A 55,693-nucleotide genomic window follows, 5' to 3' on the forward strand; every position below is an offset into this window, starting at 1 on the left:
CGCTGCAGCCGCCGGGAGGGCGAGGAGCAGTCCCCGGGCGAGCACATCGAGCACCTGGTGCGTCCCCTGTCCGCGGGCATCGCCGTCCCGCTGTTCGCGCTGTTCTCGGCGGGAGTCACCGTCACGGGCAAGTCTCTCGGCGACGTCTTCACCAGGCCCGAGACGCTGGGCGTCGTGCTGGGCCTGGTGGTGGGCAAGGCACTCGGCATCTTCGGCGGCACCTGGCTGGCGGCGCGTTTCACCAGGGCGGAGCTGAACGAGGACCTGCTCTGGCCGGACGTCTTCGCGCTCGCCTCGCTCGCCGGCATCGGCTTCACCGTCTCCCTGCTGATCGGTGAGCTCGCCTTCACCGGGGACGCCACTCTCACCGACGAGGTGAAGGCCGCGGTCCTGATCGGTTCCCTGATCGCCGCAGTCCTCTCCGGCGTTCTCCTCAAACTGCGGGTACGCACCTACCAGGCGCTGGCGGCCGAGGAGGAGCGCGACGAGGACATGTCCGGGATCCCCGACATCTACGAGCAGGACGACCCCGCGTACCACTTGAGGATGGCGGCCATCTACGAGGAGAAGGCCGCGGAGCACCGCAGGAGGGCACAAGCGGCGGGGGCGTCGCGCGACGGCGGCGACAGTCCGGCATGATCTGACATCGGACCGTAGAACTTTGGAGAGGGAGTCAGCGATGAGCGACCGCGGCAACACCACGGCGAACGCTGCCGGCGCCGACCGCAGTCTCGGTCAGCTGGTCGCCGCGGCGACCGCCGAGATGTCGGCGCTGGTGCACGACGAGATCGCGCTGGCCAAGGCCCAGTTGCGCCAGGACGTGAAGAAGGCGGGCATCGGCGGTGGTGCGTTCACCGCTGCGGGCGCGGTGCTGCTCTTCTCGTTGCCGATGCTGAGCTTCGCGCTCGCCTACGGCTTCCAGTTCTGGACCCACTGGCACCTGTCGGTCTGCTTCCTGCTGTCGTTCGCCGTCAACGTCCTCGTCGCCGGACTGCTGGCGCTGATCGGTCTGGTCTTCGTGAAGAAGGCGAAGAAGGGCAAGGGCCCGCAGAAGGCGGTCGCCTCGGCCAAGGAGACCGCGGCCGTGCTGCAGAACGCCAAGCCGCATCCGCGCCGCCCCGCGCAGCCCGAGCTCCCGGCCGGCTCCCGGCAGGACAAGGTCACGGTGTGACCCGGAGGACCGGCGCGGGCGCGGCCGACCCTGGAGTGGCGAACGCCCGGTCCGCGGGTGTGGCACGCTCATCAGCATGACGGCACCTGTTTCCAGCCCCGGCGGCCCCGTACGTCTCGACGGTCCGTGGACCCACCGCGACGTCGCGGCCAACGGCGCCCGCTTCCACATCGCCGAGATGGGCGACGGGCCGCTGGTGATGCTGCTGCACGGGTTCCCGCAGTTCTGGTGGACCTGGCGGCACCAGCTGCCCGCGCTCGCCGACGCGGGCTTCCGTGCGGTGGCGATGGACCTGCGCGGAGTGGGCGGCAGCGACCGTACGCCGCGGGGTTACGACCCGGCCAACCTCGCACTCGACATCACCGGCGTGGTCCGGTCCCTGGGCGAGCCGGACGCCGCGCTGGTCGGGCACGACCTGGGCGGCTACCTGGCGTGGACGGCGGCCGTGATGCGTCCCAAACTGGTGCGCCGCCTGGCGGTCGCGTCGATGCCGCACCCGCGGCGCTGGCGTTCCGCGATGCTGTCGGACTTTGCGCAGAGCCGTGCCGGGGCGTACGTGTGGGGTTTCCAGCGGCCCTGGATCCCGGAGCGCCAACTGGTCGCCGACGACGCCGCGCTGGTGGGCCGGCTGATCGAGGACTGGTCGGGGCCGCAGCCGCTGGACGAGGAGGCGGTCGACGTCTACCGGCGCGCGATGTGCATCCCTTCGACGGCGCACTGCTCGATCGAGCCGTACCGCTGGATGGTGCGTTCGCTGGCCCGGCCCGACGGCATCCAGTTCAACCGCCGGATGAAGCGTCCGGTGCGGGTGCCGACGCTGCATCTGCACGGGTCACTAGATCCGGCGATGCGCACGCGCAGCGCGGCGGGTTCGGGCGAGTACGTCGAAGCCCCGTACCGGTGGCGGCTGTTCGACGGTCTGGGTCACTTCCCCCACGAGGAGGACCCGGTGGCCTTCTCGAACGAGCTCATCAGCTGGCTCAAGGACCCGGAACCCGACCGCTGAGCCGTCCCGCGGCGTGAGAGGCCGCGGGGGCCGTCCGGGCGAACCGGATGGAACGGTTGTCCTACGAACGGCCACATGCCCGGCGCATAGGCCAATTGGCGGGTCCCGACACGGTTACCGACCATGGGGCCCGGGCAGACGTCCGGGTATGGGCTGGACGCACGACTACGGTGACACAGCACGCAACCGCCGCTCGGCCAATGGGCCGATCTCCCACGACAGTGGCGGCACTCAGCACGAGAGCCAGGAGCATCCGGGGCAGGGGATGGGCATTTCGCGCATTCTCCGGCGCCGTGCACGCTGGGTGTCCGCGCGACTGCGGCATCCGCGGGCCTGAGCCGGCGACAGCCCCGGCCCAGCCGCATCCCTACAGGGCGCATCCCTGGCTGTCGACCTGCTGGTTGGCGGCCCTGCCCCGGGTGATGTCGTCGCGGATCTCGTCGACCGTCAGGGCGTAGCCCGTGTCGGCGTCGTCGAGGGACCGGGCGAAGATGACGCCGTAGACCTTGCCGTCGGTGGTGAGCAGCGGGCCGCCGGAGTTGCCCTGGCGCACGGTCGCGAACAGGGAGTAGACGTCGCGGCGGACGGTGCCCCGGTGGTAGATGTCGGGGCCGTTGGCGTTGATCCGGCCGCGGACACGGGCGGAGCGGACGTCGTAGGAGCCGTTCTCCGGGAAGCCCGCGACGATCGCGCTGTCGCCGCTGCGGGCGTCGTCCTCGGCGAACGCGAGCGGACGGGCCCTGAGGTCGGGGACGTCCAGGATCGCGATGTCGCGCTCCCAGTCGTACAGCACGACCTTGGCATCGTAGAGCTTGCCCTCGCCGCCTATCTGGACGGTCGGCTCGTCCACGCCGCCGACCACATGGGCGTTGGTCATCACCCGGCGCTCGTCGAAGACGAAGCCGGTGCCTTCGAGGACCTTGCCGCACGTGGGCGCCGTACCGACGACCTTGACGATGGACTGCTTGGCGCGCGCGGCGACGGGGCTGCCGACGAGAGCCGGATCCGGGGGCCGGACCTCGGTGATGGGCTCGTTGGCGAACGGGCTGAAGACCTGCGGGAAGCCGTTCTGCGCGAGGACGGAGGTGAAGTCCGCGAACCAGGTGTTGGCCTGATCGGGCATCACCCGGGAGATGCCGAGCAGCACCTTGGAACTGCGCACCTCCTTGCCCAGCGTGGGCAGCGAGGTGCTGGCGAGCGCGGATCCGATCAGCCAGGCGACCAGCAGCATGGCGACGACGTTGACCAGGGCGCCGCCGGTGGCGTCCAGGGCGCGGGCGGGTGACCAGGTGATGTGCCGGCGCAGCTTGTTCCCGAGGTGGGTGGTGAACGCCTGGCCGACCGACGCGCAGACGATCACGATCACGACGGCGATGATGGCGACCGTGGTCGACACCTCGGCGCCGTCGGTCAGCGCCGCCCAGATCACCGGGAGCAGGTAGATCGCGACGAGCCCGCCGCCGAGGAAGCCGATCACCGAGAGGATGCCGACGACGAAGCCTTGGCGGTAGCCGACGATCGCGAACCAGACGGCGGCGACCAGCAACAGGATGTCCAGCACGTTCACCGTCAATAGCCTCGCAGTGTCGTCGCCGGGTGCTCCTTCCGGCTGGTCGGTCCGGGTCCGCGGCGCGGCCGCTTCGTCTGTGCGCCCCGGGGTGCGCTTCGTACGGGATCAGCGTGTCATGCGCGCCAGTCCAACGGGACCTCCCTGGTCCGGTCCCATGGTCGCTCCCAGCCCGCGAAGTGCAGGAGCCGGTCGATCACCCCGGCCGTGAAACCCCAGACCAGAGCGCCTTCGACCATGAACGCGGGCCCGGCGTGACCGCTCGGGTGGAGGGCCATCGCGCGGTTGTCCGGGTCCGTGAGATCCGCCACGGGGACGGTGAAGACCCGCGCGGTCTCGGCGGGGTCGACCGCCCCGACCGGGCTCGGGGTGCGCCACCATCCCAGTACGGGCGTGACGACGAATCCGCTCACCGGGATGTAGAGCTTGGGCAGCACGCCGAAGGGCTGGACCCCGGAGGGGTCGAGCCCGGTCTCCTCCTCGGCCTCCCTCAGCGCCGCGCGCAGCGGTCCCGTGGTGGCCGGGTCGCCGTCCTCCGGGTCGAGGGCGCCGCCGGGGAACGACGGCTGCCCGGCGTGCGAGCGCAGGGTGCCGGCCCGCTCCATGAGCAGCAGCTCGGGCCCCCGCGGCCCCTCGCCGAACAGGACGAGCACGGCGGACTGCCGCCCGCGGCCGCTCTCGGGCGGCAGGAAGCGGCTCAGCTGGTGCGGCTGGACGGTGTCGGCGGCGCGCACCACGGGGTCGAGCCAGTCGGGCAGGCCGTCGGTGGTGACGGACACCTCTTCGTGCCTGCCGGACTGCTCGTACGTCTTGTAGGTCTCTTCGCCTGCGCGCGTCATGGGCACCCCCTGGTGGTCAACGCCCCGGGGCATCCGGATCGTTCCTCGTGGGGGCCGTTCACCCGATCGCGCCCAGGGCCGGGGCCGGTTTTCCCGGATAGTCCGGCGGGGGCTTGAGCCGCTGGCCGGGCTGGCCGCCCATCTCGTACTTCAGGAGCTTCCTGGCCTTCTCGGGGTCGGTCTCGCCCTCGCCGTAGGCCGGGCAGAGGTGGGTGATCGGGCAGGCGCCGCAGGCGGGCTTGCGGGCGTGGCAGATGCGGCGGCCGTGGAAGATGACGCGGTGGGAGAGCATCGTCCACTCCGATTTGGGGAAGATCGTGGCCATCTCGGCCTCGATCTTCACCGGGTCGTCCTGGTCGGTCCACTTCCAGCGGCGCACGAGGCGCATGAAGTGCGTGTCCACGGTGATGCCGGGGACCCCGAAGGCGTTTCCCAGGACGACGAAGGCCGTCTTGCGGCCCACTCCCGGAAGGCTGACCAGATCCTCCAGCCGCCCGGGGACCTCGCCGCCGAAGTCGTCGCGGATGGCCTTGGACAGCCCCATGATCGACTTGGTCTTGGCCCGGAAGAAGCCGGTCGGGCGGATGAGCTCCTCGACCTCCTCGGGCACCGCCGCGGCCAGGTCCTCGGGAGTGGGGTACTTCGCGAAGAGGGCGGGGGTCGTCTGATTGACCCTGAGGTCGGTGGTCTGGGCCGACAGGACGGTCGCTATCAGCAGCTGGTACGGATTCTCGAAGTCGAGCTCCGGATGCGCGTACGGGAAGACCTCGGCGAGCTCGCGATTGATCCGGCGGGCGCGGCGGACCATGGCCAGACGCGATTCCGGTTTGACCGTTTTCTTCCTTTTGTCCGGACTGGGCGAGAGCTGTTCGCCCACAGCGGAATTCAGGTTTCCGGACACGCTCCCAGCCCCCTTGGCCTGCGCTCTCACCGGCGAATTGGACACCCGGCCAGCCTAAGGGCCGCCACCGACATTCGCGCCGGTCCCCGTGAATCACGACCCAATCGGGCCCCTGCCGCACGGTTGGGCGCGCCAGTGCGTCAAACTTGTTGTGATTGATCGCACGATTGTTTACTACGGGGGTCCCGATCCCCGACGATGCCGCCGCGGGGCACCGAGTCCCGGAACAGCACGGCAACGGTCCGGCATCATGGGGACAACGTCCCCTGAGCAGGTCGACAAGGAGAGAACTCGTGGACGACGTTCTGCGGCGCGCCCCGCTCTTCGCGGCGCTCGATGACGAGCAGGCCGCGGAGCTCCGCGCCTCGATGAGTGAAGTGACGCTCGCCCGCGGCGACGCGCTCTTCCACGAGGGCGAACCGGGCGACCGCCTGTACGTGGTCACCGAAGGCAAGGTCAAGCTCCACCGCACGTCCCCCGACGGCCGCGAGAACATGCTCGCCGTCCTCGGCCCGGGCGAGCTCATCGGCGAGCTGTCCCTCTTCGACCCCGGCCCGCGCACCGCGACCGCCACCGCCCTGACCGAGGTGAAGCTCCTCGGCCTCGGCCACGGCGACCTCCAGCCCTGGCTGAACGCGCGCCCCGAGGTGGCCACCGCACTGCTGCGCGCGGTCGCCCGCCGGCTGCGCAAGACCAACGACCAGATGTCCGACCTGGTCTTCTCCGACGTCCCGGGCCGTGTCGCCCGCGCGCTCCTCGACCTGTCGCGCCGCTTCGGCGTGCAGTCGGAGGAGGGCATCCACGTCGTCCACGACCTCACCCAGGAGGAGCTGGCCCAGCTCGTCGGCGCCTCCCGCGAGACCGTGAACAAGGCGCTCGCCGACTTCGCCCAGCGCGGCTGGCTGCGCCTCGAGGCGCGTGCGGTGATCCTGCTGGACGTGGAGCGCCTGGCCAAGCGTTCGCGCTGACATCCGCCGCACCTGCGCAGAGGGCCGCCCGCATCGCGCGGGCGGCCCTCTCGCATGCGTGGCGTCAGTTCCTGCTGCCGTCCACGATCAGCGGATTGCCGGTGCCGGAGCCGCAGGGCACCGCGTAGACCGGGTTCTTCTCGGCCGCCTCGCGGAACGCCTCGATGCACTGGTTGGTCAGCACCTTGTCGCTCAGCGACTCGTTGAGGATGCGGTTGGCCTTGGCGATGCCCTCGGCCTCGATGCGGCGGCGCTCGGCCTCCGCCTTGGCCGTACGGGCCGCCTCCGTCGCGCGCTCGGTGGCCTGCTGCTGCTGGATCTTGCGGTCGATCTGGTCCTGCAGCTTCTCCGAGGGCTTCACGTTGCGCAGGTTGACCGTGGTGACGTCGATGCCGCGCGGGGCGAGCCGCTCCTTGATCAGCTCACCGATCTCGGCGTTGATCTTCTCGCGGGCGGAGGTGTAGCCCTCCTCACTGGTGTGGCGGGCGAAGACGTTGCGCACGATCTCGCGGCTGTCGGGGAAGACCAGGCGCTGCTGGATCGCGTCCTCGCTGCCCGCGAGGCGGTACAGCTCGACGGCCTTCGCCGGGGTGACCGCCCACTTCACGGTCAGCTCCGCGTACATCACACCGCCCTGCGAGGAGCGCACCTCGACGACGTCCTTGTCCGAGAGGTTGAGGTCCACCGGCCGGGTGGAGAAGGTCGTGACGCTGGTGAACGGCGAGGTGAGGTTCACGCCGGAGGTCATCGGAGAGCCGACCTTCCCGAACGTGACCGGCACGCCGACCTCGTAGGCGCTGACGACGTGGACACAGCTGGCCATGCCGGAGAAGAGCCCGGCGAGCAGGGCGCCCAGGGCGCCGATCTTGAGACCCCGGTTGTCGCCGCCGCGGGCGACGGCGTACATCACCGCGGCGGCGATGACGAGGATGATGAACAGGACGAACACGGCTTGATCCCCCCAGTGACGGATGTCGCGAAGCGCAAAGCAAGCGGAGCGTAAAGCATCACCGGCGGTGGGGACGCGGGAGGGCGGTGTCCGGTTGCGGCCCCGTGGTCACGGGCCTGTCCGGCGACCGGGCCGGGCTGCGCCGGACACCCCCTGGGGTCAGCCCTGTTCGATCAGACCGTGCTCGCGCAGGTACTCCAGCTGCGCCCGTACCGACAGCTCCGCCGCGGGCCACAGGGACCGGTCGACGTCCGCGTACACCTGCAAGACGACCTCGGATGCCGTCGTGAAGCCGTCCTCGACGGCCGTCTCGACCTGCGCAAGGCGGCTCGCCCGGTGCGCGAGGTAGAACTCGACCGCGCCCTGGGCGTCGTCGAGCACGGGCCCGTGGCCGGGCAGCACCGTGTGGACACCGTCGTCGACGGTGAGCGAGCGCAGCCGCCGCAGCGAGTCGAGGTAGTCGCCGAGCCGGCCTTCGGGGTGGGCGACGACCGTCGTGCCCCGGCCCAGGACCGTGTCGCCGGTCAGCACGGCGCGGTCGGCGGGCAGGTGGAAGCTGAGCGAGTCGGCGGTGTGCCCGGGCGTGGGTACGACCCGCATCTCCAGCCCGCCCGTGGTGATCACGTCCCCGGCCGCGAGCCCCTCGTCGCCGAGCCGCAGCGCGGGGTCGAGGGCGCGGACCTTCGTACCGGTCAGCTCCGCAAGGCGTGCGGCGCCCTCCGCGTGGTCGGGGTGCCCGTGGGTGAGCAGGGTCAGCGCGACGCGCTTGCCGGCCTTCTCGGCCGTCTCGATCACGGCCCGCAGATGGGCGTCGTCCAGCGGTCCCGGGTCGACCACCACGGCGAGGCCCGAGTCCGGCTCCGAGACGATCCAGGTGTTCGTGCCGTCCAGCGTCATCGCAGAGGGGTTCGGCGCGAGGACGTTGACCGCGCGGGCGGTGGCGGGCCCGGAGAGCGCGCCTCCGCGGGGCTGTCCGGGCAGTGCTGCGGCGTCGGTCATCGCGAGCCTCCGGTCGGCACGTGCTTGGTGAACTCGTCGTACCCGGGCCAGCTCAGGACGACCTCGCCGCCCTCCAGGCGCGCGTTCGCGAGCACGGGCGCCATGTCCTGCCCGGCGGCCGCCTCCAGCGCCTGCGCCGCCGTCTCGTACTGCCGCAGGGTGCGCAGGGTGGCGATGGTGGGCGGCATCATCAGCAACTCGCCCTTGTCGTAGCCCGCGGTCGCGTCGGCCGGGCGGATCCAGACGGTGCTCTCGGCCTCCGTGGACGCGTTGCGGGTGCGCTGGCCCTCGGGCAGGGCCGCCACGAAGAACCAGGTGTCGTAACGGCGCGGCTCGAACTCCGGGGTGATCCAGCGCGCCCACGCACCGAGCAGGTCCGAGCGCAGCACCAGGCCGCGCCGGTCCAGGAACTCGGCGAAGGACACGTCCCGGTCCACCAGCGCCTGCCGGTCCGCCTCCCAGTCGTCCCCCGTCGTGTCCCCGACGACCGTGCCGGGCGTCGGGCCGGCGAGCAGGACGCCCGCCTCCTCGTACGTCTCGCGGACCGCCGCGCACACGATGGCCTGCGCGGACGCGGTGTCGGTGCCGAGTCGCCGCGCCCAGATCTCCAGCGACGGCCCGGCCCAGCCGACGGGCCGGTCGTCGCGCGGATCCACGCCCCCGCCCGGATAGGCGTACGCGCCGCCCGCGAAGGCCATGGACGCGCGCCGGCGCAGCATGTGGACGGCGGGCCCGTCCGCCGCGTCGCGCAGCAGCATCACGGTGGCGGCCCTCTTCGGGGTCACGGGCGTGAGCTCACCGGCCGCGAGCGCGCGGATGCGGTCGGGCCATTCCGGCGGGTACCACTGACCATTGGACATGGGGCGGATGCTATGCGCTCACGCGCGGATGTTCGAGGGGTGGCCGGTACGGCCGGCCACCAGGTGGCGCGGCGGATTCCCCCACCGGCCGCGGCACGACGACGGCCCCGGGCCCGCCGGCGTACCGGCGGGCCCAGGGCCGTACACCTACTGACCTCACGTTCAGTCCTGGACGAGCTCCACCTGGATCTCGACCTCGACCGGAGCGTCCAGCGGCAGCACCGCGACGCCCACCGCGCTGCGCGCGTGCACACCCTTGTCGCCCAGCACCTCGCCGAGCAGCTCGCTCGTCCCGTTGATCACGCCGGGCTGGCCGGTGAAGTCCGCGGCCGACGCCACGAAGCCCACGACCTTCACGACGCGGGCGATGCGGTCCAGGTCGCCGACGACCGACTTCACGGCGGCCAGAGCGTTCAACCCGCAGATACGGGCGAGCTCCTTGGCCTCCTCGGCGGTGACCTCGCCGCCCACCTTGCCGGTGACCGGAAGCTTGCCGTCCACCATCGGCAGCTGGCCCGAGGTGTACACGTACGCGCCCGAGACCACGGCCGGCTGATAGGCGGCCAGCGGCGGGACGACCTCCGGCAGCGTCAGACCGAGCTCGGCGAGCCTGCGCTCGACCACGCCGCTCACGAGGACTTCTCCCGCTTCAGGTAGGCCACCAGCTGCTCGGGGTTGTTCGGCCCGGGCACGACCTGGACGAGCTCCCAGCCGTCCTCGCCCCAGGTGTCCAGAATCTGCTTCGTCGCGTGCACGAGGAGGGGCACGGTCGCGTATTCCCACTTGGTCATGGAGCCGACTGTAGCCGCACCCCCCGGCCGCTTCGTGAAGCAGCCCGGGGCGGGCACGTGACGCAGCCCGCAGGCAGCCTCGTGCGTAGGCCGGTGCACGACTGGTTAGGCTCGAATACGTGAGCAGGCTCCAGGTCGTCAGCGGCAAGGGCGGTACCGGTAAGACCACGGTGGCCGCCGCCCTCGCGCTCGCCCTCGCGACCGAGGGAAAGCGCACCCTCCTCGTCGAGGTCGAGGGCCGGCAGGGCATCGCCCAGCTCTTCGAGACGGAAGCCCTTCCGTACGAGGAGCGCAAGATCGCCGTGTCGTCCGGCGGCGGCGAGGTGTTCGCGCTGGCCATCGACGCCGAACGTGCGCTCCTCGACTACCTCCAGATGTTCTACAAGCTCGGCAGCGCGGGCCGCGCCCTCAAGAAGCTCGGCGCGATCGACTTCGCGACGACCATCGCGCCCGGCGTCCGGGACGTACTGCTGACCGGCAAGGCGTGCGAGGCCGTACGCCGCCGGGACAAACAGGGGCGGTACGTCTACGACCACGTGGTCATGGACGCGCCGCCCACCGGCCGCATCACCCGCTTCCTGAACGTGAACGACGAGGTCGCCGGCCTCGCCCGGATCGGCCCGATACACAATCAGGCGCAGGCCGTGATGCGCGTGCTCAAGTCCCCCCAGACGGCGGTCCATCTGGTCACGCTGCTGGAGGAGATGCCCGTCCAGGAGACCGCGGACGGCGTCGCCGAGCTGCGCGCCGCCGAACTCCCCGTGGGCAACGTCATCGTGAACATGGTCCGCCCCCACCTTCTCGACGAGGAGGCGGTGCGCGACGCGTCGGACGGCCGCCGCGGCGAGATCGCCGAGGCGCTCACGGCGGCGGGCGTCCCCGGCTCGGCGAAGCTCGTCACCCCGCTGCTGGCCCAGGCCGCCGAGCACGCCCGGCGGGTGGAGCTGGAGCGCGAGCAGCGGCGGGTGCTGAACGCGCTGGCCCTGGGCGCGTACGAACTGCCCGTGCTCAGCGAGGGCGTCGACATCGCCGGGCTGTACCAACTGGCCAGAGAACTGCGCAAGCAAGGGGCGGGCTCATGACGCTGGACGCATCGGCCCGCCTGGAGGTCGACCCGCTCATCGACGATCCGGCCACGCGCATCATCGTGTGCTGCGGCGCGGGCGGCGTCGGCAAGACCACGACGGCCGCGGCCCTCGGCGTACGGGCGGCGGAGCGCGGTCGCAAGGTCGTCGTCCTGACCATCGACCCGGCCCGGCGGCTCGCCCAGTCCATGGGCATCGACTCGCTCGACAACACGCCGCGCAGGGTCAAGGGCATCGAGGGCGACGGCGAACTGCACGCCATGATGCTCGACATGAAGCGCACCTTCGACGAGATCGTCGAGGCGCACGCGGACGCGGAGCGCGCCCGCGCGATCCTGGACAACCCCTTCTACCAGTCCCTGTCCGCCGGTTTCGCCGGCACGCAGGAGTACATGGCGATGGAGAAGCTGGGGCAGCTGCGCGGGCGCGAGGAGTGGGACCTGATCGTCGTCGACACCCCGCCGTCGCGCTCCGCGCTCGACTTCCTGGACGCGCCCAAGCGCCTGGGGTCGTTCCTCGACGGCAAGTTCATCAAGCTGCTGATGGCTCCCGCGAAGGTGGGCGGCCGGGCGGGGATGAAGTTCCTCAATGTCGGCATGTCGATGATGACGGGCACGCTGGGCAAGCTGCTGGGCGGTCAACTGCTGCGCGACGTCCAGACCTTCGTGGCCGCGATGGACACGATGTTCGGCGGCTTCCGTACCCGCGCGGACGCGACCTACCGGCTGCTGCAGGCGCCGGGCACGGCGTTCGTGGTGGTCGCGGCGCCGGAGCGGGACGCGCTGCGGGAGGCGGCGTACTTCGTGGAGCGGCTGGCCGCGGAGGACATGCCGCTCGCGGGCCTCATCCTCAATCGCGTGCACGGCAGCGAGGCCGCGCGGCTGTCCGCGGAGCGGGCGCTCGCGGCCGCGGAAAATCTTGACGAGTCCGGCATTGTGGATCAGGGGGCCGGGAAGACTGGTGGTCGTGACGCCGCGGCCGTCTCTCCCGAATCCCCGGCCGTGGATCACTCCCCCGAAGCACGTGAGGTTCCCCCCGACACACCCGGATCACCGTCCGAGGTTCCCGAAGTACACGAGGTGCACGAGGTGCACGAGGTGCACGAGGTGCACGAGGTGCACGAAGTCCATGGTGTGCAGACCGCGCAGCAGTTGACGGCCGGCCTGCTGCGTCTGCATGCCGAGAGGATGCAGGTGCTGGCGCGCGAGCAGCGCACGCGCGACCGTTTCACGGCCCTCCACCCCGAGGTGCCCGTCACCGAGGTCCCGGCCCTTCCGGGCGATGTCCACGACCTGGCCGGTCTCCGCGCGATCGGCACGCGCCTGGCAGCGGGGTCGTAGCACCGCGCTGCGCGCGCGGACGGCACGTCGTCCACGCGCAGCCCGGACTCGGGCGCCGCGTTCCCGGTCGCCCCGGTACTGGGCGCAGAGCGACTCAAGCGCGCAGCACACTCCGGCACGCCGGCGTCATCGCCTGCGCGCGGGTGCCCGTCAGCCCACCGCCGCGTACGTCTCGTACGTCTCGTCGTCGTCGAGGCCCACTGGCAGAATGCCCGCGCTGCGCTCGTACTCCGTGCGCGCGGTCTCGAGCAGTCTCCGCCAGGACGTGACCGTCGGACGCCTGCGCAGCAGCGCTCGTCGCTCCCGCTCGGTCATGCCGCCCCACACGCCGAACTCGACGCGGTTGTCCAGCGCATCGGCCAGACATTCGGTACGTACCGGGCAACCGGTGCACACCGCCTTGGCCCTGTTCTGCGCTGCCCCTTGTACGAACAGTTCATCCGGATCCGTCGTGCGGCAGGCTGCCTGCGCACTCCAGTCGGTAACCCAGCCCATGCCGGCGCCGTCCTCTCCCGAATCGAGGCTCCCCCACGGCGGCAGCGGCATATTCACCGCTGCCAGTTGAGGACGTTACGGAAGGCGGGCACAGCGCAACACCCCCACGGGGCCCAATCTTGAATGGTCCGAACGGACTATGCGTACGCGGCAGATCACCCAGGGGAGTGACCTGGGGACATGAGCGACAAACCCGGCAAAGCGGGACAGTTCCTTTGTCGTACAACAGACTTCGACGACAGACGCAGGGATTCGGGCATGGCTCCGCCGGATTCGGGGACAGCGGAGTTCTGCCAGGTACTTGATGCGAGACCGCACTGCCGTGACAGTTGAGAGCAGCTTAGGCCAATGCCTTTACGCCTGTCCGGCAAATGAGAACGTAGGCTGCCCTCATGCCAAAGAAGCGCTCGGGCGGCGGTCTGACCGGGACCCAGCAGGCCGCCAAGTTCCTCGGTGTCAGTGTGCTCTCCGGAGCGGTGCTGGCGGGCATCGCCCTGCCCGCCGCCGGTGCGCTGGGACTCGCGGCCAAGGGCACGGTCGAGGGATTCGACGAGATCCCGGCCAACCTCAAGACACCGCCCCTGAGTCAGCGCACCACCATCCTGGACTCCGAGGGCGGCAAGATCGCCACGGTCTACTCGCGCGACCGCACGGTGGTGCCCCTCAAGGACATCTCGCCGTACATGCAGAAGGCGATCATCGCGATCGAGGACGCCCGCTTCTACGACCACGGCGCGGTCGACCTCAAGGGCGTGCTGCGCGCGCTCAACAAGAACGCGCAGTCCGGGGGCGTGTCCGAGGGTGCCTCCACGCTCACCCAGCAGTACGTGAAGAACGTCTTCGTCGAGGAGGCCGGCGACGACCCCGACAAGGTCGCCCAGGCCACCCAGCAGACCATCGGCCGCAAGATCCGCGAACTGAAGTACGCGATCCAGGTCGAGGAGGAGCTGGGCAAGAAGAAGATCCTCGAGAACTATCTCAACATCACCTTCTTCGGTCAGCAGGCGTACGGCGTCGAGGCCGCCTCTCAGCGCTACTTCTCCAAGTCCGCCAAGGACCTGAAGCTGGAGGAGGCGGCGATGCTGGCCGGCATCGTCCAGTCGCCGAGCCGCTACGACCCGGTCAACGACACCGAAGAGGCCACCAAGCGCCGCAACATCGTGCTCCAGCGCATGGCCGACACCCGCGACATCTCCCAGGAGGAGGCGGACAGGGCCAAGGCCGCGCCGATCGAGCTGGCCCTCAGCAAGCCGGACAACGGGTGCATCACCGCCGTGAACGGCGCGGGCTTCTTCTGCGACTACGTGCGCAAGACGATCCTCAACAACCCCGCCTTCGGGAAGACGGACGAGGAGCGCTCGAAGCTCTGGAACCTGGGCGGCCTCACCATCCGCACGACACTGAGCCCGCGTGCGCAGGCCGCCGCGAACCAGGCCGCCACGGCGAAGGTCAACAAGACGGACAAGGTCGCCGCGGCCGTGGTGCAGGTCCAACCCGGCACGGGCAGGATCCTGTCGATGGGCCAGTCCCGCCCGTACGGCCTGGACCAGAAGCAGCACGAGACGGTGCTCAACCTCTCGGTCGGCAGCAAGATGGGCGGCACGACGTACGGCTTCCAGGTCGGTTCGACCTTCAAGCCGATCACGGCGGCCGCGGCACTGGAGAAGGGCATCAGCCCGGCCCAGTCGTTCGCGACGCCGTGGAAGATCTCGCTGCCGATGGACTCCTTCCGGACCTGCGCGGGCGGCCCGTCCGGCGGCGGCCAGTGGCCCCTGCAGAACGAGCTGCAGTCCGAGGCCGGCTCCTGGGACATGACCAGCGCCCTCGGCAAGTCCATCAACACCTACTTCGCCCACCTCGAGCAGATGACCGGTCTGTGCGAGACGGTCGAGATGGCGAAGAAGATGGGCTACGAGCGCGAGCTGGGCAAGAAGCTGCAGGAGCTCCCGTCCATCACCCTCGGCGGCCAGGAGAGCACTCCGCTGGACATGGCGTCGGTGTACGCCACGTTCGCCAACCGCGGCACGTACTGCACGCCGGTCGCCATCGAGTCCGTGACGGACGCCAACGGCAAGCGGATCAAGGTGCCGGGCTCCGAGTGCTCGCAGGTGATGAACCAGAAGACCGCGGACACGATCAACCAGATGCTCAAGGGCGTGGTCGAGGACGGCACCGGTACGCAGGCCGGCCTCCAGGACCGCGACAACGCGGGCAAGACCGGCACGACCAACGACCGCAAGGACGCCTGGTTCGTGGGCTACACGCCCAACCTGTCCACGGCGGTGTGGGTCGGCGACGACGTCGGCGAGAAGACGTCGATGTACAAGATCACCATTGGCGGCCAGTACTACGACAAGGTCTGCGGCGGCTGCCTGCCCGGTCCGATCTGGAAGATCGCGATGACCGGGGCACTGGACGCCGCCGAGACCCCCGTGTTCAACCCCGTCTCCGTCCCGCGCGGGAAGGAGAAGGAGGACAAGGACAAGGGCCGCGACCGTGACGAGAACAGGCCCGGCGACAACGGGCCCATCCCCGGCATCAGCATCCCGCCGGACCTGATCGGCGGCGGCGACAACCGCGGTCAGGGCAACGGCGGCAACGGCAACGGCGGCAACTGGCCGTAGGCGCCCGGCAGTCACGGCGAAGGGGGACCCGGTGACCGGGTCCCCCTTCGCCGTGCCGTATGCCGTGCGCGCTCAGCCCGCGAGCAGCTGCTTCACGGCGGCCGCCACGCGGCCGCCCTCGGCGCGGCCCGCCACCTTCGGATTCACGATCTTCATGACGGCGCCCATGGCGCGCGGGCCCTCGGCGCCGCCCGCCCTGGCCTCCTCGACGGCCTGCGCCACGATCTGGTGGAGCTCGTCGTCCGTCAGCTGCTGCGGCAGGTAGGCGTCGAGGATCACGCCCTCGGCCTTCTCGCGCTCGGCCTGCTCGGCACGACCGCCCTGCGCGAAGGCGTCGGCGGCCTCGCGGCGCTTCTTCGCCTCCTTGGCGATCACCTTCTGCACCTCGTCGTCGGAGAGCTCGCGGGCCGTCTTGCCCGAGACCTCCTCCTTCGTGATCGCGGCGAGGGTCAGCCGGAGCGTGGAGGAGCGCAGTTCGTCGCGCGCCCTGATCGCCTCGGTGAGGTCTTCCTGCAGCTTGGACTTGAGCGTGGTCATGCGCTCAAGTGTCGCAGGTACGGGAGGGGGTGCGCCCGCGCATTTCGTGCGACGCGCACCGGTCGGCGCCGCCGGGTGGTGCTCTTGGCCCCCGCCCGGCCGGCCGGGGCACACCGGGCCCGTGCACGGCGTGCGCCGACGGGATGGGCGCACGCGGCGGGGACTCGTAAGGCCGCGGACACACGACGGCCCCTGCCGGTCGACCGGGACGTCGCCTCCCGGACACCGTCCGTTGACAGCCTGCGCTGGTGTCGTCCCTCCGTCTCCCCGTCGGCCGAGCCGTCGACTTCCACCACTGTCAGCTGCTCGGGCTCATCGGCTCGACGGCGCTCGCGGCGGGCGGCGTGGGCGCCGGAGCACTGCCCGTGCGGGAGGTGCTCGCTCCGGACTCGGGGGCGGCCGCACTCGGCCTGGTCGGCGCGTACTTCGGGCTCGTCGTCCTGATAGCGGCATGGGCCCTGGTGGGCCGGGCGGTGCGCGGACCACGGCCGCCCGGGCGGCGCGACCTGCTGGTCACGCTCGTGCTGTGGGCGGCACCGCTCGTGGTGGCGCCGCCCCTGTTCAGCAGGGACGTCTACAGCTACCTGGCTCAGGGCGCGATGGTCGACGCACGGCTCGACGTGTACGCCCACGGCCCCTCCCGCCTCGGCGGTCCGCTCACGGCCGAGGTGGCACCGCTGTGGCGGGACACCCCGGCCCCGTACGGCCCGGTCTTCCTGGCCCTCGCCTCGGCCATAGCGGGGTCCGCGGACTTCGGCACGTTCTCGGCGGACCGGCTGACCGGCGGTGTGCTCGGCATGCGCCTGGTCGCGCTGCTCGGGGTGGCCCTGATGGCGCTGTGCCTGCCGCGCCTGGCCCGGTACTGCGGAACCGATCCGTCCGTCGCGCTCTGGCTCGGCGCGCTCAACCCGCTGGTGCTGCTGCATCTCGTCGGCGGCGCACACAACGACGCCGTCATGATCGGACTGCTGGGCGCCGGACTGGTCACCGCCCTCGGCCGCAGGCCGGTCGCGGCGGTCGTCCTGATCACCCTCGCCGCCCTGGTGAAGGCCCCGGCCGCGCTCGGGCTGGTCGCCGTGGTCGTGCTGTGGGCCCGGCAGCCGCCCTGGGCCCGCGCGCCGTGGCTGTCCTCCGCCCTCGCGGCGCTGTGCGTGTGCGCGGCCACCACCGCGGTGACCACCGCGCTCGTCGGCACCGGATACGGCTGGCTCGCCGCGCTCGACACCCCTGTGTCCCCGGAGAACTGGTCCCTGACCTCGACCCTCGGCCGGATGACCACCGCGGTGCTGACCGACGCGGGCAGCGGGCTCGCGGACCTTGCCCGCCATGCGGTACCCGCCTGGCACCTGCTCGGCCTCGCGGCCACGGCCCTGGCCGTCCTGCTCGCCTGGCGCCGCCATCATCTGCTGCGCCCGGTCCACGCACTGGGCATCAGTCTGACGGCCGTGGCCCTCCTCGGGCCCGCGATACGGCCCTGGTACGTGCTGTGGGGCCTGTTCCTGATCGCCGCCGCCGGCCCCGGAAGGCCGCTGCGCCGGGCGGCCGCCGCCGCCAGCGGAGTCCTCGCTCTGGCCGTGCCGCCGAGCGGATTCGCCCCCGACGCCACGCAGTTGGCGCTCGCCGTCGGCGGCGGGCTGCTCGCGCTGACGGCGCTGTGGGGCGCACATCGGTTCGCCCACCGGCCTGTTGGGAGTACGGCATGACACAACTGGAGACGACGGAGAGCGCCTGGCAATGGCCGGTGACCACGCGCGGGCGGCTGCTCCTGGTCGCGGGACTGGCCGCCGCCGTCCTGCTGTTCCTCGCGACGGTCCCACTGCACCGTGACTGGTTCGACCTGGGCGTCTACTACGGGGCCGTGCACCACTGGACGGACGGCGGCGCTCTCTACGACTACCTGGTTCCGGGCACGCACTACGGCTTCACGTATCCGCCCTTCGCGGCGGTGTGCATGCTGCCGATGACGCTGACCGGCTGGCAGAGCGCCGTGGCGCTGAGCGTGCTGTTCAACGCGGCCGCCGCGGCCGTGATCCTGCACTGGACCGCCGGCCCCCTCATCCGCCGGGAGGGCTGGACGCCCTGGTACGCCCTGGCCCTCGCGGGCTGCGCCTTCGCCCTGCTGGAACCGGTCCGCGACACCGTCAGCTTCGGCCAGGTCAACCTGATCCTGCTCGCGTTCGTGCTCGCCGACGCCCGGCTGCTCGCCGGCGGCCGCGCCTCGCGGTATGCGGGCATCGGCACCGGCCTGGCCGCTGCGATCAAGCTCACCCCGGCCGTCTTCATCCTCCACCTGCTCCTCACCGGCCGGCCGCGCGCCGCCGCCACGGCGACGGCCGTCGCGCTCGGGGCCACCGGGGTCGCCGCATGGGCGGCGCCGGAGGCCTCCCGCGTCTACTGGACCGAGGCGCTGTGGGACACCGACCGCGTCGGCGCGCTCGCGTACGTCTCCAACCAGTCCTGGCAGGGCCTGGTGGCGCGCCTCTCCGACCCGGCCGACCCGAGCCGGACCGTGTGGGCGCTCGGGGTCGTCGCGCTGCTGGCCGTCTGGGCCGTACGCGTGCGCAGGGCGAACGCCGCCCGTGATCACGCCGGGGCCTTCGCCCTGACCGGCGTCCTCGCCTGCCTCATCAGCCCCGTCACCTGGGTCCACCACCTGGTCTGGCTGGCCCCCGCCCTCGTGGTGCTGGCCGACGCGACCCTGCGCGTGCCGGACGGGCCGGACCGCCGCCGGCTGCTGACCTGGTCCGTGACGCTGCCCGTGGTGCTGAGCAGCAGCGTGGTGTGGCTGTGGAGCAGGGACTCGTCCGGACTCGACGGTTTCCTGGGAGGCAACGCGTACGTCTGGATCTCGCTCGGGCTCCTCTTCGCCCTGCCGCTGCGCACGTCGCCGGCCCCAAGCGTCCCGGCCGGCGACCGGCCGCCGCTCCCCAGGTCCTGAACGGTCTGCAACGATGGGCGTATGCGCGCACGCTACGGGATGCCCTTGAAAATCACCGCAGGAATCACGGCAGTCGGTGCGGCCGGCCTCGCCTACGCCGCCGGGTTCGAAGCCCGTTCCTTCCGGCTCCGCCGGATCACCGTGCCGGTCCTGCCGCGCGGGATGCGGCCGCTGCGCGTCCTCCAGGTCTCCGACGTCCACATGGTGAGCGGCCAGCGCAAGAAGCGCGCCTGGCTGCAGTCCCTGGCCGGCCTGCGTCCCGACTTCGTCGTGAACACCGGGGACAACCTCTCCGACCCGGAGGGCGTGCCGGAGGTGATGGACGCGCTCGGCCCGCTGATGGAGTACCCCGGCGTGTACGTCTTCGGCTCCAACGACTACTACGGCCCGAAGCTGCGCAACCCCGCCCGCTACCTCCTGGAGAAGGCCCAGGGCCGCCACGGCCTGAACGGCAACGCCCCGGCGGTCGGCGCGGTCCACAACCCGTGGGAGCAGCTGCGCGACGGCTTCGACGCGGCGGGCTGGCTGGACCTGACGAACACGCGGGGCCGCCTGAAGCTGGAGGGCTACGAGATCGCCTTCACGGGCCTGGACGACCCGCACATCAAGCGCGACCGGTACGAGCTGGTCGCGGGGGGCCCGGAGAAGGACGCCGACCTGTCGCTGGCGGTGGTGCACGCCCCCTATCTGCGCAGCCTGGACGCGTTCACGTCCGACGGCTACCCGCTGATCCTGGCGGGCCACACCCACGGCGGCCAGCTGTGCATCCCGTTCTACGGCGCCCTGGTCACCAACTGCGACCTGGACACCGACCGGGTGAAGGGCCTGTCCACGCACACGGCGGAGGGCAGCACCGCTTACCTCCACGTCTCGGCGGGCTGCGGCACGAACCGCTACACCCCGGTCCGCTTCGCCTGCCCCCCGGAGGCGACGCTGCTGACGCTGACCCCGAGGGACTGACCCCGGAGGCGACCGTGTCTCCGCCCCTCTGGCCTGCGGAGGGGGCCGCCCGGGGGCCGGGGAAAACCGGATTTCGTCTCAGGGCGCGGGTGGGCTAAAGTAAACGACGTCGCCGGGACAGTGGGCGACATCGGGGTGTAGCGCAGCTTGGCAGCGCGCTTCGTTCGGGACGAAGAGGTCGTGGGTTCAAATCCCGCCACCCCGACAGCTGAAACACCAGATCAGGCATCTACTCGGTCGAGTGGGTGCCTGATCTGTTTCGTATGCGCGACGATCTGCGCGACGACTGCTCGGATAGAGCGGAGCATGTCGCCACCCGATCGCCACACCGATGCGATTTTCCTCCGTCGGGCCTATCGCGGCTCACGCCACCTGCGGAAAGGTCCCCGACGGGAATCCGGCGCGCGCCGACCCGCTTGTTTCGGACCGGTCGTCGGACGCCGTGAGCTGCTTGTCTTATCAACGGAGCGCGGCACTCTCGTCGGGACAGTTCGTCCTGCCCCGCGCCGGTCGAAAGGTGGTGAAATGCGCAGCGCACGTATTCTCGCCTGCAGCGCCTTGACCCTGTGCGCCCTGGGTCTCACGGCGGCAGCGGCAGGGGCCGATGAGTCCGACGTCAGTGTCAGCCCGCAGAGGGCCTTCCCCGGCTCGACCATCACGGTCAGCACGGAGGTCTGCGGGCCGGACGCCACGTACGCCAAGGGGCAGGCGGAGGCCGGTGGCCAGATCAACCTGACCGAGGGTCAGGACAGCGGTGAACTGGTCGGCGATTTCACGGTTCCCGAGACTGCCGAGGACGGTGTGTACACCATCACGGTCAAGTGCCCCCCGCGAACCCGTGTCGAGACCAGCTTCCAGGTCGTCAGCCGCCCGGAGGGGGCGGTGCGCGGTGGATTCGGCGGTGCCGAAGGGGTGAACGGCACTCAGATCGCGGTCGGTTCCCTGCTGATCGCCGGCGCGGCGGCCGGCGGCGCGTTGACGATGCGGCGGCGTCGCTTCGCCGGCATCGCCTCCTGAACAGTCGGCCCGGCCCTACGCCCCTACCGAAACCCGGACCGTCATGGGACACACACGGCCCGCCCCCTTCGTGTCGACGAAGACCCTCGCCGTCGTCATGATCACCGGCATCGTTCTGCTGTACACCGGCCTGCGCGGCGAAACGGCTCCCCAGCCGTCCGCCGCGCAGGCCCATGCCGTCTCCGGTCCGCGATCCTCTGCCTCTCCCGGCGGCGCGTCACCGGATCCCGTCCGGCAGACCGCCGGTCCCGCGCCGCCCAACGGCCCGACCGGCTCGCGGTCCCTTTCCGACCCGATCAGATTGCGCATCCCCGCCATCGGCGTGGACACCCCGATGATGGAGCTCGGGCTCGACCCCGACGGCGCGCTCGAAGTGCCACCGGCGGACAACCCCAACCTCGCCGGCTGGTACGCCGACGGCCCCGCCCCCGGTGAGTCCGGCACGGCCGTCGTGGCCGGCCATGTCGACACCCCCACCGGCCGCGCGGTTTTCTACCCTCTGGGTGCCGTCACCCGGGGCAGCACGGTCGAGGTCGTCCGCCGTGACGGGCGGATCGCGCGGTTCGCCGTCCAGGCCGTCGAGGCCTACTCCAAGAGCGAGTTCCCGAGCCGGAAGGTCTACCGCAGTACCGCCCAGCCCCAACTGCGGATCATCACGTGCGGTGGCGGTTACAGCAAGGACACCGGTTACCTCGGCAACGTGGTCGTCTACGCGAGCCTGATCGGCCTCGACTAGCGGCCGATCGCACAAGCGTCTCGCACATGCCATGTACATTGATCCAGATATTCGCAGGTGCCAGCTGAATGGCCGTATCCTGGCGCATATGCAGTCCTACACCATCGGACAGGCGGCTCGTCTGCTCGGCGTCAGTCCCGACACCGCGCGCCGCTGGGCGGATGCCGGCCGGGTCGCGACCCATCGCGACGAGGGCGGACGCCGTCTCATCGACGGCCGCGATCTGGCCGCCTTCTCCGTCGAGCTCGCGCAGAGCGGCAACGACGAGGACGAGGGCTCGTACACCTCGGCACGCAACGCTTTCCCCGGCATCGTCACCGCCGTCAAGCTCGGCGACGTCGCGGCCCAGGTGGAGATCCAGGCGGGGCCCCACCGCCTGGTGTCCCTGCTCACGCGGGAGGCGGTCGAGGAGCTGGGTCTGGAGGTCGGTGTGGAGGCGACCGCCCGGGTGAAATCGACCAGCGTGCACATCGACCGCACCTGACCGGCCGGCCCCGCTCCCCCAACCGGAACGGGCCGCAGATCGCCGACCAACGGCGTCGCCCGTCACCGGCGCGGCTTTCGACCATCCGCCCGGGCGGCAACCGCCGACCGCCTCCCTGCAAGGAGTCCCAGCCATGTCCCTGGCCTTCCGCCCCACACGGCGCGGTGCCGCTGCCGCCGTCGCGGCCGTCGTCCTGACCTGCCCGCTCGCCGCCTGCGGTGGCGGCGGCGACCGGCAGGACCGGGGTGCGACCGGCTCCGGGTCCGGTTCGCACGCGCAGGACGTCGACCTCACTGTGCTTGCCGCGTCCTCGCTCACCGACGTCTTCGAGAAGGCCGGCGCCGCGTACGAGAAGACTCGTCCGGGCACGGAGATCACCTTCTCCTTCGCCGGGTCCCAGGAGCTCGCTGCCCAGGTGCGGCAGGGCGCACCCGCCGACGTCCTGGTCACCGCCGACACCAGGACCATGGACGGGCTGAGGGACGAGACGGCCAAACCCGTGGTCGTCGCCAGGAACCGGCTGGTCATCGCCACCGCGGAGGGCAACCCGGAGAAGATCGCCGAGTTGAAGGACCTCGCGGGCCCGGCGGTCAAGGTGGTCCTCGCCTCCCCCGAGGTCCCGGTCGGCCGGTACAGCCGGCAGATCCTCGACGCCCAGGGCGTGACCGTGCGACCCGTCTCGGAGGAGCCCAGCGTCCGCGCCGTCCTCGGCAAGGTCGAGCTGGGCGAGGCGGACGCGGGCCTCGTCTACAAGACGGATGCCGCGACCGCCACCGACAAGGTCGACTCGGTCGAGATCCCCGACGCGCAGAACGCGATCGCGCGGTACCCGGCCGCCACCCTGAAGACCTCCCGGCACGCGGAGGCGGCCGACGCGTTCGTACGGTGGCTCGCCACCGCCGAGGCGCAGAAGCTCTTCCGGGACGCCGGGTTCCAGCAGCCGTGAAGGACGCGGGTGGGCATCCGGCCGTCGTACCGGGTTCGGTGACGGACGCGGGCCGGCCACCGGTCGCCGTACGTCCGCACAGCGAACCGAGGGACCTCCGATGAAACGCCCCCTGAGCCCCAGCCACAGCCCCCGGACTTCGAGCGAAGCGGAAGGCCGCGACAGCCCCGACGTGGCGGGTGGCCGTGCACCACGGGCAGGCGCGCCGGTCGCACTCGCCGTACCCGCACTGCTCGCCGTCGCCCTTCTGCTGCTGCCGCTCGTCGGCGTACTCGCCCGTACGGAGTGGGGCAGGCTCGGCAGTCACCTGACCAGTCCCGGAACCACGGAGGCGCTGCGCCTCTCGCTGGTGGTCTCGTTCTGGGCGCTCGGCCTGTCGCTCGTCCTGGGGGTGCCACTGGCCTGGCTGCTGGCCCGGGTGGACTTCCCCGGCAAGGTTCTCGTGCGCTCGCTGGTTCTGCTCCCGATGGTGCTGCCACCGACCGTCGGCGGCGTCGCGCTGCTGCTGGCCTTCGGGCGGCGTGGCCTGCTCGGGCCCTGGCTGGAGGACACGTTCGGCGTCACCCTGCCGTTCCACACCTCGGGCGCGGTGCTCGCGGCGACGTTCGTCGCCATGCCGTTCCTGGTGATCAGCCTCGAAGGGGCGCTCGGCGGTCTGCGGCCCCGTTACGAGGAGACCGCCGCGTCCCTGGGGGCCTCGCCGGTACGGGTGTTCTTCACGGTCACGCTGCCGATGGTGATGCCTGGGCTGGTCGCCGGTGCCGCCCTCACCTGGGCCCGGGCACTGGGCGAGTTCGGCGCGACGATCACCTTCGCGGGGAACCTGCCCGGGACCACGCAGACCCTCCCCCTACAGGTCTATCTGCTGCTCCAGGAACAGCCGGACGCGGCGACGTCCGTGTCACTCCTGCTGCTGGCCATCGCCATGGTGGTCCTCGTGGCCCTGCGGGGCCGGTGGGCGGGAACCCCGCGCGGCGGCGACCGGCCCCCCGCGCCTGTCGCACACGGCGCGGAGGCAGCGGGTCCGGAGGCTCCGACGCCCGGCGGAGGCGATCCGGACCTCCTCGTTCCGCAGGAGGGCTGGGCACTGCACGCCGACGTCACGGGCTTCAACCGGCTCACCCTGGACGCCGAACCCGGCACCACCATCGCCGTCGTCGGCCCCAACGGCGCCGGAAAGACCACCCTGTTGCGCGCCCTCCTCGGCCTCACCGCCCGCTCGCACGCCGCGCTGCGGCTCGGCGACAAGGAGGTCTCCCGGCTGCCCCCGCACCGGCGCGGTGTCGCCTGGGTGCCGCAGGACGGCGCACTGTTCCCGCATCTGAACGCGCTCGCCAACACCGCCTACGGGCTGCGCGCCCAGGGTGTGCGCCGCGCCGAGGCGCGGCGCAGCGCCCAGCAGTGGCTGGACCGGCTCGGCGTCGGGCACCTCGCCCACCGCAGGCCCGCGCAGCTCTCGGGCGGACAGGCCCAGCGCGTCGCGCTGGCCCGTGCGCTGGCCGCGCGGCCCCGGCTGCTGCTCCTCGACGAACCGCTCGCCGCGCTCGACCAGACCGCCCGGGCCCGTGTGCGCCACACGCTGCGCACGCACCTCGACGGTTTCGGCGGCGTCTGCCTGATCGTCACGCACGACCCCGTGGAGGCCGTCTCGCTCGCCGACAGGGTGCTCGTGCTCGACGGCGGCCGCGCCCTCCAGGACGCGCCGCCGGCCGAGGTCACCCGGCACCCGCGCTCGCCGTGGGTGGCCCGCATGCTGGGGCGCAACGCGTGGCCCGGCACGGCCTCGGCCCACGGGCTCGACCTGGCCGGGGGCGGCACGCTGGTGGCCGCGGAACCGCTGCCGGCCGGCACCGACGCGCTGGCGGTCATCGCGCCGGAGGCCGTCTCCCTGCACCGGGACAGGCCGGAGGGCAGCCCGCGGAACGTCTGGCCGGGCACCGTGCGCGAGATCACCGTCTCCGGCAGCCGGCTGCGCGTTCTGATCGTCTCGGACCGGGTGCCCGACCTGGTCGCCGAGATCACCCCGCAGGCCGCCGCCGAACTGGGGATCGCGGACGGGGTGTCCGTGTGGACGAGCGTCAAGGCGACGGAAGTGACCACCGTGCCGCGCTGATCGCCGAGGTCGGGAAGGGACCCTCTCCGCAGGCGCGCGAGGCGTCACCGACGGTCATGCCCGTAGGCGCGCGACGGCGTCACGCCGGGTATGCCGACAAGGCGCGCGGCCGTCAACGCGGTGGGCCGTGTCACCCGAGCGGGTTCCTCTGCGGGGGAAGGGAACCGGCTCGGGGGTCCGCTCGTTGGTTCGGTCGGGCAAAGAAATCGTCAAGAGGCGCGGCCCGCGCCGGATTGCGCAGGGGATTTCCATGGGTGTCAGCCTTTCCAAGGGCGGCAACGTCTCGCTCACCAAGGAGGCCCCGGGCCTGACCGCGGTCATCGTGGGTCTCGGCTGGGACGTCCGCACCACCACCGGGACCGACTTCGACCTCGACGCCAGCGCCCTGCTGGTCGATGCGAACGGCAAGGTCCTGACCGACCAGCACTTCGTCTTCTTCAACAACCTCAAGAGCCCCGACGGCTCCGTCGAGCACACCGGTGACAACCTCACGGGTCAGGGCGAGGGCGACGACGAGCAGATCAAGGTCGATCTGGCGGGCGTGGCCGCCGAGGTCGACAAGATCGTGTTCCCGGTCTCGATCCACGAGGGAGAGAGCCGCGGCCAGTCCTTCGGCCAGGTGCGCAACGCCTTCATCCGCGTCGTCAACCAGGCGGGCGGTGCCGAGCTGGCGCGCTACGACCTGAGCGAGGACGCCTCCACGGAGACCGCGATGGTCTTCGGCGAGCTGTACCGCAACGGCGCGGAGTGGAAGTTCCGCGCCGTCGGCCAGGGGTACGCCTCCGGACTGCGCGGCATCGCTCAGGACTTCGGCGTCAGCATCTGAGCCTGCTGGGCTCCGAGCCGTCCTTTATCGCCCTGAGTCGTCCTGAGTCGTTCTGAGCTGCTCCGGCGTTCGGAGTGCGGCCCGCGCCATGGGTCGCACCCGCGCCGGGACGGCGTACGCGGCCGCAGCGGTGCACGGAGCGCTGTACGCGTACGCGTCGGCGGAGGCCCGGGCCGTGTGCTCTGGGCGCCCGCGTCGGCGGAGGCCCGGGCCGTGTGCTCCGGGCCCAGGCGTAGGGGGTGCGGCGCTCGGTGCAGTACGGTCACAGCCGGTGCACCGTGCGACCGATGCGGAGGACGTGATGGCCGGGGACATAGCGCAGCCGTTGCCCGGGCTGGACTTGGTGTGGTCCGGCCGGGTGCCCGAGCACGCGCAGGAGGCCGTGGCACTCGCGCACATGCTGGACGCCGAGGAGGCCGCGCGCCTCGCGGTGTTCCGGCGCCCTGAGGACCGGGACGCCTTTGCCGTCGCGCACGTGACGCTGCGTCGGCTGCTCGGACAGCGGTTGGGGCAGGCGCCGCAGGACGTGTCGATCGTGCGGGAGCCGTGCGCGCACTGCGGCGGGCCGCACGGCCGTCCCTATGTCCCGGGCAGGGCTGTCCACTTCTCCTTGTCGCACACCAGCGGCATGGTGATGATCGCGCTCGCCTCCGTCCCCGTGGGCATCGATGTCGAGATCCTGCCGTCGGCCGGGACCGCCGAGGACGTCGCGACCCAGCTGCACCCCCATGAGCGTGCGGAGCTGGCAGCGCTTCCCGCGGGGGACCGGACCACCGCGTTCGCCCGCTGCTGGACGCGCAAGGAGGCGATGCTCAAAGCGATGGGCGTCGGTCTGAGCGAGGACGTGGCGCTCGCCTACGTGGGCAGCGGTGCCCGACCGGCCGCCCAGGACCTCTGGCTGATCGCCGACCTGCCCGCCGACCCGGGCTATGCGGCGGCAGCCGCCGTGCGCCGTCCGGGAACACTCTAGGGCCGGGGCGGCGGCGCGCCCGGGCCGCCCGCAGGAATCCGAGGCCCGATGCGCCCCTCGATCGAGGGCGCGCTCAGAGGTCCTTCGCCGGCCAGTCCAGCAGGCGCGCGCCGATCGCCGCCGTCTGCAACGTGTACCGGTGCACCGGGTCCGTGGGGTCGGAGCCGGTCAGCCGGTGGATGCGCTGCAGCCGGTAGGTGAGCGCGCGGACGCTCAGGTTCAGCCGGCGGGCGGCCTGCGCCGCCACGCATCCGGCGTCGAAGTAGGCGTGCAGCGTGTCCAGCAGAGGCTGCGCTCCTCCCCTGGCCTGCTGCAACGGCCCCAGGGCGCTGCGCACGAGGTCGGCCATCGCCTCCCGGTCGCGCGCGAGTACGGGGAAGACCAGCAGGTCGGCGGCGTGCAGTACAGGTTCGTCGAGTCCGATGCGGTCGGCGAGGTCGAGGGCGTTCAGGGCCTCCTCGTACGAGCGGACGACACCGCCCGCCCCTTGGTGGGGGCGGCCGATCGCCGCCCGGCCGCCGCCGGTCGCCGCGTACGCCTGCTTGGCGAAGTACCGCACGACCTCCTCCTGGTCGGCGGGGACGACGCAGATCAGCCGTCCCTCCTTTGTGGTCAGCAGGATCCGGCGGTCTCCGAAGCGGCTGAGGAGCGCCGCCTCGACCGTGCGGGTCACCGGGTGCGTGTCGTCATAGGCCTCGGGAGCCTCGGCGACGCCGACCGCGTGCGCGTGGGCGAGCCGCAGCCCGAACCGCTCGGCACGCTGCGCCAGCCGGCCCGGGTCGCTGCGCCCGTACAGCAGGTCGTCGACGAACTCCCGCCGGGCCGCCTCCTCTTTGCGCACGGCCAGCCGCTGCGCCCGCTCGTACCCGCCCGCGAACGCGTCGACCGCCTGCTCGACCGCGGCCAGCACGCTTTCGGGCGACGTGGTCGAGGGCCAGGCGGTGCGCGTCTTCGCCAAGTACTGGATGACCAGCGGTCGCAGACCGTGTCCGGCCTCCGCGGCCTGTTCACCGAGGGCGCGCCGTCCGTCGAGTTCGTCGCGGGTGAGCCGGCGTCCGGTCCGGCCGACCTCCGCAAGAATCTCGGCGTACCCGGCGACGTACGCGTCCGGTGTCTCCGTCGTGCCCAAGTCGGCTCCCCCCGCTCGGCGTTGTCCTGCCCAGGGCCTCCCGCTGCGGCCCTCTCCCCCACGCCGTACCGCACGCGCCGCTCCTGCGCGTGCGGCGGAGGGCTCGCCTCCGGCGGCCCGGCATCAGGAACGCGTCAAGACTGCCGGAATCCGGAAATGCGAGCAAGCTCGCGATGCTGTCACCATGGGGTCGCGCCGGAGCCGAGGGATGCGCCGGATGCTGTGAATCGGCAACGGGCGAACGGGGTCGCGCCGGTGAACGAGTTCGTCGCGGCCGCGGTCGCCTTTCCCACCGTGTTCTTCAGCGCCGCTCTCGTCGTGGTCGTCGCCTTCTGGGTGCTGGTGCTGTGCCGAGCCGCCGCTCACGACATGTTCGACTCCGACGTGGAGCTCCCGGGCGGCGTCGCCGGGCTCGGCGGCGTGCCGGTCGCCGTCGTCGTGTCCCTGCTGGTCGCTGTCGCATGGTGCACCAGCCTCGCCGGCTCGGTGCCGCTGCGCCGCTCCGGCCTGACCGGCGTCCCGTACGCCGCCCTCGCCTGCGCGGTCCTCGCCGCCGCCGCGCTGGTCGCCTGGGCCGTCACGCGACGGCTGGTCGGGGTGCTGGCGAAGCTCTTCCCCGACGAACCCGGGCCGTCTCGGCAGGACTTCGTCGGCATGACGTGCACCGTCCGCACCGGACGGGTGGACACGCGCATCGGCCAGGCGGAGGTCACCGCACATGACGGCTCCACCGCCGTCGTACAGGTCAGACAGCTCGGCCCCCGGAACGGGAAGGAGACCGGCACCGTCGAGGAGCCGCTGACTCCGGGCGCGACCGGGCTCCTCTACGCGTACGACGAGGCGGGCGAGTTCTTCTGGGTCACCCCGTACGCGCCGTTCGGCGAACGGCCCGGCGTCGACCGCTCGACCGCGGCCTGAGACGCTTCCTGCCCGGAACGGTGGGGCGGCCCGCACCCGCCACGCCGCGCCGCCGGTCGGGCCGGAGTGAAGCCGTGCGCGGCCGCTGCCCCTTCGGCAGCGGCGTGACACCAGCCGGGCGGGGAGGTTCCGGTGGGCGGCGAGGGTGATCCCCTCGGGATCGGCCGACTTGATTGTCAGGTACGCACAGAAGTTGTCCACAGGCTGAGGAGAGTGTCGGCGGTTTCCGGTTTGATGGGTGCATGGACGACGCACTCAGTACACCCGACATGCCCGGCATGCCCGACTGGGAGAAGCGCTTCCGGGCGCCCCGTGTCTCTCTCCCCGACTGGGCCGAGGACGCCCCCGACCGCTCCCTTTTCGTCTCCAACGCGACGGGGACGTACGAGCTGTATGCGTGGGACCGCGCCACGGGCACCCAGCGGCAGGTCACCGACCGGCCGAACGGCACCACCGACGGCGTGCTCACGCCGGACGGCGAGGCCGTCTGGTGGTTCTCGGACACCGACGGCGACGAGTTCGGGGTCTGGATGCGGCAGCCGTTCGGCGGCGGGGAGGACGTGCCCGCCGCGCCCGGTCTTGAGCCCTCCTATGCGGCCGGGCTCGCCATAGGCCGCGACGGCACCGCCGTGATCGGCCGCTCGACGGACGAGGACGGCTCGACCGTCCACGTCGTGCGGCCGGGCACGGAGCACGTGGAGATCTACCGGCACCGGGAGTCGGCGGGCGTCGGCGACCTCTCCCACGACGGGACGCTCCTCGCCATCGAGCACACCGAGCACGGGGACGCGATGCACTCCGCGCTGCGGGTGCTGAAGCTGGACGGCGAAGTGGTGGCGGAGCTCGACGACACCGAGAACGGCACGGCGGAGCTCGGCCTCGAGGTGCTCGGCTTCGCACCGGTCGACGGCGACACCCGGCTGCTCGTCGGTCACCAGCGGCGGGGACGCTGGGAGCCGATGATCTGGGACGTGATGACCGGTGAGCAGACCGGCCTCGCGATCGACCTCCCGGGCGATGTGAACGCCGAGTGGTACCCGGACGGCTCGGCCCTTCTCGTCACGCACGACTTCGAGGCGCGCGGCGAGCTGTGGCGCTACGACCTCGCCGCGCACGAGCTGACGCGGATCGAGACGCCCGCCGGTTCGGTCTCGGGCGCCACCGCCCGCCCCGACCGCACCGTCGAATACCTGTGGTCGTCCGCCGCCCGGGCGCCGCAGGTCCGCTCGACGAAGGGTGGCGTGGTGCTCGACCCGCCGGGGATGAAGGCGCCGTCCTCGGTCCCTGTCGAGGACGCCTGGGTGGAGGGCCCCGGCGGCCGCATCCACGCCCTGGTCCAGAAGCCGGCCGGCGCGAGCGGCCCGCTGCCGACGGTCTTCGAGATCCACGGCGGCCCGACCTGGCACGACAGCGACGCCTTCGCCGCGGGCCCGGCGGCCTGGATCGACCACGGGTACGCGGTGGTCCGCGTCAACTACCGCGGCTCGACCGGCTACGGGAGGGAGTGGACGGACGCGCTCAGGCACCGTGTGGGGCTGATCGAGCTGGAGGACATCGCGGCGGTCCGCGAGTGGGCGGTCTCCTCGGGTCTCGCCGACCCGGACAAGCTCGTGCTCGCGGGCGGATCGTGGGGCGGTTACCTGACGCTGCTCGGGCTCGGCACCCAGCCGGACGCCTGGGCCGTCGGTCTGGCCGCGGTGCCGGTCGCGGACTACGTCACGGCCTACCACGACGAGATGGAGGCCCTGAAGGCCATGGACCGCACACTCCTGGGCGGCACCCCGGAGGAGGTGCCGGAGCGTTTCGAGGCGTCGTCCCCGCTGACGTACGTCGACGCGGTCCGCGCGCCGGTCTACATCTCGGCGGGGGTCAACGATCCGCGCTGCCCGATCCGCCAGGTGGAGAACTACGTGGACCGCCTCGCGGCCCGCGGCGCGGTCCACGAGGTGTACCGGTACGACGCGGGGCACGGATCGCTCGTGGTGGAGGAGCGCATCAAGCAGGTGCGCCTGGAGATCGCCTTCGCGGACCGGCACCTGAACGGGGGTGAGGCGCAGGCTGACGGACGGTAGGCCCGGCAGGTCGTCCGGACGCTGGGCCAGGGCAGGCCGGCGGACGCTGGGCCGCATCAGGACGTGTGACGGCGGTCGGGCGGACAGCAGGCCGGTGGCGCTGGGCCACCGGGGGCGGTCGACGGCAGGCCGCGGTGGACCGGCGGACGGCCCGAGGTCCGGCCCCGGGACGAGGGAGCGCGGGCACATTCCGTACCGTGGAGGCGTGTACCGATTCCTGCTGACGCCCCGCTGGTGGGGGATCAACGTCTTCGTCCTGCTGGCGATCCCGTTCTGCGTCTTCATGGGCTCCTGGCAGCTGGGCAGGTTCGAGGACCGCGTCGACAGCCACCGGGAGGCCGAGCGGCGGCCCGGTCAGCAGGAGCGGCTCGCGGCGGCCCCCCTCGACGAGCTGCTGCCCGTCGACAAGGAGACGTCGGGACGGCAGGCGACGGCGACGGGCCGGTACGGGGAGCAGTTCCTCGTTCCGGACCGTGAGCTGGACGGCAGGCGGGGCGCGTACGTGCTGACGCTGCTGCGGACGGAGAGCGGCAAGACGCTGCCGGTGGTCCGCGGCTGGCTGGCCGAGGGCGAGCGCGCGCCGGCGGCTCCTTCCGGCGTGGTGACGGTGACGGGCGCACTGCAGGCGTCCGAGACCGTGGGCACCGACGGGGTGCATGCGGCGGGTGGCCTGCCGCGCGGCCAGCTCGGCATGATCAGCGCGGCGTCGCTGGTGAACCTGGTGCCGGACGACGTGTACGACGCGTGGGTCACGCTGACGAAGGCGGACAGCGGCCTGACGGCGGTGCCGGCGTCGGCCCCGCAGAACAGCGGCCTGGACCTGAAGGCGTTCCAGAACCTGGGCTACACCGGGGAGTGGTTCGTGTTCGCGGGCTTCGTGCTGTTCATGTGGTTCCGCCTGGTCCGCCGTGAGGCGGAGGCGGCACGCGACCGCGAACTCGGGCTGCCCGAGATGTCCTAGCCCGGGTCCGGCCACGCCCGGCGGCGCCCTGGCGCCCTGAGGCACGGCTGCTGCGCGACCCCAGGGGTGGGGCACGCCCATGGCCCCGGATTGGGCGCAGCGCCCCGCCCATCACCGGCGCGGCCGCTCACAGCATCGGCGCCGCGCGCCCGCGCGGACGGTCACTGGCCCGGGAGCAGGCCCGTGCGGTAGATCGTGCCGGCGCAGGCGTTGGTGATCGTCGCCTGGGCGTTCGGGGAGCCCGCCTCCGCGATGTGGGTGACCGTCACGCTGCCGTCCTGCGTGCCTCCGTCCTCGGAGGCCAGCTGGGTCTCGGTGTTGTTCTCCGCCGAGGTGCCCTCGCTCGTGCCCGTGCCGGCCGATCCGCCGTCCGTGGGCGACGGGTCGGGCGAGGCGGTGCTGGGGCAGGTGTCGGACGGCACCCAGGCGAACTTCACCTCGTAGGCGGACGACGGCTTCAGCAGCAGCGACGGCTGCTCCGCCGACGGATCGGGCAGGCCGCCCGCCGCGTCGCCCGAGGTGTGCGCGACCACGCTGATGCGGGCCTGGTCGGCCGCGCCCGCGGTCTGGAAGACGACGGTGCCGCCTCCGCCGACCGTGCAGTCCGACGCGGAGACATTGGCGACGCGGAAGGTGCCGTAGACCTTGCCGTCGGGGTCCGGCGGATTCGTCTCCGCCGAGAGGACCCCGAGGTCGGCGCCGCCGCACACCGGCACGGTGTCGCCCGCGCTGCCCGGCGGCACCGGCGCGCCCGAGGCGCCGTCGCCCGCGCCCGCGCCCGGCTCTTCGCCCGGTGCCGCGCTGGTGGGGTCCTTGACCTCGGGGTCCTGGCCAGCGCCCTTCGAGGGGGCCAGCGGGTCCTTGTCCCCGCCGGTCGCGCCCGGCTCGTTGCCCGTGCCGCCCTGGGCCTGCTCGCCGTGCCCGGCGTTGACCGGGTTGGCCTGGTCCACGCCGCCGGAGTTCGCGACGTGGACGAAGGCGGGCACCGCGGTGCCGATCAGCAGCACCGCCGCCGCGGCGCCGACGAGCGCCTGGCGCTTGCGGGCGCGCCGCGCCGGGACCGCCCGGCGCAGATGGTCGAGCGCGCCTTCGGAGGGCTCGAGGTCCTCGACGACGCCGTGCAGCATTCTGCGCAGGGCTTCCTCGTCCCCGCCCAGACCCGCACCCGGTCCCTCTCCGAGGCCCGCGAACAGGTCCTCGTCGGGGCCCGTGCCAAGGCCGCCCAGTTCGTTCTCCGGCCTGTTGCTCACTTTTCCGTTCCCAGTCCGGTCGTCAAACGGCCCGTCCGGCCCGTACTGCTCAAACCTGTCGCCGTGCGTGCTCATGCCGTGGCCTCCATGGCGACGCGCAGCGCCGCGATGCCCCGGGAGCCGTACGCCTTCACCGAGCCGAGGGAGACCCCCAGCGTCTCGGCCACCTGCGCCTCGGTCATGTCGGCGAAGTACCGCAGGACCAGCACCTCGCGCTGGCGCCGCTGCAGCCCCCGCATCGCCTTGATCAGCGCGTCCCGCTCCAGCTGGTCGTACGCGCCCTCCTCCGCGCTCGCCATGTCGGGCATCGGCTTGGAGAGCAGCTTCAGGCCGAGGATGCGGCGGCGCAGCGCGGAGCGGGAGAGGTTGACGACGGTCTGGCGCAGATAGGCGAGGGTCTTCTCGGGGTCCCGTACGCGCGAGCGCGCGGAGTGGACCCGGATGAACGCCTCCTGGACGACGTCCTCGCAGGACGCGGTGTCGTCCAGGAGCAGAGCGGCGAGACCCAGCAACGACCGGTAGTGGGCGCGGTAGGTCTCGGTGAGGTGATCGACGGTCGTGCCGGCGGCCATGGCGTCGTCAGCGCCCTGCCGCGGAGCCGGGATCCGCGTGGTCCGCGGTGCGGGCATGGGTGCGATCACCGGCATGCCGCCGGCCGAACGGGGTCTGCGGAGCGGGCGCACCGAAGCGCCGCGGACCGGAACCACCCCTGCGATGTCGAGAACCTCTGCCACGCCTGTTGGACACGCTTCCCCCCGTCAGGGTTGTACGCGTACGCCACCGCTTTTGGCGGTGAAACAAATGCCCTCATGCGCACTCGCTCATCCCCAATGCCCCATTTTTACGGCACCGTTCCGAGGCGACCGCAAAGACGCTTCCCCCCAACTGCCGGTTGCAGCAAGGAGGGAAGCGAATGATCGAACAGGCTCACGCCCCAGCTCAAGTGGTACAGACCTTGAAAGTTCACAGGGCACGGACATCCTACAAAGCCGCACGGACAATCCGTTCCCATTATCGGTTCGGTCGTCTGCGGCCGGTCCCCGGCCCCCGGGCTCAGAGCTCGGCAGCCACCGTCTCCGCGATCTGCGCGGAGTTCAGCGCGGCTCCCTTGCGCAGGTTGTCGCCGCACACGAAGAGCTCCAGCGCCGACGGGTCGTCGGGTGCGCGGCGCACCCGCCCCACCCACGTCGGATCGGTGCCCACCACGTCGGCGGGCGTCGGGAAGTCGCCCGCGTGAGGGTCGTCGTAGAGCACGACGCCCGGCGAGGTCGCCAGGATCTCGTGCGCCCGGTCCACCGTGACCTCGTTCTCGAAGCGCGCGTGCACCACCAGGGAGTGCGTGGTCAGCACGGGTACACGGACGAACGTCGCCGAGACCTTCAGCGACGGCAGGTCCAGGATCTTGCGGGTCTCGGCACGCAGCCCCAGCTCCTCGGACGACCAGCCGCCCTCGCGCGGCTCACCGGTCCAGGGCACGACGTTCAGCGCGAGCGGCGCGGGCAGCGGGCCGAGGCCGTCGTCGCCCACCGCACGACGTACGTCGCCGGGCCCCGTGCCCAGCTCCGTGCCGGCCACGAGGGACAGCTGAGCACGCAGGGCGTCCACCGCGTCCCGCCCGGCGCCGCTTGCGGCCTGGTACGAGGACACCACCAGTTCCTGCAGGCCGAACTCGGCGTGCAGCGCCCCCACCGCGGGCGCCAGCGTCAGCGTGGTGTCGTGGGGGCTGGCGACGATGCCGCGCGGCCGCACCCGTACGCAGTGCGGATTGACCTCGGGCACGACGAGCGGGACATCCGGGTCCATGCGGAAGGCCGGGGAGTTGTCCACGACCACCGCGCCCTTGGCGACGGCGACCGGCGCCCACCGCTCGGACACCTCGCCCGGTACGAGGAACACCGCGACGTCGATGCCGTCGAAGACCTCCTCGCCGAGCGGTACGACCTCGCACTCCTCCCCGCGCACGGCCAGCTTGCGGCCGGCCGAGCGCGGGGAGGCGGCGAGTCGGATCTCGCCCCAGATGTCGGCGTGCTGCGACAGGATCCGGAGCATCACCGCACCGACGGCTCCGGTCGCTCCCACGACCGCGAGCGCCGGTTTGGGCTTCATCGCCCTGTGCCTCCGTAGACGACCGCCTCGTCGGAGTCGGAGTCGAGCCCGAAGGCGGTGTGCACGGCGCGCACGGCCTCGTTGACGTCGTCGGCGCGGGTGACCACCGAGATGCGGATCTCGGAGGTCGAGATCAGCTCGATGTTCACGCCCGCGTCGGACAGCGCCTCGAAGAAGGACGCGGTCACACCGGGGTTCGTCTTCATACCGGCGCCGACCAGGGAGATCTTGCCGATCTGGTCGTCGTAGCGCAGGGAGTCGAAGCCGATCGCCGACTTCTGCTTCTCCAGCGCGGCCATGGCCTTCGCGCCGTCGGTCTTCGGCAGGGTGAAGGAGATGTCCGTCAGCGCCGTGGTGGCCGCCGAGACGTTCTGCACGACCATGTCGATGTTGATCTCGGCATCGGCGATGGCACGGAAGATGGCCGCGGCCTCGCCCGGCTTGTCCGGGACGCCGACGACGGTGACCTTGGCCTCGGAGACGTCGTGGGCGACTCCGGAGATGATGGCGTGCTCCACCTTCTGATCCCCTTGCGGTTCGTTGCTGACCCAGGTGCCGCGCAGTCCGGAGAAGGACGAGCGCACATGGATCGGGATGTTGTAACGGCGTGCGTACTCGACGCACCGGTGCAGCAGCACCTTGGAGCCGGAGGCGGCGAGCTCCAGCATGTCCTCGGAGGAGATCCAGTCGATCTTCCGGGCCTTCTTGACGACCCGCGGGTCGGCGGTGAAGACGCCGTCGACGTCGGTGTAGATCTCGCAGACCTCGGCGTCCAGCGCGGCGGCCAGCGCCACCGCCGTGGTGTCGGACCCGCCACGCCCCAGCGTGGTGATGTCCTTCTTGTCCTGGGACACACCCTGGAAGCCGGCGACGATGGCGATGTTGCCCTCGTCGAGCGCCGTGCGGATCCGGCCCGGCGTCACATCGATGATGCGCGCTTTGTTGTGGACCGAGTCGGTGATGACGCCTGCCTGGCTGCCGGTGAACGACTGGGCCTCGTGGCCCAGGTTTTTGATCGCCATGGCCAGCAGGGCCATGGAGATCCGCTCTCCTGCGGTCAGCAGCATGTCGAACTCACGCCCGGCAGGGATCGGAGATACCTGCTCGGCGAGATCGATCAGCTCGTCCGTCGTGTCACCCATCGCCGACACCACGACGACCACCTGGTGGCCGTCCTTCTTGGCATCGACGATTCGCTTGGCGACCCGCTTGATGCCTTCGGCATCGGCAACGGAGGAGCCTCCGTACTTCTGCACGACAAGGCCCACGTGCGCTCCTCGCTCGGTCTTCTGCAGTCACTACTGCGGTCGGCTCAGTCTATCGAGCGGCCGCGACACGACCCTGTGATGTCACATGGTGAGATGTCCCGCTCACTAGGTGATCATCCAGGAAGGGGCCAGGGACGTTCGCGGCCGCTCGGATGGCTGCTGCCCAGGGGACGGCGGCGTACGCGGGATGTGGCCCGCCTCACAGCCGGGCGGCACGAGCGAGGAGCCCACCGGACGTCAGCGCGCCCGGCGCAGCCCCAGCGGGGCGGCGATCTCCTCCACCATCACCTTGCCGGCCTCCTCGGCCAGCAGCTCCTCCGCGAGGTCCTCGTCGGTGTCCAGGCCGTCCAGCTCGGCAAGCGGCTGGTCGAGGCGGACGTGGGCCACGAGGGACTGGAGGGCGCGCAGGGTGGCGGAGGCGGTCGGGCCCCAGTTGGAGAAGTACGAGAACTGCCACCACCACAGCGCCTCCGTGGTGCGGCCCGCGCGGTAGTGGGCGAGGCCGTGGCGCAGGTCGGTGACGATGTCCGCGAGGCTGTCGGAGATCCGCGAGGGCACCGGGGCCTTGCGGGGCTCGTACGGGTCGAAGACCTCGGAGAAGACGTCCACCGGGTCGAGGAGCACGGCGAAGCGCTCGCGCAGCTCGTCGACGTCCTGGTCGGGACCGGTGTCCGGCTCGTACCGCTCGTCCGGGAGGATGTCCTCGTGCGCGCCCAGGCGGCCTCCGGTCAGCAGCAGCTGGGACACCTCCAGCAGCAGGAACGGGACCGCGCTGTCCGGCTCGTCGCCCTTCGCGACCTCGGTCGTCGCCACGATGAAGGATTCGATCGAGTCGGCGATCTGGACCGCGAAGTCGTCCGGGTCCTGACCTACAGCGTGCAGCATGGCGTCAGACATCGAGCAGTCGTCTCCCCTCGAAGGCACGCCCGAGGGTGACCTCGTCGGCGTATTCCAAGTCTCCCCCCACCGGGAGGCCGCTGGCCAGCCGCGTGACCTTGAGTCCCATCGGCTTCACCATGCGTGCGAGATAGGTGGCCGTCGCCTCGCCCTCGAGATTGGGGTCCGTGGCGAGGATCAGCTCGGTGACCGTGCCGTCCGCGAGACGGGCCAGCAGCTCGCGGATGCGCAGGTCGTCCGGGCCCACACCCTCGATGGGGCTGATGGCGCCGCCCAGAACGTGGTACCGGCCGCGGAACTCACGCGTCCGCTCGATCGCGACGACGTCCTTCGGCTCCTCCACGACGCAGATGACGGCCTGGTCGCGGCGGGGGTCACGGCAGATGTTGCACTGCTCCTGCTGTGCGACGTTGCCGCACACGGCGCAGAAGCGCACCTTGTCCTTCACCTCCAGCAGCGCGTGCGCGAGCCGGCGGACGTCGGTCGGCTCCGCCTGGAGGATGTGGAAGGCGATCCGCTGCGCGCTCTTGGGACCGACGCCGGGCAGCCTGCCCAGTTCGTCGATGAGGTCCTGAACCACGCCTTCGTACAACGGAACGCCTTTCCTTGCGTGCTTGCTGCTTACGGTAGTTGGTGAATATGACGCTTAGAAGGTCCTGACGGGACCGGCGCGAAAAGCCGGGGTCAGAACGGCAGGCCCGGCATGCCGCCGAGGCCCTGCGCGAGTGGTCCGAGCTTGTCCTGCTGGAGCTGCTGGGCGTTCTCGTTGGCGGCCTGGACGGCGGCGACGACGAGGTCCGCGAGGGTCTCGGTGTCCTCCGGGTCGACGGCCTTCGGGTCGATGACGAGGTTGCGCAGCTCGCCGGAGCCTGTGACGGTGGCCTTCACCAGACCGCCGCCCGCCTGGCCCTCGACCTCGGTCTGCGCCAACTCCTCCTGCGCCCGGGCGAGATCCTGCTGCATCTTCTGGGCCTGCTGGAGCAACTGCTGCATGTTGGGCTGGCCACCACCGGGAATCACGGTCACTCCTGTCCGTACGTTGCTTCGATACGGCCGAGCCTACGTGGTCACCGGGCGCGATGCCCCACCTGGAGGTGACCAACTCTTTCGAGTGAGAGCCACGGGCCCCGACCAGGATCCGCTACCTGATCAAGGCCCCCGTGCGGGCGGAAATACGGGCATCGAGGGCGCACAGCCCACCATTCGGCGGTATGAAGGGCGTGCGCATTCGCGGGCCCATCAGAACGAACGCGCGCACCGTACGTCACACGGTGTAACGTCAGCACCTTTTGAGCACCTTTTCAGCGAAGCCGCTGAAGCCGTAGAGGGTAGAGGAGCGCACCGGTGAGCCAGCCGGAGATGCAGCCCGGGGGGCCGGCCCGGGAGGAGGGCGGCACCGCGCCGCTGGGTGATCTGACCGGACGAGCGTTCCCGCTCGGCGACTGGGGGGAGCCCGCGGTCCGCCTCGACGAGCTCTACCGGTGGGTGGAGGCCGACGCCCTGCGGACGGCTGAGTGGTACCTCGCGGACCGAGCCCGCAAGCGCCGCTGGGCCCGGCTGCTGCGCCTCGGTACGGCGCTGGGCGCCATCACCGGGGCGGCCCTGCCGATGCTGGACCTGACGGGCGCGGTGGCCGGGGCCGCCCCCTGGGGGTACGTCTCCCTGCTGTTCGCCGCGGCCTGCGTGGCCTGTGACCGGTACTTCGGCCTCACCGCGGGCTGGATGCGCGACGTCGCCACGGCCCAGGCGGTGCAGCACCGCCTGCAGTCGCTGCAGTTCGACTGGGCGTCCGAGAGTGTGCGGGAGGTGCTGGGCCCGACGGAGGGCACGGCGAGCGAGGCGGCCGAGCGCTGCCTGGGGGTGCTGCGCCGCTTCTCCGAGGACGTCTCGGAACTGGTCCGTACGGAGACGGCGGACTGGATGACCGCCTTCCGCGCGGGCCCGGCGCCGCTGCGGCTGACGACCCACTCCCCCGCCCGCCCCGAGGCGGGCCCCCCGCCGCAGTCCGCGGGCGTGATCCAGGGCCGCTTCCCGCTGCCTCCGGGCACCCGCCCGAACATGCCCCGGCAGCGGCCCCCGGAGCCGCCGCGCTGAGGCCCGCACGGGGCCGGCCGCCCGGCGGCATGCGGGCAGCACGGGCCCCGGGGGGCGTCGTCCGTCAGTCGAGGTTCAGCACCGCGGCCGCCTGGTCGGCCATCGCGGCCTCGCCCGCCGCGTTCGGGTGCACCGGAACCACGTTGGTGCCGAACAGGAGCGGTTCGACCCAGCGCGTGCCCCTCGGGCTGCAGGCGTCGTGGCCCTTCGACACCTCGGCCATGTCGACGAAGGTGGCACCGGCCTCGCCGGCGGCCTTCTCGACGGCCGCGTTCAGGTCCGTCTGCATCTGGTGCAGGTAGGGCACGTCGCCCTTGGCGACCGGCATCTTGAGGAAGCAGCCGGGGACGGCCCGCTCGGGCAGGATCCACGGATAGCCGAGGATCGCGACCTCCGCCTTCGGCGACCTGGCCCTGATCTGGTTCAGTGCCGTCCTGATCGCGGGATACGTCTTCTCGGCGATGTCGTCGGAGAAGCTGCTGCCGTAGGCGTCCTTGCACGGGCTGCCCTGGCCGGCCGTGAGCGCGCCCAGGGTGCCGCAGGCGAGGATGGCGCTGATGAAGGTGTTGTTGTCGTTGCCGCCGATGGTCAGCGTGACGAGGTCGGTGTCGCTCCCGAGCGCGTCGAACTGCGGGGCGACACCCGGGTACTGGGCCTGGGTGAAGTGCTCGGTCTTCGCGGCGCCACAGGTGACGTCCGTGAGGTTCGCGCCCGTCCGGGCGGCGAGCAGGCGCGGGTAGTTCCTGGTGGTGCGGAAACACAGGGGGGATGCGGCCGGGTCGAGCGGGAGGACGCCCGAACCGGCGCTGTAACTGTCCCCGAGGGCGACGTAGTTCATCGGTTCGGCGGTGGCCCGGGCGGGGGCGGCGGTCCCCAGCCCGAGTGCGGCGGTCCCGGCGGCCGCGAGGACCACCGACAGGGCTCTGTTCTTGGCGCGGAACGGCATGGGGGGCGGCTCCTTCAGGCGAATGGTGCGGCTCTGGCATGCTCCGGCGCTCCGGGCGCCGGTTCGCGGAGCCACGACCTGTTCGCCGGGGCGCGTTCACCCGATCGGTGCGAGAAGCGTAGGAGGGCCCCGGGCCCGCCGCCCCTGTGACGGAATCCCAACCCTTGACACTTTTTTCGTGAGCCGTCACCAACGCCCGCCGCGCGATGTGTGCTTGCCGCCACGTGCGACGGCTCCGGGGCGCGTGCCCCGGAGCCGTCGTGTGCGATGCCGTCGTCGGCCGGTGAATCCCCTCAGCGCCTGCGGCCGGATGTCAGCGCCCGCGTCAGGACCGGCGGGAGCAGGTCCCGGGCCAGACGGCGGGCAAGGGAGCGGCGGGCGGGAGGAGCCGCCGGGGACGGTGCGGGAGCGGGCGGCGGGGTGACGGGCTCCGGCTCGGGGGCGGGCTGCGGGAGCGGCTCGTTGCGCGAGACCGGCGGGGCCGGCGGCTGCGCCTTGGGACCCTTGATACGGATCAGGGGCAAGCCCGCGACCTCCTCCACCCCGTGCCACACGTCCGTCCGGGTCGCCAGGAACTCCAGCAGCTCCTCGGTGAACGGGGCCGGGTCGCCCCATGTCCCGTACAGCTTGCTGCCCGTGATCACGATCGGCTTGAGGCCGGTCGTCGGCACCGCGCCCCACACCGCAGCCGAGACGCCCGGACAGTGCTCGGCCCGGAAGTCGTCGAAGGCCACGATCCCGTCGGGGAGCAGGAGTTCGCGCGCCGCGGCCACGTCGCCGTGGACGTGCTCGTACAGGTGGGACGCGTCGACGTGGACGAAGCGGCAGGTGGCCGCCGCGACGCGGGAGGTGATGACGGACGTCGGCGCCTGCACCACCGTGGGCAGTTCGTCGTGGAAGGAGAGGTAGTTGGCCTCGAAGGCCCGGCGCGTCAAGGTCGCGTACGAGCGGTCCATCTCCGCGCTGTTGGGGTCGTCCGGCGCCTCGGAGTCGAACAGGTCGCAGACGGTGAAGGTCTCTCCTTCCCGCAGATAGCCCCCGAGGAAGATCGCGCTCTTGCCCATGTAGGCGCCGAGCTCCAGAAGGTCACCCTTCACGTCCGTGGCTCTCTGACGGGTCAGGAACCAGTCGAAGATCAGCTGATCGACCGGCCAGAACCAGCCCTTGACGTCCGCGAACCGCTCCGGCCTGGGAAGTTCTTCCGCGGCCGTCCCCTCGGCGGGGGTACTTGTCTGCGACATGTCCCGGTCCTACAGCGGAAAGGTGTCCGGTATCCGTCCGCCACGTGTCCGGCGTCTGTCGGGCGCGTGTGCGGCACCTCCCCTCCGGGGCGCGACGCGGACCTCGGCGACGTCCGCGTCAGCTGAAGATGATCATCGAGCCCTGCCCGAGGCTCCGTGTCGCCGCCGCGTGCAGCCCCAGCCACACGTGCCGCTCCCGCGCGAACGGACTCTCGTCGTACGGGATCGGACCGGCGGGCTCCTCCAGGGCGGTGGGACGCTCCGGCGGCTCCGGTGCGGCCGGCGGGTTCGCCGGGTCGATGCCGATCGCGGGGGCCACGTACTCCAGTTCGCGCAGAAGACCCTGAGTGGAGCCCAACGGACCGCCACCCTCGAGAAGTTCGTCGTTGAACAGCGGCGCGGGGAAGTCCACCGGGACGTACGCGCCCGCGTGGTCGTAGTGCCACACCAGGTGCGACTGCTGCGCCGTCGACTCGAACATCTCCAGCAACTGCTCGTAGTCGCCGCCGAGTTCGTCGACCGGCGTCACCGCGAGACCGCACAGCTGAAGCAGGTAGGCGCGCCGCAGGAAGTGCAGCGCGTCGTAGTCGAATCCGGCGACCGGTGCGACGTCGCCCGACAGGCCCGGCATGTAGGCGAAGACGGGCACGGTGGGCAGACCGGCGCCGGTCAGGGCCTTGTCGTAGGAGGCGATCTCTTCGGCGAAGGGGTTGTCGGGGCTGTGGCACAGCACGTCGACAAGGGGGACCAGCCACAGGTCACAGGCCAAGGGAAGGCTCGCTCTCAGCGGTTCGGACGGGTTCTCCCCCTGGCTTCGCCAGGAGGGCGGTGGGTCGCGGACGGTGGCCGGGACAGCGTAATGCCGTGCGGAGGACCGGCGAAGAGGGCCCTCATCGCGTACCGCCTTCCGCCCCCACGTCCCATACCCATACCCCGGCCACGCGCTCTCCCGGCCTGCCCAGCAGTTTCGTGACCGTCTCGTAGAGCGCCTGCTCGTGGTACTGCGGCGGCAGCACCACCACGCCGGCCTTCCAGGCGGCGAGGTCCGCGCGGGCCTGCGCCTGCCAGTTGGGGCCGATCACGGGGACCCGTCCGGTGTTGCGGACGTCGGAGAGCAGGTTGGAGGTGTGGCGGGGTGTCGCACCGTAGATCCCGATGCGGTCGGGGCCCCACGGGCCGTTGAAGTAGCCGCCGGCGAGCGGGAATCCGAGGCCGTTCGCCGACTGCCAGTGCAGGGCGTCCGCGCTGCCCGGCGTCGGCAGCGGCACGGTGACCAGCGACTCGCCCTCGCCGAGGTAGGAGCGGTACGCGCCGTGGGTGATGAAGCCCGGCACCTCCGCCCGCTCCCGTACCGGGTAGGGGGTCGGGAGCACCGGGATCAGCGCCGCCGCCAGCGCCGCGAAGCCCGCTGCCCGCAGGCCCCGGGAGCGGTTCTCCGCCGCCGCGAGACGGTCGGCGGCGAGCGCGAGCAGCATGCCGAGCACGGGCGCGCACACCATCGCCACCCGCGACTCGATGACCGACTCGAACAGCGGCTGGTGCGCGAGCGCCCGCCACGGCCCGGTCAGCACGATGTCCGTGTACGGGATGCGGAACTTCGGTCCGAGCGACAGGAAGGCGGCGGCCACCGCCGTGAACGCCAGCGCCTTCACCACCGCCAGCCGCCACCACTGGATCACCAGTGCGGCGCTCAGCGCGATCAGCGGCCAGCCGAAGAAGGCGTTCTGCTCGGTGCGGTTCATCGCGAGCGGATCGGCGCCCGCGTCCGAGCCGAGCAGGGCACGACCCGAGAACTGCAGGAACGCGAGCGGGCTGTTGCCCGCGTTGTCGCCGTGCAGCACGCTCTTGTAGCTCTGCGGCCCGAAGAACTGCCAGCCGAGCGGGAACGCCACCAGCGGCAGGCACACCAGCAGCGCGATCCCGAGCCCGCGCAGCAGCGGCCGCCACGCCGCCCGGGCCACGTCGCGCCGCGCGAGCGCGTACGACAGGGCGAACAGCAGCATGCCGACGGCGGCGAGCAGCAGCGGCTCCTCGCCGAGGAAGATCTGGTACGTCGCGAACAGGCCGAGCAGCACGCCGTCGCGGACCACGTTCCGGCCCTCGCACAGCCGCAGCGCCCGGTCGACGATCAGCGGCAGCATGAACAGGACGAGGAAGTTCGGGTGTGCGTTCCCGTGCGAGATCATCGGCGGCGCGAAGGCGGCGAAGCCGCCGCCGAGCGCGGCGGCGGCTCTGTTGCGGACGAGCCGCCGGGCGATCAGCCAGTACCAGGAGACGGCGGTCGCGGTCAGGCCGAGGGTGAGGACGAGCGCCCAGGTGACGGTCGGCCCGAAGGCCAGCGTGACGGGGGTCAGGGGGACGGACAGGCCCAGCATGACCGTGTTGGCCATCAGGTTCACGCCCTCGGGATATCCCTGGAGGGTGGTGAACAGCGGATTGCGCAGATGCGTGACGTTGTCGGCGGTGACCGCGAAGAACCACTCCCACTGGTTCTGGTCCTGGCCGGCGTCGCGCAGGTAGCCGCGGTCGAGGTCCGCCCACAGGCCCTGGTAGAGCAGGACGGACGCGAGGAGGAAGAGCCCGGCGACGGCGAGGTCCGCGCGCCGCACGGCACGGGTCCGCAGTCGCAGCAGCTCCAGCAGCACCTTGCCGTAGTCGGCGGGCCTGACCTTGGATCCGGCGACGTGCGACCAGCGCACCGGGACCTCGGTCACGGGCCAGCCCTCACGGCGGAAGAAGCGCAGGATCTCGACGTCGATGCCCCATCCGGTGAGCCTCGAGTCGGCGAACGCGGCGCGCGCCTTGTCGCCGTCGAAGAGTTTGAAGCCGCATTGGGTGTCGCGGATACCGGACACCGCGACGAGGCGTATGAGCCGGTTGCCCATGCGGCCGAGCCACTCGCGCAGGCGCCGCTGGTGCACCTCGATCCGGGCCTCGGGGTGGGCGCGCGAGCCGATGGCGGCCGCGGCGCCGGTGGCGGCGAGCTCGTCGTCGAGGCGGGCCAGCTCGTCGACGGGGGTGGCGAGGTCGGCGTCGGTGAACAGCACCCGCCGCCCGTAGGAGGCGAGGACGCCCATGCGCAGGGCATGGCCCTTGCCGCGGTTGGTGCTGCTCGACACGAGCTGGATGCGGGGGTCCCCGGCCGCCGCCTCCTGGGCGATCTTCGCGGTCGCGTCGGTGGAGCCGTCGTCGACGACGATCAGCTCCCACTCGCCCCAGCGCTCCGGGTCGGCGCGCAGGAAGGCGCAGACGGCGTCCAGCGTCGGGCCGAGGCGTTCCTCCTCGTTGTACGCGGGTACGACGACGCTCAGGTCCACGCTCACCGCTCGGACCGGGCGTCGGGGATCCGGGCCGGGGCTGGGCGGCCGTCCGTGGAGTCACCGGACCCGCCAACGGGGACCGGTCCGCGTTCGAGCCGGTCCGCCCAGGCGAGCGCGTGCGCGTTGTAGGCGTGGATCTCCTGGCGCACACCCTCCGGGTCACCGTGGGTCACGGAGTCCACCACCTTCTCGTGCCCGCTCCACAGCCACTCCGACATCTCCGGGTCGGACCGCAGGTACGGCACGGCGAACACCCACGCCTGCACCCGGAGCCGGTGCAGGAACTCGGAGATGTAGTGGTTGGTCACGAGCGCTCCGAGCTCGCGCCAGAACCGCAGGTCGTAGCCGATCAGAATGTCGAGATCACCGGCGCGTGCCGCCCGTGCGGCCTCCTCGGCCCGGCGGCGCACGGACAGCAGGGCCTGGCTGCTCAGAGCCGCGGAACCGCGCTCCGTGCGCTGCCGGAAGACGCCGTCGACCACCATCGAGCGCGCCTCGACCATCGTGCGGTAGTCGTCGACGGAGAACCGGTGCACCTTGAATCCGCGGTGCTGGTCCGATTCGAGCAGCCCCTGCGCGGACAGGTCCACGAGCGCCTCGCGCACGGGTGTCGCGGAGACGCCGTACTGGTCGGCGATCTGCTTGACCGTGAACTCCTGCCCGGGCTGGAGACGCCCGGCGAGCACCTCGTCACGCAGCGCGTCCGCGATCTGCTGCCGCAGGGTGCTGCGTGTGACGGCGGTGCCGCCGCCGCTGGCGTTGCCGGGCATCGTGGTGGCCTTCTCCTTCTGCTTCGTCCCGGACACGATAGGCCAGGGGGCGTGGCGGGGTCGTGGGGCACGGGGCCCGCACCGTGACGGAAGCGAGGCGGATGTGACGGATGTGTTCGAACCGGCCGACGGCGACGGCGCCCCGATGTCCGGGGCCGGACGGGCCGCCGAGGTCCGCACGGCGTTCGAGGGGCTGCTCCAGATCCGCCGTGTGACCAACGCGACGGCCGCGGACCCGGCGGCCGTCCCCGCGCCCTGGGAGCTGAACCGCATGGTGCGCGCGGTGTCCCTGGCCCTGGAGGCGGCCGGCTTCCCGCCGTCGGCGGTGGGCGCCGACGGCACGAGGACGGCGACGGGCTACCGGGTCCGCCCCGGCGAGCGTCCGGCCACGGTGTACGTGGAGTGGCTGGGCCCGCCGGGCGGCGGCGCGGCGCAGGCGGAGGAGGCCGAGCTGACGGCGTGCGCGGCGGCCCTGGGACGCCTCGGCTGGGAGGCGCTGCTGTACCGGGGCCCGCGGCGGCGGCGCTTCCTGGAGGTGGAGCGGGGGGCGTGAGCGCGGGACCCCGCCGGCACCGAGGGACTACGAAGCGACCAGCTCGCCGCGCCCCGCGGCCGGCTCGCCCGCCCGGGCGCGGAACGTCTGGCGGTACGCCATCGGCGACACCCCGATCACCGCGGCCATGTGCTGGCGCAGCGACGCCGCCGTGCCGAAGCCCGACTCCGCCGCGACCCGGTCCACGGGGAGGTCCGTCGTCTCCAGCAGGCGGCGGGCGTGCTCGACGCGCTGGCGGGTCAGCCACTGGACCGGCGTCGTGCCGACCTCCTCGCGGAAGCGGCGGGAGAACGTGCGCACGCTCATCCGGGCGTGCGCGGCCAGTTCCGCGAGGGTCAGCGGGCCGCCCAGCCGGCCGAGTGCCCAGGCGCGGGTCGCGGAGGTCGACGCCGCGGAGGGCGGCGGCACCGGCCGCTCGATGAACTGGGCCTGGCCGCCGTCCCGCCACGGCGGCACGACGCACAGCCGCGCCACCCGGTTGGCGACCTCGCTTCCGTGGTCGCGGCGCAGCAGGTGCAGGCACAGGTCCACCCCGGCCGCGACGCCCGCCGCCGTCAGCACGTCGCCGTCCTCGACGAACAGCACGCCCGGGTCGACCTCGACCCCGGGGAAGGCGCGCTGGAACTCCTCCGCTTCGTTCCAGTGCGTGGTGGCGCGGCGGCCGTCGAGCAGGCCGGCGGTGGCGAGGACGTACGAGGCGGTGCAGATGGACACGACGCGGGCGCGGGGGCGGAGCGTCGTGAGGGCGGCGGCGAGCGGCGCGGGCAGCCACTCCTGGGGCCGGTCCGGGCCGCAGGTGAACGGCGGGACGACGAGCGTGTCCGCCGTCGCGAGCACGTCGAGCCCGTGCTCGACGGTGACGGAGAAGTCGGCGCTGGTGCGCACCGTGCCGCCGTCGATGCCGCAGGTGATCACCTCGTACAGCGGTTCGCCGCCGGGCCCTTGGGCAGTGCCGAAGATCCGGACCGGGATGCTCATCTCGAAGGGGTAGACGCCGTCGAGCGCGAGGACGACGACGCGGTGCGGGGCGGAGGAGGCCATGGCCAGATCCTTGCACATCATGGCCATCCGGCCACTCGAATGCGGCTTTCCGCTGCCGCAGGGTTGGTCCCGGACCCCGACCGGGGCCGATTCCCCTGACGAGGAGCGGACATCATGCGGGCCATCAGGCAGGACACACTCGGCGGACCGGACGTGCTGAAGGTCGTCGAGACCGGCCGTCCCGAGCCCGGTCCCTCGGAGGTCCTGGTGCGGGTCCACGCCGCCGGGGTCAACCCGACGGACTGGTGGCACCGTTCGACGGGCGGGCTTCTCGGCGACGGACGCCCGGTGCCGCTCGGCTGGGACGTGTCCGGCGTCGTGGAGGCCGTCGGTCTCGGCGTGACGATGTACCGGCCGGGCGACGAGGTGTTCGGCATGCCCCGGCTGCCCCAACCGGCTGGCGCGTACGCCGAGTTCATGACCTCACCGGCCCGCCATCTGGCCCGAAAGCCGGCCGGGATCTCGCACGTGGAGGCCGCCGCCCTGCCGATCGCCGCGCTCACCGCCTGGCAGTCGCTGGTCGACACCGCCGGCGTACGCCCCGGGCAGCGCGTGCTGGTACACGCGGCGGCCGGCGGCGTCGGACACCTGGCCGTCCAGATCGCCAAGGCACGGGGCGCGTACGTGATCGGCACGGCGAGCGCGGCCAGGCACGCCTTCGTGCGGGGGCTCGGTGCCGACGAGGTCGTCGACTACCGGACGACGGACTTCACCGAGGCCGTCGAGGACATGGACGTGGTCCTGGACGCCGTGGGCGGTGAGTACGGGCCGCGGTCCCTGGACGTGCTCCGGCCGGGCGGCATGCTGGTCTCTCTCGCCTCGCCCGCCGAGGCGTACCTCGCCGGGGAGGCCGAACGGCGCGGGCTGCGCGCCGGGTTCACGATCGTGGAGCCCGACAACGGCGGGCTGCGGGAGATCGCCGCGCTGGTCGAGTCGGGCAGGCTGCGCGTGCACGTGGACACGGTGCTGCCGCTGGAGCAGGCCGGCAAGGCGCACGAGATCGGCGAGACGGGCCGGACGCAGGGGAAGATCGTGCTCACTGTCACGTGAGCGGGCTCCCGAGGAGCGCCGCCGCGTGGGCGGCGCCCCTCGGGGCCGTGGTGCCTAGTACAGGCCGGTGTACGTGTTCCAGCCCGTGCCGATGGTCGCCTTGGGCTTGAAGCCGCCCTTGCCGTCGGAGTCGTAGCGGTAGAGGGTGCCGCCGCTGGTACGCGCGACGAGGTCCGAGCGGCCGTCGCCGTTCATGTCGCCCGGCGCCGTCAGCTTGGTGTACTGGCCCCAGCCGGAGCCGATCAGCTTCTTCGCCTTGAACGGCGCGGAGGCCACGCCCGTGCCCTCGTACAGGTACAGCGTGCCGTCCTTGGCGCGCGCGATCATGTCCGCGCGACCGTCGCCGGAGATGTCACCGGCGCCGACCAGCACGTTGAACTGGCCCCAGCCGCTGCCGATCCGCTGCTTCGCGGCGAAGCCGCTGCCGGTGCCGTAGCCGCGGTAGAGGTAGAGCACGCCCGAGCCGTCGCGGGCCACGATGTCGCCCTTGCCGTCGCCGGAGAGGTCACCCAGGCCGACGAGGGTGTTGTAGACGCCCCAGCCGCCGCCGATGTCGTGGATCGAACCCGACGAGTGGCTGAGGTTGTAGAGGTGACCGTTGTAGACCTCGAACAGGTCGGCGTAGCCGTCGTCGTCGAGCGAGGAGAAGTACGACAGCTTCGCGCCCGTGAACATGCCGTCGTCACTGGCCCTCATACGCGGGGCGAACTGGCCGTTGTTCAGGTCGTAGTAGTAGTAGAGGGCACCGCGGGAGTCGAGACCGAAGATCTCGTCCTTGCCCCACGAGGGGAGACTGCTGCCGTTGGCGAACCGGCTCACGCCGTTCCAGCCGCCGCCGAGCTTCACGCGCGGCAGGAAGGCGCCCGTGCCGGTGGAGGAGTACTGGTAGAGGTCGCCGTTGTACGCGCGGGCGAGCAGGTCGGCGTTGCCGTCCTCGTCGAGGTCGTCGATGCTGAACAGCGTGTTGAAGATGTTCCAGCCGGTGCCGACCTTGACCCTGTCCTTGAAGGGACGCGTGGCCTCGCCGGTGCCGCTGTAGAAGAACAGCTCACCCGCGGTGTTGCGGGCGAAGAGGTCGGCGACGGCGTCGTTGTTGACGTCGTTCATGCCGACGAGCTGGTCGAACTGGCCCCAGCCCGAGCCGATCTTGACCCGGGACCCGAGCGGGCTGGAGGCGCTGGTGGTGCCCGGGTACAGGTAGAAGTCGCCGGCGTGAGTACGCGCGAGCACGTCACCGATGCCGTCGCCGGTCAGGTCACCGGGCGAGAAGACCTTGTTGTAGATCTGCCAGCCGTGGCCGGACCAGAAGTTGTTCGGGTAGTACAGGTGGTTCGTGTACGCCGAGAGCCGTCCGGCAGCCGTGAGCGTGAAGTGGACCGGACCGTCCGGGTGGAGACCGGCCGCGGTGAAGACGTCCTTGTAGGTCTGGGTGCCCGTCTCGCCGGAGACGTAGTAGCTGATCTCGTGGCTCTCGGCGCCGGTGTCGACGTACACGGTCCCGTCGATGCTTTGCAGGAGTATGTCGGACCAGCCGTCGCCGTCCACGTCGCTGCGCGGCGGGGCGAGCGGCGCGCCCTCGTCCTGGGCGCTGAACGCGCCGCGGTTCACCTCGGGCCGCGGCAGCGTCAGGCGGGGCAGCTGCCCCGCGTCGCGCGCGGGCTGCTCGACGGTGGCGCGGGGCGCCGGCGGTTCGTCCGCGAACGCGGGCGCCGGGGAGGCGAGCAGGGCACCTGCCGTGACCGACAGGGCGAGTGCGGTGCATGCCGCCAGGCGGCGGGTGGCCGCCGGGCGGCCGGTTCTCTTCGAAGACAAGGTCCCCCCAGGGAGTGATGCCACAGGTGCGGGCACCAGGTCAGACGCATGAGGCGGGGGGAGGGATGTACGGGAGCGGTGATGTTTCGGGTGGGCGGGGGTGGGCCGCTGCGCGGGGCGCTTTCCCCACCCCGCCCTTTCCCGGAACCGGGGCGAGCCCCGGACCCCTCACCGCGCTGCGCGCGGTGCCCCGAGCTGTCCCCTACGGCCTGCGGCCGTGGGGTGTCCGCATCCCGAACTGGGGCTCCGCCCCAGACCCCCGTACCGCGCTTCGCGCGGTGTCCTCGAACTCCCCTACGGCCTGTCGGCCGTGGGGGGTGCCCCCAGACGGGCTGATTTCGCGCAGCGAAGTCCAGCCCCGCCGGGGGCACTCCCCCTGGCTTCGCCGGGGACCCACGGCCGCCCGGCCGTAGGGGAGTCGGGACGCCGGCCCCCCGGCCCGAGGGCGCAGGGGGAGGGTCGTGGGGTCCCCTCACGCCTGCAGGGCGCAGGAGGAGGGACCGTGGGGCCCCAATCCCCAGGGCGCAGGGCGTGGGACCGTGGGATCCCCCGACACCCAGGGCGCAGGAGGAGGGACCCTGGGATCCCCCCAGGGCGTAGAAGGAGGGACCATGGGGTCCTCACGCCCGCAGGGCGGCGTAGGGGGAGAGCCCCACCCCCAGGGCGCAGGGCGAGGGACCGTGGGATCCCCCAGGGCGTAGGGGAGGGACCGTGGGCCCCCACCCCCAGGGCGGCGTAGGGGAGAGACCGTGGGCCCCCACCCTCAGGACGCAGGAGAGGGACCGTAGGGCACCCACTCCCAGGCGCAGGGCGAGGGACCGTGGGGTCCCCCACACCCGCAGCGCGCAGGGGGCGGTTCCGGTGGGGGCCCGGCATAGGGCGAGGCGTCCTCGGCTAGGCCACCCACTCGTCGGCCACCGACAGCGCCGCGTCCAGGGCCGCCAGGCCCTCCTTGACCTCGGACTCCGTCACGTTGCACGGCGGCACCGCGTGCGTGCGGTTCATGTTGACGAAGGGCCACAGGCCGTTCTTCTTGCAGGCCGCCCCGAACGCCGCCATCGCCGCGTTCGCCTCGCCCGTCGCGTTGTACGGCACCAGCGGCTCGCGCGTCTCGCGGTCGCGGACCAGGTCCAGCGCCCAGAACGCGCCCGTGCCGCGCACCTCGCCCACCGACGGGTGGCGCTCGGCCAGTTCGCGCAGGCCGGGCCCGAGGACCGTCTCGCCGATGCGGGCGGCGTGCTCGACGACCTTCTCCTCCTCCATCACCCGGATCGTGGCGACGGCGGCCGCGCAGGCCAGCGGGTGGCCGGAGTACGTCAGGCCACCCGGGTACGGGCGCCTGTCGAACGTCGCCGCGATCTCGGCCGAGATCGCGACACCGCCCAGCGGCACGTAGCCGGAGTTGACGCCCTTCGCGAACGTCATCAGGTCCGGCACCACGTCGAAGTGCTCGGCAGCGAACCACCTGCCCGTACGGCCGAAGCCCGCCATGACCTCGTCGAGCACGAAGACGATGCCGTAGCGGTCGCAGATCTCGCGGACGCCCGCGAGGTAGCCCGGCGGCGGGGTCATGATTCCGGCCGTGCCGGGGATGGTCTCCAGGATGATCGCCGCGATGGTCTGCGGGCCCTCGAAGGCGATGGTGTCCTCGAGGTGCGTCAGGGCGCGCTCGCACTCCTCCGCCTCCGTCGAGGAGTAGAACGGCGAGCGGTAGAGGAACGGCCCCCAGAAGTGGACGACGCCCGCGGTGCCGTTGTCGTTGGCCCAGCGGCGCGGGTCACCGGTGACGTTGATCGCGGTCGCCGTGCCGCCGTGGTACGAGCGGTAGGCCGAGAGCACCTTCGGGCGGCCCGTGTGCAGGCGGGCCATGCGGATGGCGTTCTCGACGGCCTCGGCGCCGCCGTTGGTGAAGAAGATCTTGTCCAGGTCGCCCGGGGTCCGCTCGGCGATCAGCCGGGCCGCCTCGGAGCGCGGCTCGACCGCGAACGCGGGCGCGAAGGTGGCGAGCCTGCCCGCCTGCTCCTGGATCGCGGCGACGACCTTCGGGTGCTGGTACCCGATGTTGGTGTAGACGAGGCCGCTGGTGAAGTCGAGGTAGCGGTTCCCGTCGTAGTCCCAGAAGTACGAACCCTCGGCACCGGCGACGGCGAGCGGGTCGATCAGTCCCTGGGCGGACCAGGAGTGGAACACGTGCGCGCGGTCCGCCGCCTTGACGGCGGCACCGGCCTGGGGATCGGCATGAGGGGTCATGCGGGCCAGCGTAAGGAGGAGCAGGTGAGAGCCGACATGGCCACCTTGTATGACCTCGGCCTCCTTGTCTGGGCAGGGTGTCGGGCCGCCGCCCTCCGTCATTGACAGTATGCTGTCGATATGACAGGCTACTGTCATTGAAAGTCGAGGAGGGCACCATGACCCGCAAGACCGTTCATCTGGCCGTGTACGACACCTACGCCGACTGGGAGACGGGCCACGCCACCGCCCACCTGACGCAGAACGGCTTCACCGTGCGCACGGTCGGCCTCACGACGGAGCCCGTCACCACCATGGGCGGCGTCCGTATCCAGCCCGACCTGGCGCTCGACGCGCTGGACCCGGCCGACAGCGCGCTGCTGATCCTCACCGGCGCCTCACTGTGGGAGACCGGCGACAAGCTCGCGCCGTTCGCCGCGGCGGCGCGCACGTTCCTCGACGCGGGCGTCCCGGTCGCCGCCATCTGCGGCGCGACCGCCGGTCTCGCCCGCGAGGGCCTGCTCGACGACCGCCCGCACACCAGCGCCGCGTCCTTCTACCTGGAGGCCACGGGCTACCGGGGCGGCGAGAGGTACGTGGAGGCGGACGCCGTCACCCACGGCGACCTGATCACCGCGGGCCCGACCGAGCCGGTCGCGTTCGCCCGCGAGGTCTTCGCCCGGCTCGGGGTGTACGAGGGCCCGAAGCTGGACGCCTGGTACCGGCTCTTCCACGACTCGGACCCGGCGGCGTACGAGATCCTTTCGGCATGAGCACGCACAGACCCGACAACCACCCGCAGGAACTGCTGACCCGTACGGCGCTCGGCGTCTTCCGGCTGAACGGCCAGTTCATCACCGTCTCGGACGGGCTGGCCCAGGAGGCCGGGCTGACAGCGGCCCGCTGGCAGGTCCTCGGCGCCGTGCTGCGCGAGCCGCAGACCGTGGCCGGGATAGCCCGCACGATGGGCATCACGCGACAGAGCGTGCAGCGCATCGCCGACCTGCTGGCCGAGCAGGGGCTCGCGGAGTACCGACCCAACCCGGCCCACCGCCGCGCGAAGCTGCTGCACGCGACGGAGGCGGGACGCGAGGCGATACGCAAGATCGACCCGGGGCACGCGCGGCTCGCCCGCCGACTGCTCGGTGAGCTCGGGGCGGAGAGGTTCGCGGAGACCGTGCGGGTGCTGGAGCGGCTGTCGAGCGCGATGGACGCCATCGAGCAGGAGATGGCGGGTGCGCCGGAGGGGGCCGAGGCGGAGGAGACGGCGGTCGCCACGAGCGGCTGAACCGCAGGCGAGTCCGCACATCGCGCGCCCCCCGCTGCCCCCGGCGCACGGCACTATCCTCGGTCCGTCGAACCATCGGACACGGGGGGAGGGCCACGCGCCATGGAGCAGCTGGCACCAGGGGATCCACGGCACATCGGCGAGTACCGGCTGCTGGCCAGACTCGGCGCGGGCGGCATGGGCCAGGTGTACCTGGCCCGCTCCGACCGCGGGCGGACCGTGGCCGTCAAGCTCGTACGACAGGAGCTGGCCGAACAGGAGCAGTTCCGCAACCGGTTCCGCCTGGAGGTGCGCGCCGCACTGCGGGTCGGTGGCCGGTGGACCGCGCCCGTCCTCGATGCCGACACCGAGGCGCCCGTCCCCTGGGTCGCGACCGGCTACATCGCCGGGCCCGCCCTGCACACCGTCGTCTCCGGCGCACACGGCCCGCTGCCCGAACGCAGCGTCCGCCTCCTCGCCTCCGGACTCGCGCACGCCCTGACGAGCATCCACGCGGCCGGCCTGGTCCACCGCGACCTGAAGCCGTCGAACATCCTGGTCACCATCGACGGCCCGCGCGTGATCGACTTCGGCATAGCCCGCGCGCTGGACACGGTCACCGACGGCGGACTCACCCGTACCGGCGTGCTCGTCGGCTCCCCGGGGTTCATGTCCCCCGAGCAGATCCGCGGCGACCGGGTCACGCCCGCCGGCGACGTCTTCTGTCTGGGCTCGGTCCTCGCCTACGCGGCCACGGGCCGGCTGCCGTTCGGCACGGGCGACAGCGGGGTGCACGCGCAGATGTTCCGCATCGCCCAGGAGGAACCGTCGCTGGACGGCGTCCCCGAGGGCCTGCGGGACCTGGTGCGGGACTGCCTCCACAAGGATCCGGCGGCCCGGCCGACACCGGCGCAGATCCTGGAGCGCACGGACCGGGAAGCGGACGGGGAGCCGTGGCTGCCGGCCGCGCTCGTCGCCCAACTGGGACGTCACGCCGTGGAGTTGCTGGAGTACGAGCAGCCGCCGGCAGCCGCCGCGGAACCGGCCGCCGTGCCCGCCGAGCCCCCTGCTCCCTCCCCCGCGCAGCCGCCCACGATGACGGCCCCGCAGACGCCGCCCCCGCCCGCACCCGCCCCGCAGCCTCCGCCGCCCGGCCCGGCGGCACCGCCCGGCCCGGCGTACGGCTACCCGCACACGCCGCCCGCCCCGGCCCTCTACGCACCGGCCGCGTACACGCCCGCCTCCTACACGCACGTCCCGGCTCCCACGCCGCCGCCCGCTCCCGAGCCGCGCACGTCACGCGGCAGCACCCTCGCCCTGATCGCGGTCGCCCTGGTCGTGGCCGTGGGCGCGGGCGGCGCGGTCTACACGTTCATGTCCAAGGACAAGGACAAGGGCGGCACGACGGCGAAGCCCGAGCCCGGTCCCACCTCCTCCTCGGCGTCCGGCTCCACGACGCCGTCCGGCGACGCCAAGGGGCCGTCCCCCTCCTCGTCGCCGTCCACGGCGACGGGCGGGGTCCCGCAGGAGTACATCGGCAGCTGGCGCGCGTCGTTCGACACCGCGGACGGCACCAACGTCCGGGAAATGACCATCACCCAGGGCGAGCGGGGCGAGCAGGTCATGACCCTGTCCGGCACCGGCCCG

The 55,693-nt window shown here is 72.0% G+C and carries 53 protein-coding genes and 1 tRNA gene (2 of these 54 only partly in view); 28 read left to right on the top strand and 26 right to left on the bottom strand.

Annotation, left to right across the window (positions count from 1 at the left end; genetic code table 11):
• From nhaA to ACWD0A_RS19675, 4 genes are all read left to right on the top strand, one after another.
• Positions 1–639 carry the end of a Na+/H+ antiporter NhaA gene (gene nhaA / locus ACWD0A_RS19660; RefSeq protein WP_451299731.1) on the top strand. The gene continues 756 nt to the left of window position 1, outside the view, so the window shows 639 of its 1,395 coding nt (coding positions 757–1,395); the start codon falls outside the window, past its left edge; it ends in the stop codon at positions 637–639.
• 40 nt (positions 640–679) lie between these two features.
• Positions 680–1,171 (top strand): phage holin family protein, encoded by a 492-nt coding sequence (locus ACWD0A_RS19665; RefSeq protein WP_451299733.1) that lies wholly within the window; start codon positions 680–682, stop codon positions 1,169–1,171.
• Positions 1,172–1,247: 76 nt separating this feature from the next.
• Complete coding sequence (locus ACWD0A_RS19670; RefSeq protein ID WP_451299735.1) at positions 1,248–2,177, top strand: alpha/beta fold hydrolase; 930 nt, start codon at positions 1,248–1,250, stop codon at positions 2,175–2,177.
• A 148-nt stretch (positions 2,178–2,325) separates the two neighbouring features.
• Entirely contained in the window at positions 2,326–2,514 is a 189-nt protein-coding gene (locus ACWD0A_RS19675) for a hypothetical protein (protein WP_451299737.1), read from the top strand.
• A 30-nt stretch (positions 2,515–2,544) separates the two neighbouring features.
• Here the strand turns inward: ACWD0A_RS19675 and ACWD0A_RS19680 are convergent, their stop codons facing one another.
• The 3 genes from ACWD0A_RS19680 to nth all read right to left on the bottom strand — a co-directional run bounded on the left by ACWD0A_RS19680 (position 2,545) and on the right by nth (position 5,472).
• Complete coding sequence (locus tag ACWD0A_RS19680; protein ID WP_451299739.1) at positions 2,545–3,744, bottom strand: MarP family serine protease; 1,200 nt, start codon at positions 3,742–3,744, stop codon at positions 2,545–2,547.
• Between the two features lie 116 nt (positions 3,745–3,860).
• Positions 3,861–4,583 carry an NUDIX hydrolase gene (locus ACWD0A_RS19685; RefSeq protein WP_451299741.1) on the bottom strand — a complete coding sequence of 241 codons (723 nt, stop codon included), beginning with the start codon at positions 4,581–4,583 and terminating at the stop codon, positions 3,861–3,863.
• A 58-nt stretch (positions 4,584–4,641) separates the two neighbouring features.
• On the bottom strand, positions 4,642–5,472 hold the full coding sequence (gene nth / locus ACWD0A_RS19690; protein WP_451299849.1) for an endonuclease III: 831 nt from the start codon (positions 5,470–5,472) through the stop codon (positions 4,642–4,644).
• Between the two features lie 305 nt (positions 5,473–5,777).
• Here nth and ACWD0A_RS19695 point away from each other — a divergent pair, with 305 nt between their 5' ends.
• Complete coding sequence (locus ACWD0A_RS19695; protein ID WP_215183860.1) at positions 5,778–6,452, top strand: Crp/Fnr family transcriptional regulator; 675 nt, start codon at positions 5,778–5,780, stop codon at positions 6,450–6,452.
• Positions 6,453–6,516: 64 nt separating this feature from the next.
• On the opposite strand, the gene ACWD0A_RS19700 is transcribed toward ACWD0A_RS19695, so the two are convergent.
• The 5 genes from ACWD0A_RS19700 to ACWD0A_RS19720 form a co-directional block, all read right to left on the bottom strand.
• Positions 6,517–7,401, bottom strand: a complete 885-nt coding sequence (locus ACWD0A_RS19700; RefSeq protein ID WP_177149627.1) for a prohibitin family protein — start codon at positions 7,399–7,401, stop codon at positions 6,517–6,519.
• Between the two features lie 159 nt (positions 7,402–7,560).
• Positions 7,561–8,400, bottom strand: coding sequence for an MBL fold metallo-hydrolase (locus ACWD0A_RS19705; RefSeq protein ID WP_451299743.1), 840 nt, complete (start codon positions 8,398–8,400; stop codon positions 7,561–7,563).
• Positions 8,397–9,260: an NUDIX hydrolase gene (locus ACWD0A_RS19710; protein WP_451299745.1), complete on the bottom strand. Its 864-nt coding sequence runs from the start codon at positions 9,258–9,260 to the stop codon at positions 8,397–8,399. The genes ACWD0A_RS19705 and ACWD0A_RS19710 overlap by 4 nt, the downstream gene beginning before the upstream one ends.
• 162 nt (positions 9,261–9,422) lie before the next feature.
• Positions 9,423–9,893, bottom strand: a complete 471-nt coding sequence (locus ACWD0A_RS19715; protein ID WP_451299747.1) for a RidA family protein — start codon at positions 9,891–9,893, stop codon at positions 9,423–9,425.
• Positions 9,890–10,051 (bottom strand): DUF4177 domain-containing protein, encoded by a 162-nt coding sequence (locus tag ACWD0A_RS19720; RefSeq protein ID WP_005314434.1) that lies wholly within the window; start codon positions 10,049–10,051, stop codon positions 9,890–9,892. The genes ACWD0A_RS19715 and ACWD0A_RS19720 overlap by 4 nt, the downstream gene beginning before the upstream one ends.
• Before the next feature lie 119 nt (positions 10,052–10,170).
• Here ACWD0A_RS19720 and ACWD0A_RS19725 point away from each other — a divergent pair, with 119 nt between their 5' ends.
• Positions 10,171–11,133, top strand: coding sequence for an ArsA-related P-loop ATPase (locus ACWD0A_RS19725; protein WP_451299749.1), 963 nt, complete (start codon positions 10,171–10,173; stop codon positions 11,131–11,133).
• Positions 11,130–12,476, top strand: coding sequence for an ArsA family ATPase (locus ACWD0A_RS19730; RefSeq protein WP_451299751.1), 1,347 nt, complete (start codon positions 11,130–11,132; stop codon positions 12,474–12,476). Before ACWD0A_RS19725 ends, ACWD0A_RS19730 begins: the two co-directional genes overlap by 4 nt.
• Positions 12,477–12,626: 150 nt before the next feature.
• Here the strand turns inward: ACWD0A_RS19730 and ACWD0A_RS19735 are convergent, their stop codons facing one another.
• Complete coding sequence (locus ACWD0A_RS19735) at positions 12,627–12,971, bottom strand: WhiB family transcriptional regulator (protein WP_177149633.1); 345 nt, start codon at positions 12,969–12,971, stop codon at positions 12,627–12,629.
• A 392-nt stretch (positions 12,972–13,363) separates the two neighbouring features.
• Between ACWD0A_RS19735 and ACWD0A_RS19740 the strand changes: the two genes are divergently transcribed.
• Entirely contained in the window at positions 13,364–15,595 is a 2,232-nt protein-coding gene (locus ACWD0A_RS19740) for a transglycosylase domain-containing protein (RefSeq protein WP_451299754.1), read from the top strand.
• A gap of 72 nt (positions 15,596–15,667) precedes the next feature.
• Here the strand turns inward: ACWD0A_RS19740 and ACWD0A_RS19745 are convergent, their stop codons facing one another.
• Positions 15,668–16,132, bottom strand: a complete 465-nt coding sequence (locus tag ACWD0A_RS19745; protein ID WP_307714280.1) for a GatB/YqeY domain-containing protein — start codon at positions 16,130–16,132, stop codon at positions 15,668–15,670.
• A 248-nt stretch (positions 16,133–16,380) separates the two neighbouring features.
• Here ACWD0A_RS19745 and mptB point away from each other — a divergent pair, with 248 nt between their 5' ends.
• From mptB to ACWD0A_RS19800, 11 genes are all read left to right on the top strand, one after another.
• Entirely contained in the window at positions 16,381–17,835 is a 1,455-nt protein-coding gene (mptB, locus tag ACWD0A_RS19750) for a polyprenol phosphomannose-dependent alpha 1,6 mannosyltransferase MptB (protein ID WP_451299756.1), read from the top strand.
• Positions 17,832–19,070: a glycosyltransferase 87 family protein gene (locus ACWD0A_RS19755; RefSeq protein WP_451299758.1), complete on the top strand. Its 1,239-nt coding sequence runs from the start codon at positions 17,832–17,834 to the stop codon at positions 19,068–19,070. The genes mptB and ACWD0A_RS19755 overlap by 4 nt, the downstream gene beginning before the upstream one ends.
• Before the next feature lie 21 nt (positions 19,071–19,091).
• Positions 19,092–20,030: a metallophosphoesterase gene (locus ACWD0A_RS19760; RefSeq protein WP_451299760.1), complete on the top strand. Its 939-nt coding sequence runs from the start codon at positions 19,092–19,094 to the stop codon at positions 20,028–20,030.
• A gap of 131 nt (positions 20,031–20,161) precedes the next feature.
• Positions 20,162–20,235 (top strand) — tRNA-Pro (locus ACWD0A_RS19765).
• Positions 20,236–20,555: 320 nt separating this feature from the next.
• Positions 20,556–21,047, top strand: a complete 492-nt coding sequence (locus ACWD0A_RS19770; protein ID WP_451299762.1) for a hypothetical protein — start codon at positions 20,556–20,558, stop codon at positions 21,045–21,047.
• A gap of 43 nt (positions 21,048–21,090) precedes the next feature.
• Positions 21,091–21,783: a class F sortase gene (locus ACWD0A_RS19775; RefSeq protein WP_451299764.1), complete on the top strand. Its 693-nt coding sequence runs from the start codon at positions 21,091–21,093 to the stop codon at positions 21,781–21,783.
• Positions 21,784–21,871: 88 nt separating this feature from the next.
• A complete protein-coding gene (locus ACWD0A_RS19780; RefSeq protein ID WP_307714328.1) occupies positions 21,872–22,267 on the top strand; it encodes a TOBE domain-containing protein in 396 nt (131 codons plus the stop codon).
• A 133-nt stretch (positions 22,268–22,400) separates the two neighbouring features.
• Positions 22,401–23,213 carry a molybdate ABC transporter substrate-binding protein gene (gene modA, locus ACWD0A_RS19785; protein ID WP_451299766.1) on the top strand — a complete coding sequence of 271 codons (813 nt, stop codon included), beginning with the start codon at positions 22,401–22,403 and terminating at the stop codon, positions 23,211–23,213.
• Positions 23,214–23,313: 100 nt separating this feature from the next.
• Positions 23,314–25,326, top strand: a complete 2,013-nt coding sequence (locus ACWD0A_RS19790; protein ID WP_451299768.1) for an ABC transporter permease — start codon at positions 23,314–23,316, stop codon at positions 25,324–25,326.
• A 250-nt stretch (positions 25,327–25,576) separates the two neighbouring features.
• Positions 25,577–26,152: a TerD family protein gene (locus ACWD0A_RS19795; RefSeq protein ID WP_307714331.1), complete on the top strand. Its 576-nt coding sequence runs from the start codon at positions 25,577–25,579 to the stop codon at positions 26,150–26,152.
• A 271-nt stretch (positions 26,153–26,423) separates the two neighbouring features.
• Positions 26,424–27,122 carry a 4'-phosphopantetheinyl transferase family protein gene (locus tag ACWD0A_RS19800; protein WP_451299770.1) on the top strand — a complete coding sequence of 233 codons (699 nt, stop codon included), beginning with the start codon at positions 26,424–26,426 and terminating at the stop codon, positions 27,120–27,122.
• Positions 27,123–27,195: 73 nt separating this feature from the next.
• Here the strand turns inward: ACWD0A_RS19800 and ACWD0A_RS19805 are convergent, their stop codons facing one another.
• Entirely contained in the window at positions 27,196–28,251 is a 1,056-nt protein-coding gene (locus tag ACWD0A_RS19805; protein WP_451299772.1) for a PucR family transcriptional regulator, read from the bottom strand.
• A 255-nt stretch (positions 28,252–28,506) separates the two neighbouring features.
• Between ACWD0A_RS19805 and ACWD0A_RS19810 the strand changes: the two genes are divergently transcribed.
• The 3 genes from ACWD0A_RS19810 to ACWD0A_RS19820 all read left to right on the top strand — a co-directional run bounded on the left by ACWD0A_RS19810 (position 28,507) and on the right by ACWD0A_RS19820 (position 32,202).
• Entirely contained in the window at positions 28,507–29,169 is a 663-nt protein-coding gene (locus tag ACWD0A_RS19810) for a hypothetical protein (RefSeq protein WP_451299774.1), read from the top strand.
• 242 nt (positions 29,170–29,411) lie between these two features.
• On the top strand, positions 29,412–31,241 hold the full coding sequence (locus ACWD0A_RS19815; protein WP_451299776.1) for a S9 family peptidase: 1,830 nt from the start codon (positions 29,412–29,414) through the stop codon (positions 31,239–31,241).
• 205 nt (positions 31,242–31,446) lie between these two features.
• Positions 31,447–32,202: an SURF1 family protein gene (locus tag ACWD0A_RS19820; RefSeq protein WP_451299778.1), complete on the top strand. Its 756-nt coding sequence runs from the start codon at positions 31,447–31,449 to the stop codon at positions 32,200–32,202.
• A gap of 161 nt (positions 32,203–32,363) precedes the next feature.
• Here ACWD0A_RS19820 and ACWD0A_RS19825 read toward each other — a convergent pair whose 3' ends face one another.
• The 7 genes from ACWD0A_RS19825 to ACWD0A_RS19855 form a co-directional block, all read right to left on the bottom strand.
• On the bottom strand, positions 32,364–33,452 hold the full coding sequence (locus ACWD0A_RS19825) for a hypothetical protein (protein WP_451299780.1): 1,089 nt from the start codon (positions 33,450–33,452) through the stop codon (positions 32,364–32,366).
• Between the two features lie 71 nt (positions 33,453–33,523).
• Positions 33,524–34,186, bottom strand: a complete 663-nt coding sequence (locus ACWD0A_RS19830; RefSeq protein ID WP_451299782.1) for a SigE family RNA polymerase sigma factor — start codon at positions 34,184–34,186, stop codon at positions 33,524–33,526.
• A gap of 319 nt (positions 34,187–34,505) precedes the next feature.
• On the bottom strand, positions 34,506–35,558 hold the full coding sequence (locus ACWD0A_RS19835) for an aspartate-semialdehyde dehydrogenase (protein ID WP_451299784.1): 1,053 nt from the start codon (positions 35,556–35,558) through the stop codon (positions 34,506–34,508).
• On the bottom strand, positions 35,555–36,826 hold the full coding sequence (locus ACWD0A_RS19840) for an aspartate kinase (protein ID WP_177149650.1): 1,272 nt from the start codon (positions 36,824–36,826) through the stop codon (positions 35,555–35,557). Before ACWD0A_RS19840 ends, ACWD0A_RS19835 begins: the two co-directional genes overlap by 4 nt.
• A gap of 237 nt (positions 36,827–37,063) precedes the next feature.
• Positions 37,064–37,723: a DUF5063 domain-containing protein gene (locus ACWD0A_RS19845; protein WP_307714338.1), complete on the bottom strand. Its 660-nt coding sequence runs from the start codon at positions 37,721–37,723 to the stop codon at positions 37,064–37,066.
• Positions 37,716–38,315 (bottom strand): recombination mediator RecR, encoded by a 600-nt coding sequence (recR, locus tag ACWD0A_RS19850; RefSeq protein ID WP_177149652.1) that lies wholly within the window; start codon positions 38,313–38,315, stop codon positions 37,716–37,718. The genes ACWD0A_RS19845 and recR overlap by 8 nt, the downstream gene beginning before the upstream one ends.
• Positions 38,316–38,407: 92 nt before the next feature.
• Positions 38,408–38,743: a YbaB/EbfC family nucleoid-associated protein gene (locus ACWD0A_RS19855; RefSeq protein ID WP_307714339.1), complete on the bottom strand. Its 336-nt coding sequence runs from the start codon at positions 38,741–38,743 to the stop codon at positions 38,408–38,410.
• 324 nt (positions 38,744–39,067) lie between these two features.
• Between ACWD0A_RS19855 and ACWD0A_RS19860 the strand changes: the two genes are divergently transcribed.
• Positions 39,068–39,817, top strand: a complete 750-nt coding sequence (locus ACWD0A_RS19860; RefSeq protein WP_451299787.1) for an SLATT domain-containing protein — start codon at positions 39,068–39,070, stop codon at positions 39,815–39,817.
• 64 nt (positions 39,818–39,881) lie between these two features.
• Here ACWD0A_RS19860 and ACWD0A_RS19865 read toward each other — a convergent pair whose 3' ends face one another.
• The 5 genes from ACWD0A_RS19865 to ACWD0A_RS19885 form a co-directional block, all read right to left on the bottom strand.
• Positions 39,882–40,763 (bottom strand): SGNH/GDSL hydrolase family protein, encoded by an 882-nt coding sequence (locus tag ACWD0A_RS19865; protein WP_451299789.1) that lies wholly within the window; start codon positions 40,761–40,763, stop codon positions 39,882–39,884.
• A 293-nt stretch (positions 40,764–41,056) separates the two neighbouring features.
• On the bottom strand, positions 41,057–42,004 hold the full coding sequence (locus tag ACWD0A_RS19870; protein WP_451299791.1) for a class I SAM-dependent methyltransferase: 948 nt from the start codon (positions 42,002–42,004) through the stop codon (positions 41,057–41,059).
• A gap of 118 nt (positions 42,005–42,122) precedes the next feature.
• Positions 42,123–42,773, bottom strand: coding sequence for a hypothetical protein (locus ACWD0A_RS19875; RefSeq protein WP_307714343.1), 651 nt, complete (start codon positions 42,771–42,773; stop codon positions 42,123–42,125).
• Between the two features lie 121 nt (positions 42,774–42,894).
• On the bottom strand, positions 42,895–45,327 hold the full coding sequence (locus ACWD0A_RS19880) for a dolichyl-phosphate beta-glucosyltransferase (RefSeq protein WP_451299793.1): 2,433 nt from the start codon (positions 45,325–45,327) through the stop codon (positions 42,895–42,897).
• Positions 45,324–46,094, bottom strand: coding sequence for a GntR family transcriptional regulator (locus ACWD0A_RS19885; protein ID WP_451299851.1), 771 nt, complete (start codon positions 46,092–46,094; stop codon positions 45,324–45,326). Before ACWD0A_RS19885 ends, ACWD0A_RS19880 begins: the two co-directional genes overlap by 4 nt.
• 145 nt (positions 46,095–46,239) lie before the next feature.
• Here ACWD0A_RS19885 and ACWD0A_RS19890 point away from each other — a divergent pair, with 145 nt between their 5' ends.
• Positions 46,240–46,647 (top strand): hypothetical protein, encoded by a 408-nt coding sequence (locus tag ACWD0A_RS19890; protein WP_451299853.1) that lies wholly within the window; start codon positions 46,240–46,242, stop codon positions 46,645–46,647.
• 27 nt (positions 46,648–46,674) lie between these two features.
• Here the strand turns inward: ACWD0A_RS19890 and ACWD0A_RS19895 are convergent, their stop codons facing one another.
• A complete protein-coding gene (locus ACWD0A_RS19895) occupies positions 46,675–47,688 on the bottom strand; it encodes a GlxA family transcriptional regulator (RefSeq protein WP_451299795.1) in 1,014 nt (337 codons plus the stop codon).
• Positions 47,689–47,802: 114 nt separating this feature from the next.
• Between ACWD0A_RS19895 and ACWD0A_RS19900 the strand changes: the two genes are divergently transcribed.
• Positions 47,803–48,738, top strand: coding sequence for an NADP-dependent oxidoreductase (locus ACWD0A_RS19900; RefSeq protein ID WP_451299797.1), 936 nt, complete (start codon positions 47,803–47,805; stop codon positions 48,736–48,738).
• 54 nt (positions 48,739–48,792) lie between these two features.
• Here ACWD0A_RS19900 and ACWD0A_RS19905 read toward each other — a convergent pair whose 3' ends face one another.
• Together ACWD0A_RS19905 and ACWD0A_RS19910 are read right to left on the bottom strand one after the other, a co-directional pair.
• Entirely contained in the window at positions 48,793–50,550 is a 1,758-nt protein-coding gene (locus ACWD0A_RS19905) for an FG-GAP repeat domain-containing protein (protein WP_451299799.1), read from the bottom strand.
• Between the two features lie 894 nt (positions 50,551–51,444).
• On the bottom strand, positions 51,445–52,800 hold the full coding sequence (locus ACWD0A_RS19910) for an aminotransferase class III-fold pyridoxal phosphate-dependent enzyme (RefSeq protein WP_451299801.1): 1,356 nt from the start codon (positions 52,798–52,800) through the stop codon (positions 51,445–51,447).
• A gap of 158 nt (positions 52,801–52,958) precedes the next feature.
• Between ACWD0A_RS19910 and ACWD0A_RS19915 the strand changes: the two genes are divergently transcribed.
• The 3 genes from ACWD0A_RS19915 to ACWD0A_RS19925 all read left to right on the top strand — a co-directional run.
• Positions 52,959–53,552: a type 1 glutamine amidotransferase family protein gene (locus tag ACWD0A_RS19915; RefSeq protein WP_451299803.1), complete on the top strand. Its 594-nt coding sequence runs from the start codon at positions 52,959–52,961 to the stop codon at positions 53,550–53,552.
• Complete coding sequence (locus ACWD0A_RS19920; RefSeq protein WP_451299805.1) at positions 53,549–54,067, top strand: MarR family winged helix-turn-helix transcriptional regulator; 519 nt, start codon at positions 53,549–53,551, stop codon at positions 54,065–54,067. Before ACWD0A_RS19915 ends, ACWD0A_RS19920 begins: the two co-directional genes overlap by 4 nt.
• Before the next feature lie 102 nt (positions 54,068–54,169).
• Positions 54,170–55,693: the 5' portion of a serine/threonine-protein kinase gene (locus ACWD0A_RS19925; protein ID WP_451299807.1), read on the top strand. 201 nt of this gene lie beyond the right edge of the window; only the first 1,524 of its 1,725 coding nucleotides appear in the window; its start codon is at positions 54,170–54,172; its stop codon lies beyond the right edge, outside the window.

This window comes from Streptomyces sp. NPDC002867, assembly GCF_053591895.1.

What these genes read in the sequence shown, in the direction of transcription:
- ACWD0A_RS19665 (WP_451299733.1), top strand. Translation starts at nt 680, where the DNA reads ATGAGCGACCGCGGCAACACCACGGCGAACGCTGCCGGCGCCGACCGC.
- ACWD0A_RS19670 (WP_451299735.1), top strand. Translation starts at nt 1,248, where the DNA reads ATGACGGCACCTGTTTCCAGCCCCGGCGGCCCCGTACGTCTCGACGGT.
- ACWD0A_RS19675 (WP_451299737.1), top strand. Translation starts at nt 2,326, where the DNA reads ATGGGCTGGACGCACGACTACGGTGACACAGCACGCAACCGCCGCTCG.
- ACWD0A_RS19685 (WP_451299741.1), bottom strand. Translation starts at nt 4,583, where the DNA reads ATGACGCGCGCAGGCGAAGAGACCTACAAGACGTACGAGCAGTCCGGC.
- ACWD0A_RS19705 (WP_451299743.1), bottom strand. Translation starts at nt 8,400, where the DNA reads ATGACCGACGCCGCAGCACTGCCCGGACAGCCCCGCGGAGGCGCGCTC.
- ACWD0A_RS19710 (WP_451299745.1), bottom strand. Translation starts at nt 9,260, where the DNA reads ATGTCCAATGGTCAGTGGTACCCGCCGGAATGGCCCGACCGCATCCGC.
- ACWD0A_RS19720 (WP_005314434.1), bottom strand. Translation starts at nt 10,051, where the DNA reads ATGACCAAGTGGGAATACGCGACCGTGCCCCTCCTCGTGCACGCGACG.
- ACWD0A_RS19730 (WP_451299751.1), top strand. Translation starts at nt 11,130, where the DNA reads ATGACGCTGGACGCATCGGCCCGCCTGGAGGTCGACCCGCTCATCGAC.
- ACWD0A_RS19735 (WP_177149633.1), bottom strand. Translation starts at nt 12,971, where the DNA reads ATGGGCTGGGTTACCGACTGGAGTGCGCAGGCAGCCTGCCGCACGACG.
- ACWD0A_RS19740 (WP_451299754.1), top strand. Translation starts at nt 13,364, where the DNA reads ATGCCAAAGAAGCGCTCGGGCGGCGGTCTGACCGGGACCCAGCAGGCC.
- ACWD0A_RS19745 (WP_307714280.1), bottom strand. Translation starts at nt 16,132, where the DNA reads ATGACCACGCTCAAGTCCAAGCTGCAGGAAGACCTCACCGAGGCGATC.
- ACWD0A_RS19755 (WP_451299758.1), top strand. Translation starts at nt 17,832, where the DNA reads ATGACACAACTGGAGACGACGGAGAGCGCCTGGCAATGGCCGGTGACC.
- ACWD0A_RS19760 (WP_451299760.1), top strand. Translation starts at nt 19,092, where the DNA reads ATGCGCGCACGCTACGGGATGCCCTTGAAAATCACCGCAGGAATCACG.
- ACWD0A_RS19770 (WP_451299762.1), top strand. Translation starts at nt 20,556, where the DNA reads ATGCGCAGCGCACGTATTCTCGCCTGCAGCGCCTTGACCCTGTGCGCC.
- ACWD0A_RS19775 (WP_451299764.1), top strand. Translation starts at nt 21,091, where the DNA reads ATGGGACACACACGGCCCGCCCCCTTCGTGTCGACGAAGACCCTCGCC.
- ACWD0A_RS19780 (WP_307714328.1), top strand. Translation starts at nt 21,872, where the DNA reads ATGCAGTCCTACACCATCGGACAGGCGGCTCGTCTGCTCGGCGTCAGT.
- modA (WP_451299766.1), top strand. Translation starts at nt 22,401, where the DNA reads ATGTCCCTGGCCTTCCGCCCCACACGGCGCGGTGCCGCTGCCGCCGTC.
- ACWD0A_RS19790 (WP_451299768.1), top strand. Translation starts at nt 23,314, where the DNA reads ATGAAACGCCCCCTGAGCCCCAGCCACAGCCCCCGGACTTCGAGCGAA.
- ACWD0A_RS19795 (WP_307714331.1), top strand. Translation starts at nt 25,577, where the DNA reads ATGGGTGTCAGCCTTTCCAAGGGCGGCAACGTCTCGCTCACCAAGGAG.
- ACWD0A_RS19815 (WP_451299776.1), top strand. Translation starts at nt 29,412, where the DNA reads ATGGACGACGCACTCAGTACACCCGACATGCCCGGCATGCCCGACTGG.
- ACWD0A_RS19835 (WP_451299784.1), bottom strand. Translation starts at nt 35,558, where the DNA reads ATGAAGCCCAAACCGGCGCTCGCGGTCGTGGGAGCGACCGGAGCCGTC.
- ACWD0A_RS19845 (WP_307714338.1), bottom strand. Translation starts at nt 37,723, where the DNA reads ATGTCTGACGCCATGCTGCACGCTGTAGGTCAGGACCCGGACGACTTC.
- ACWD0A_RS19865 (WP_451299789.1), bottom strand. Translation starts at nt 40,763, where the DNA reads ATGCCGTTCCGCGCCAAGAACAGAGCCCTGTCGGTGGTCCTCGCGGCC.
- ACWD0A_RS19870 (WP_451299791.1), bottom strand. Translation starts at nt 42,004, where the DNA reads ATGTCGCAGACAAGTACCCCCGCCGAGGGGACGGCCGCGGAAGAACTT.
- ACWD0A_RS19885 (WP_451299851.1), bottom strand. Translation starts at nt 46,094, where the DNA reads ATGCCCGGCAACGCCAGCGGCGGCGGCACCGCCGTCACACGCAGCACC.
- ACWD0A_RS19890 (WP_451299853.1), top strand. Translation starts at nt 46,240, where the DNA reads ATGTCCGGGGCCGGACGGGCCGCCGAGGTCCGCACGGCGTTCGAGGGG.
- ACWD0A_RS19895 (WP_451299795.1), bottom strand. Translation starts at nt 47,688, where the DNA reads ATGGCCTCCTCCGCCCCGCACCGCGTCGTCGTCCTCGCGCTCGACGGC.
- ACWD0A_RS19900 (WP_451299797.1), top strand. Translation starts at nt 47,803, where the DNA reads ATGCGGGCCATCAGGCAGGACACACTCGGCGGACCGGACGTGCTGAAG.
- ACWD0A_RS19910 (WP_451299801.1), bottom strand. Translation starts at nt 52,800, where the DNA reads ATGACCCCTCATGCCGATCCCCAGGCCGGTGCCGCCGTCAAGGCGGCG.
- ACWD0A_RS19915 (WP_451299803.1), top strand. Translation starts at nt 52,959, where the DNA reads ATGACCCGCAAGACCGTTCATCTGGCCGTGTACGACACCTACGCCGAC.
- ACWD0A_RS19920 (WP_451299805.1), top strand. Translation starts at nt 53,549, where the DNA reads ATGAGCACGCACAGACCCGACAACCACCCGCAGGAACTGCTGACCCGT.